General features: G+C 53.8%; 50 protein-coding genes, 2 tRNA genes and 1 pseudogene (1 of these 53 running past the window's edge). 34 read left to right on the top strand and 19 right to left on the bottom strand.

All coding sequences use genetic code 11. The annotated features are described in order from the left end of the window. The first annotated feature begins 112 nt into the window (after positions 1–112). Positions 113–349 carry an LPXTG cell wall anchor domain-containing protein gene (locus FEAC_RS08395; protein WP_052566088.1) on the top strand — a complete coding sequence of 79 codons (237 nt, stop codon included), beginning with the start codon at positions 113–115 and terminating at the stop codon, positions 347–349. A gap of 1,028 nt (positions 350–1,377) precedes the next feature. Here the strand turns inward: FEAC_RS08395 and FEAC_RS08400 are convergent. Beyond that, the gene (locus FEAC_RS08400; RefSeq protein ID WP_035391853.1) at positions 1,378–1,758 is read right to left on the bottom strand and encodes a hypothetical protein; all 381 of its coding nucleotides are present in this window, start codon (positions 1,756–1,758) and stop codon (positions 1,378–1,380) included. Positions 1,759–1,824: 66 nt separating this feature from the next. Further along, positions 1,825–2,748, bottom strand: a complete 924-nt coding sequence (locus tag FEAC_RS08405; RefSeq protein WP_035391852.1) for a hypothetical protein — start codon at positions 2,746–2,748, stop codon at positions 1,825–1,827. Between the two features lie 536 nt (positions 2,749–3,284). On the opposite strand from FEAC_RS08405, the gene FEAC_RS08410 reads away from it, so the two are divergent. The 3 genes from FEAC_RS08410 to FEAC_RS14705 all read left to right on the top strand — a co-directional run bounded on the left by FEAC_RS08410 (position 3,285) and on the right by FEAC_RS14705 (position 5,777). Next, complete coding sequence (locus tag FEAC_RS08410) at positions 3,285–3,944, top strand: hypothetical protein (RefSeq protein ID WP_035391850.1); 660 nt, start codon at positions 3,285–3,287, stop codon at positions 3,942–3,944. A gap of 156 nt (positions 3,945–4,100) precedes the next feature. Further along, a complete protein-coding gene (locus tag FEAC_RS08415; RefSeq protein ID WP_052566089.1) occupies positions 4,101–4,901 on the top strand; it encodes a metallophosphoesterase in 801 nt (266 codons plus the stop codon). A gap of 90 nt (positions 4,902–4,991) precedes the next feature. Further along, entirely contained in the window at positions 4,992–5,777 is a 786-nt protein-coding gene (locus tag FEAC_RS14705; RefSeq protein ID WP_081901281.1) for a Fic family protein, read from the top strand. Here the strand turns inward: FEAC_RS14705 and FEAC_RS08425 are convergent. After that, positions 5,748–5,823 (bottom strand) — tRNA-Ala (locus FEAC_RS08425). The two genes, FEAC_RS14705 and FEAC_RS08425, sit on opposite strands and share 30 nt — an antisense overlap. A gap of 280 nt (positions 5,824–6,103) precedes the next feature. On the opposite strand from FEAC_RS08425, the gene FEAC_RS08430 reads away from it, so the two are divergent. The 6 genes and pseudogenes from FEAC_RS08430 to FEAC_RS08455 all read left to right on the top strand — a co-directional run bounded on the left by FEAC_RS08430 (position 6,104) and on the right by FEAC_RS08455 (position 13,188). Continuing rightward, positions 6,104–7,570, top strand: coding sequence for an APC family permease (locus FEAC_RS08430; RefSeq protein WP_035391845.1), 1,467 nt, complete (start codon positions 6,104–6,106; stop codon positions 7,568–7,570). Further along, positions 7,567–8,589, top strand: a complete 1,023-nt coding sequence (locus tag FEAC_RS08435; protein ID WP_035391842.1) for an acetamidase/formamidase family protein — start codon at positions 7,567–7,569, stop codon at positions 8,587–8,589. The genes FEAC_RS08430 and FEAC_RS08435 overlap by 4 nt, the downstream gene beginning before the upstream one ends. Positions 8,590–8,638: 49 nt before the next feature. Next, the gene (locus FEAC_RS08440) at positions 8,639–9,142 is read left to right on the top strand and encodes a GNAT family N-acetyltransferase (protein WP_201773881.1); all 504 of its coding nucleotides are present in this window, start codon (positions 8,639–8,641) and stop codon (positions 9,140–9,142) included. 262 nt (positions 9,143–9,404) lie between these two features. Next, the gene (locus FEAC_RS08445; protein ID WP_052566090.1) at positions 9,405–10,847 is read left to right on the top strand and encodes an MFS transporter; all 1,443 of its coding nucleotides are present in this window, start codon (positions 9,405–9,407) and stop codon (positions 10,845–10,847) included. A gap of 204 nt (positions 10,848–11,051) precedes the next feature. Next, positions 11,052–11,616, top strand: a pseudogene (locus FEAC_RS08450) (IS607 family transposase). A gap of 66 nt (positions 11,617–11,682) precedes the next feature. Beyond that, complete coding sequence (locus FEAC_RS08455) at positions 11,683–13,188, top strand: zinc ribbon domain-containing protein (RefSeq protein ID WP_052566091.1); 1,506 nt, start codon at positions 11,683–11,685, stop codon at positions 13,186–13,188. Between the two features lie 885 nt (positions 13,189–14,073). Here the strand turns inward: FEAC_RS08455 and FEAC_RS08460 are convergent. The 3 genes from FEAC_RS08460 to FEAC_RS08470 form a co-directional block, all read right to left on the bottom strand. Beyond that, positions 14,074–14,147 (bottom strand) — tRNA-Ile (locus FEAC_RS08460). A 123-nt stretch (positions 14,148–14,270) separates the two neighbouring features. Further along, positions 14,271–15,170, bottom strand: a complete 900-nt coding sequence (locus FEAC_RS08465; protein WP_035389882.1) for a hypothetical protein — start codon at positions 15,168–15,170, stop codon at positions 14,271–14,273. 53 nt (positions 15,171–15,223) lie between these two features. Then, positions 15,224–15,763: an RNA polymerase sigma factor gene (locus tag FEAC_RS08470; protein ID WP_052566092.1), complete on the bottom strand. Its 540-nt coding sequence runs from the start codon at positions 15,761–15,763 to the stop codon at positions 15,224–15,226. Between the two features lie 338 nt (positions 15,764–16,101). On the opposite strand from FEAC_RS08470, the gene kdpA reads away from it, so the two are divergent. The 3 genes from kdpA to FEAC_RS08485 are packed head-to-tail and all read left to right on the top strand — an operon-like array spanning position 16,102 to position 20,366. Beyond that, positions 16,102–17,790, top strand: a complete 1,689-nt coding sequence (gene kdpA / locus FEAC_RS08475; RefSeq protein WP_035389884.1) for a potassium-transporting ATPase subunit KdpA — start codon at positions 16,102–16,104, stop codon at positions 17,788–17,790. After that, a complete protein-coding gene (gene kdpB / locus FEAC_RS08480; protein ID WP_035389885.1) occupies positions 17,791–19,830 on the top strand; it encodes a potassium-transporting ATPase subunit KdpB in 2,040 nt (679 codons plus the stop codon). Then, positions 19,830–20,366 carry a potassium-transporting ATPase subunit C gene (locus tag FEAC_RS08485; protein WP_035389887.1) on the top strand — a complete coding sequence of 179 codons (537 nt, stop codon included), beginning with the start codon at positions 19,830–19,832 and terminating at the stop codon, positions 20,364–20,366. The genes kdpB and FEAC_RS08485 overlap by 1 nt, the downstream gene beginning before the upstream one ends. A gap of 70 nt (positions 20,367–20,436) precedes the next feature. On the opposite strand, the gene FEAC_RS08490 is transcribed toward FEAC_RS08485, so the two are convergent. Continuing rightward, positions 20,437–21,579: a universal stress protein gene (locus FEAC_RS08490; RefSeq protein ID WP_052566093.1), complete on the bottom strand. Its 1,143-nt coding sequence runs from the start codon at positions 21,577–21,579 to the stop codon at positions 20,437–20,439. A gap of 134 nt (positions 21,580–21,713) precedes the next feature. On the opposite strand from FEAC_RS08490, the gene FEAC_RS08495 reads away from it, so the two are divergent. Beyond that, positions 21,714–23,126: a sensor histidine kinase gene (locus FEAC_RS08495; RefSeq protein ID WP_236684627.1), complete on the top strand. Its 1,413-nt coding sequence runs from the start codon at positions 21,714–21,716 to the stop codon at positions 23,124–23,126. Continuing rightward, positions 23,123–23,806: a response regulator transcription factor gene (locus FEAC_RS08500; RefSeq protein ID WP_035389890.1), complete on the top strand. Its 684-nt coding sequence runs from the start codon at positions 23,123–23,125 to the stop codon at positions 23,804–23,806. Before FEAC_RS08495 ends, FEAC_RS08500 begins: the two co-directional genes overlap by 4 nt. 152 nt (positions 23,807–23,958) lie before the next feature. On the opposite strand, the gene FEAC_RS08505 is transcribed toward FEAC_RS08500, so the two are convergent. From FEAC_RS08505 to dnaA, 7 genes are all read right to left on the bottom strand, one after another. Continuing rightward, complete coding sequence (locus tag FEAC_RS08505; RefSeq protein ID WP_052566094.1) at positions 23,959–24,756, bottom strand: ferritin-like domain-containing protein; 798 nt, start codon at positions 24,754–24,756, stop codon at positions 23,959–23,961. 177 nt (positions 24,757–24,933) lie between these two features. Next, the gene (locus FEAC_RS08510; protein WP_052566095.1) at positions 24,934–25,737 is read right to left on the bottom strand and encodes a tyrosine-protein phosphatase; all 804 of its coding nucleotides are present in this window, start codon (positions 25,735–25,737) and stop codon (positions 24,934–24,936) included. 25 nt (positions 25,738–25,762) lie between these two features. Next, on the bottom strand, positions 25,763–28,225 hold the full coding sequence (gene gyrA / locus FEAC_RS08515; protein WP_052566096.1) for a DNA gyrase subunit A: 2,463 nt from the start codon (positions 28,223–28,225) through the stop codon (positions 25,763–25,765). Between the two features lie 8 nt (positions 28,226–28,233). Then, complete coding sequence (locus FEAC_RS08520; protein WP_035389893.1) at positions 28,234–30,162, bottom strand: DNA gyrase/topoisomerase IV subunit B; 1,929 nt, start codon at positions 30,160–30,162, stop codon at positions 28,234–28,236. Positions 30,163–30,549: 387 nt separating this feature from the next. Continuing rightward, entirely contained in the window at positions 30,550–31,605 is a 1,056-nt protein-coding gene (gene recF / locus FEAC_RS08530) for a DNA replication/repair protein RecF (protein WP_035389897.1), read from the bottom strand. Positions 31,606–31,608: 3 nt separating this feature from the next. Next, positions 31,609–32,715 (bottom strand): DNA polymerase III subunit beta, encoded by a 1,107-nt coding sequence (gene dnaN / locus FEAC_RS08535; protein ID WP_035389899.1) that lies wholly within the window; start codon positions 32,713–32,715, stop codon positions 31,609–31,611. Between the two features lie 221 nt (positions 32,716–32,936). Further along, positions 32,937–34,337: a chromosomal replication initiator protein DnaA gene (dnaA, locus tag FEAC_RS08540; RefSeq protein ID WP_035389901.1), complete on the bottom strand. Its 1,401-nt coding sequence runs from the start codon at positions 34,335–34,337 to the stop codon at positions 32,937–32,939. 240 nt (positions 34,338–34,577) lie between these two features. On the opposite strand from dnaA, the gene rpmH reads away from it, so the two are divergent. The 9 genes from rpmH to FEAC_RS08575 all read left to right on the top strand — a co-directional run bounded on the left by rpmH (position 34,578) and on the right by FEAC_RS08575 (position 40,862). Next, the gene (gene rpmH, locus FEAC_RS14710; RefSeq protein WP_081901128.1) at positions 34,578–34,715 is read left to right on the top strand and encodes a 50S ribosomal protein L34; all 138 of its coding nucleotides are present in this window, start codon (positions 34,578–34,580) and stop codon (positions 34,713–34,715) included. Between the two features lie 3 nt (positions 34,716–34,718). Further along, positions 34,719–35,084: a ribonuclease P protein component gene (gene rnpA / locus FEAC_RS08545; RefSeq protein ID WP_035389902.1), complete on the top strand. Its 366-nt coding sequence runs from the start codon at positions 34,719–34,721 to the stop codon at positions 35,082–35,084. Positions 35,085–35,128: 44 nt separating this feature from the next. Continuing rightward, positions 35,129–35,344, top strand: a complete 216-nt coding sequence (yidD, locus tag FEAC_RS16390) for a membrane protein insertion efficiency factor YidD (protein ID WP_346660014.1) — start codon at positions 35,129–35,131, stop codon at positions 35,342–35,344. Between the two features lie 8 nt (positions 35,345–35,352). Next, on the top strand, positions 35,353–36,345 hold the full coding sequence (locus FEAC_RS08550) for a YidC/Oxa1 family membrane protein insertase (protein ID WP_035389905.1): 993 nt from the start codon (positions 35,353–35,355) through the stop codon (positions 36,343–36,345). A gap of 66 nt (positions 36,346–36,411) precedes the next feature. Then, a complete protein-coding gene (jag, locus tag FEAC_RS08555) occupies positions 36,412–37,299 on the top strand; it encodes an RNA-binding cell elongation regulator Jag/EloR (RefSeq protein ID WP_035389907.1) in 888 nt (295 codons plus the stop codon). Next, positions 37,268–37,882 carry an RsmG family class I SAM-dependent methyltransferase gene (locus FEAC_RS08560; RefSeq protein ID WP_035389908.1) on the top strand — a complete coding sequence of 205 codons (615 nt, stop codon included), beginning with the start codon at positions 37,268–37,270 and terminating at the stop codon, positions 37,880–37,882. Before jag ends, FEAC_RS08560 begins: the two co-directional genes overlap by 32 nt. 172 nt (positions 37,883–38,054) lie before the next feature. Continuing rightward, positions 38,055–38,264 carry a hypothetical protein gene (locus FEAC_RS08565; protein WP_035389909.1) on the top strand — a complete coding sequence of 70 codons (210 nt, stop codon included), beginning with the start codon at positions 38,055–38,057 and terminating at the stop codon, positions 38,262–38,264. 935 nt (positions 38,265–39,199) lie between these two features. After that, the gene (locus tag FEAC_RS08570) at positions 39,200–39,967 is read left to right on the top strand and encodes a ParA family protein (protein ID WP_035389912.1); all 768 of its coding nucleotides are present in this window, start codon (positions 39,200–39,202) and stop codon (positions 39,965–39,967) included. Further along, on the top strand, positions 39,960–40,862 hold the full coding sequence (locus FEAC_RS08575; protein ID WP_035389952.1) for a ParB/RepB/Spo0J family partition protein: 903 nt from the start codon (positions 39,960–39,962) through the stop codon (positions 40,860–40,862). The genes FEAC_RS08570 and FEAC_RS08575 overlap by 8 nt, the downstream gene beginning before the upstream one ends. Before the next feature lie 79 nt (positions 40,863–40,941). On the opposite strand, the gene FEAC_RS08580 is transcribed toward FEAC_RS08575, so the two are convergent. Both FEAC_RS08580 and FEAC_RS08585 read right to left on the bottom strand, forming a co-directional pair. After that, complete coding sequence (locus FEAC_RS08580; RefSeq protein WP_035389914.1) at positions 40,942–42,333, bottom strand: CCA tRNA nucleotidyltransferase; 1,392 nt, start codon at positions 42,331–42,333, stop codon at positions 40,942–40,944. Between the two features lie 54 nt (positions 42,334–42,387). Continuing rightward, the gene (locus FEAC_RS08585) at positions 42,388–43,422 is read right to left on the bottom strand and encodes a histone deacetylase family protein (RefSeq protein ID WP_035389916.1); all 1,035 of its coding nucleotides are present in this window, start codon (positions 43,420–43,422) and stop codon (positions 42,388–42,390) included. Positions 43,423–43,553: 131 nt separating this feature from the next. Between FEAC_RS08585 and FEAC_RS08590 the strand changes: the two genes are divergently transcribed. The 8 genes from FEAC_RS08590 to FEAC_RS08625 all read left to right on the top strand — a co-directional run bounded on the left by FEAC_RS08590 (position 43,554) and on the right by FEAC_RS08625 (position 51,400). Beyond that, the gene (locus FEAC_RS08590) at positions 43,554–44,273 is read left to right on the top strand and encodes a GNAT family N-acetyltransferase (protein ID WP_035389918.1); all 720 of its coding nucleotides are present in this window, start codon (positions 43,554–43,556) and stop codon (positions 44,271–44,273) included. Further along, positions 44,254–46,083 carry a DUF6049 family protein gene (locus FEAC_RS15565; RefSeq protein ID WP_035389920.1) on the top strand — a complete coding sequence of 610 codons (1,830 nt, stop codon included), beginning with the start codon at positions 44,254–44,256 and terminating at the stop codon, positions 46,081–46,083. The genes FEAC_RS08590 and FEAC_RS15565 overlap by 20 nt, the downstream gene beginning before the upstream one ends. Beyond that, on the top strand, positions 46,083–47,684 hold the full coding sequence (murJ, locus tag FEAC_RS08600) for a murein biosynthesis integral membrane protein MurJ (protein WP_035389922.1): 1,602 nt from the start codon (positions 46,083–46,085) through the stop codon (positions 47,682–47,684). The genes FEAC_RS15565 and murJ overlap by 1 nt, the downstream gene beginning before the upstream one ends. Then, positions 47,681–48,520: a DegV family protein gene (locus FEAC_RS08605; protein WP_035389924.1), complete on the top strand. Its 840-nt coding sequence runs from the start codon at positions 47,681–47,683 to the stop codon at positions 48,518–48,520. Before murJ ends, FEAC_RS08605 begins: the two co-directional genes overlap by 4 nt. A gap of 23 nt (positions 48,521–48,543) precedes the next feature. After that, positions 48,544–48,882: a hypothetical protein gene (locus FEAC_RS08610; RefSeq protein WP_035389926.1), complete on the top strand. Its 339-nt coding sequence runs from the start codon at positions 48,544–48,546 to the stop codon at positions 48,880–48,882. A gap of 187 nt (positions 48,883–49,069) precedes the next feature. Next, complete coding sequence (gene trxB, locus FEAC_RS08615) at positions 49,070–50,035, top strand: thioredoxin-disulfide reductase (protein WP_035389954.1); 966 nt, start codon at positions 49,070–49,072, stop codon at positions 50,033–50,035. Between the two features lie 67 nt (positions 50,036–50,102). Then, positions 50,103–50,435, top strand: a complete 333-nt coding sequence (trxA, locus tag FEAC_RS08620; RefSeq protein ID WP_152623150.1) for a thioredoxin — start codon at positions 50,103–50,105, stop codon at positions 50,433–50,435. After that, a complete protein-coding gene (locus FEAC_RS08625; RefSeq protein ID WP_052566097.1) occupies positions 50,432–51,400 on the top strand; it encodes a peptidoglycan-binding protein in 969 nt (322 codons plus the stop codon). The genes trxA and FEAC_RS08625 overlap by 4 nt, the downstream gene beginning before the upstream one ends. 23 nt (positions 51,401–51,423) lie before the next feature. Here the strand turns inward: FEAC_RS08625 and FEAC_RS08630 are convergent, their stop codons facing one another. Both FEAC_RS08630 and FEAC_RS08635 read right to left on the bottom strand, forming a co-directional pair. Continuing rightward, the gene (locus FEAC_RS08630; protein WP_035389931.1) at positions 51,424–52,497 is read right to left on the bottom strand and encodes an inositol-3-phosphate synthase; all 1,074 of its coding nucleotides are present in this window, start codon (positions 52,495–52,497) and stop codon (positions 51,424–51,426) included. Between the two features lie 27 nt (positions 52,498–52,524). Next, positions 52,525–53,148 (bottom strand): PadR family transcriptional regulator, encoded by a 624-nt coding sequence (locus tag FEAC_RS08635; RefSeq protein WP_052566098.1) that lies wholly within the window; start codon positions 53,146–53,148, stop codon positions 52,525–52,527. 120 nt (positions 53,149–53,268) lie between these two features. On the opposite strand from FEAC_RS08635, the gene FEAC_RS08640 reads away from it, so the two are divergent. Beyond that, on the top strand, positions 53,269–54,948 hold the full coding sequence (locus FEAC_RS08640) for an amidase (RefSeq protein WP_052566099.1): 1,680 nt from the start codon (positions 53,269–53,271) through the stop codon (positions 54,946–54,948). Between the two features lie 39 nt (positions 54,949–54,987). Here FEAC_RS08640 and FEAC_RS08645 read toward each other — a convergent pair whose 3' ends face one another. Beyond that, on the bottom strand, positions 54,988–56,607 hold the full coding sequence (locus FEAC_RS08645; protein ID WP_035389933.1) for an APC family permease: 1,620 nt from the start codon (positions 56,605–56,607) through the stop codon (positions 54,988–54,990). 788 nt (positions 56,608–57,395) lie between these two features. Here FEAC_RS08645 and FEAC_RS08650 point away from each other — a divergent pair. Continuing rightward, on the top strand, positions 57,396–57,671 hold the 5' end (the start) of the coding sequence (locus FEAC_RS08650; protein ID WP_035389935.1) for an SEC-C metal-binding domain-containing protein. It continues 2,238 nt past the right edge of the window; 276 of the gene's 2,514 nt are visible here — the first part of the coding sequence; the start codon lies at positions 57,396–57,398; its stop codon lies off the right edge, out of view.

Raw genomic sequence — 57,671 nt, forward strand, 5'->3', positions numbered from 1 at the left:
TGTTCGGGGGTGGTATCGCGATTGATCCCACCACCGACACTGTGTATGTGGAAGGCCACAATTCAGTACTGGCAATCAACGGGGCCACAGACAAGGTGGTCCATACCATGCAGTGCCAGCATCCGACGGGGGTGGTATCGCGATTGATCCCACCACCGACACTGTGTATCTCACTGGGGTAGACGGTCTATCCACCGTTGCCTTCGCGTCTAGGAGTAGCAACACTGGCTCGTCTAATCTTCTATGGGTAGCTGGAGGAGTTATGGTGATCGTTGTCGTCAGTGGTGGAGCAGCGTTTAAGCGTCGTCGGGCAGCCGAGCTGCGGGAAGCACATGACAGCGGGTTGTGATATCTCTTCTGTGCCACCGTTACTGAGCTGGATCTGTTCTTCGTTCTACCATCGTTTCGATGGTCGGCGAGGCCCATCGGTAGGAGGGTCGTGGGGTGTTATCCAAATCTATTCATGCAGTCAAAGGTGGTCTCCTTCAAGCACCAGTGTGTCCATGTGTCGCCGATTGCCCCTTGATCAAACCTCTTCGCTGCAATTGCTACGCATAACCGAGGATTCAATGCTGGTGTTGGGGGAGAAACTCGAGACATCAATAATCATTGCACGAGTCGTGTCCCTTTCATAATGTTCCGATTGAACTCCCATTTTAACTGAGCAAACCATCGCAACGATGGCCTTTATGAGCGACGATCGCCCAAGAACATTGCCTGCCTGCTGGGACTGCCCTCACAGCCGGCCGAAACGGTTACTTCGAGATGCGCGCGAACATACCAGGACGATAGCACCCACGAGAACACAACAGAGGTCTTGGAGTACTCTGCGTTCCAATTCTCAAGTCCAGGCCGATTCCCCACGGCATATCAACTGCCAAATAGGAAACCGTGGCGCCCTGACTCCAAACTTTTTCCCGCCTCTCTCTGTTGTTCATGCCTGAGGAGCATCGCCAATCCCAGCACGAAAGCACTACTGCCTATCCGACTTTCTATTCCTTTCAAATCGGTTCCATTCGGGGCGGCTCGATGGGTGGCGGTACTTCGACTTTGTAAATGGTCGGTGAACCCGTGGCATGAATTTCAGTCCGGATGAAAGCAGGACTGAACACGTAGCGCTACAAAGTGGTTACTGCTAGTCGTTCTAGTGAGGCGAGTGTGCGAGGAAATCTAAACCAGTTTCACTGGTTGGAGGCAAACCAGGTGCGAGCTGAAGAAGGTTGAAGACAAAATCGCGTACGCGGTTCATCGGGAGTACCTGGTTGGCCTTGTGGGTCGAGTCCTGGGACGGCTTTCCGACAGCGAGGAAGGCTCTTCACTGGTCGATTGGTGGTGCGGGGATCGATACAGAAGTAGATGAAGCATTGAGCGAGGAGCTCAGCGAGCCGTAGCACCGGCTTTGATGTACGGCTTGTCATTCTTGAGTAGCATCAACATGGTGCCTTCACTCTTGTTGAGTGCTGAGAGATTTTCGGTCACAGATACGTAGGTAGCAGCCGGATTAGACGGGTCGCTATAGACGTCGCCGGAGATAGTACTACCGCGATAGTTCTTACTGTTGACTACAATACCAACGGTCTCGTCTACATGTAACGAAGTGGGAGAAGCACCAGCGGTGTGGTACGCAGCATCCACCGCTACTTGAGGCGAGAGCGGGGCTGAACTCGTCTTGGCGCTTGTTGTGCTAGTGCTTCCACAGGCTGCTAGAACTAGCGGAAGGACTGCTATTGCTGTTACTGGTAGGACAATACGACGCATAGAAATTACTTCTTTCCACTAGATCGTTAAAGGCAATGTAAGCCCGAATTGTATCGTGACAAAGAGCTACAGCTGCTTTAAGCTCGTGATTGGCTTAGCCGATGCCGGTGCGTTTACCGTGAACTTCACTCCGTAGTTGCTGTACTGCTGCTGTACGCGGATAATAACAAAATGATACTTGACTGACGACCCTTTGACTGGGGCAAACGTGGCAGCAAACACACCGTTTACGTCAGCAATCCGGTTGGTGCTTTTCGTGGTCTCGATGGTTAGCTTGGCGTTGCCGGGCGCGTGGTGTGCAGACAGTACCGCGCCCAACGAAGACGATAACACGCCTTTGGATTTAGCCATAGCCGGAATCAGCTTCGTATACGGTGCTGTTGCTGTGTAGACGTTAACGGCTTGCCCTCCAACTATTGATGAACCGTCAGCCGTGATCTTTGCAGAGCCTACGAGAGCCGTGAGCAAGCCCGACTGTGGGCTTTTGATTGCTGTTGGCGTAATTTGGTTTGATGCCATGCTGTCAATGTTGTTGGCATAAGTCTGCAACGATATCACTTTCCAGCCTGACGTTACGCTAAGGCCACTGCCGTGAATACCACCGGCATTGATGTACAGCTTGTCATTCTTGAGTAGCATCAACATGCTGCCTTCACTCTTGTTGAGTGCTGAGAGATTTTCGGTCAAAGATGCGTAGGTAGCAGCCGGATTAGACGGGTCGCTATAGACGTCGCCGGAGATAGTACTACCGCGATAGTTCTTACCGTTGACTACAATACCAACGGTCTCGTTCACATGAAATGACGTGGGAGACGCGCCTGCGGCGTGATACGAAGCGTCAACCGCTGCTTGAGGAGAGATACGAGCTGCGCCCGTCTGGGAGCTTGTGTTGGTAGCCGTCTTGGAACTTGTTGTGCTAGTGCTTCCACAGGCTGCTAGAACTAGCGGAAGGACCGCGATTGCTGTTACTGGTAGGACGATACGACGCATAAGATATGCTTTCTTTCTTGTTGTTTACTTGTTGGCTTCACGGGCGCAGCTCGGACATGCAGAATGATCTGCTGTCGTATGCGCGAACCATCTATAGGGCTTCCCGCATATAGGACACTTGATTATTCCTTGCATATTGTTATTATAACCTAGAGTATAGACTTTTTGTTGTTCACGTTCCATCGTGTAACCGGTTCGACTGGAACACCCGCGTTGCGTGCTCGCGTAATCATGTCTTGGGTTCTACGTCCTCCAGCGAATGCGATCACTAAATTGGCTCCGCTGTCCAGCATCTCTTGATTGCGAATCGGCCCAGTAACCTTGCCGTGCTTGTCCCAGTTGGCAGGATGTACCTCAACTGTCAATCCGAGCGTATTGGCAATACGCCCTGGACGGCCCCAGGTGCATCTCCGTGTGGAAACGCTTGACTAATCTGGCCCCACCACGCTTGACTTAATTGGCCCCACCCTCAACACCACGGTTCGTGGGCTTGAAGCATGCGAATTGTTTCAAAAAGTCAGAAAAGGATGTTGAGAGTGGAGCTCTATCAGAGTATCAGGCATGCCGTTAGTAAAGAGGGTTGTTCAATTCGGGCGACAGCCAAAGAGTTCAAAGTCCATCGACGAGAGGTGCGTCGGGCACTTGCCAGCGCTATCCCACCAGAGCGCAAGTCGACTATCAAGATGCGTCCAAAACTTGGACCCTACGAGTCGACGATACGTGCGTGGTTAACGGAGGACCTAAAGGTTCCAAAGAAGCAGCGACACACCGCAACGAGGATCTGGCAACGGCTCGTCGATGAGTGCGGTGCCGATGTCTCAGTGTCTTCGGTGCGGGTGATGCTGGTGGTGCTTGGGGCAACGGCGTGCTTTGTACTAGGCGCCGCGCGACTCCTACTAACCGATAGTATTTCGCTACTGGGGCTACCAGCCTCTTGTGGAAATCCATTGGCATACCTCATGGGTTCCGACAATGCCCACGCATTGGGGCTCCTGGTATGTCGAGGACCGCTCCGGAATGCTGCGATAGAGGGCATCGCTCTCATAGTCCTCGCAGTGATCCTCTTCATATTCGCATTTGTGATATTCATGAGTACCATGCTGAAGAGGCGTCCGAATAGTGCAGATTCTGGCGAGATCTCGTGGTGGTTGGTCTCGAATCGCGAGGGTTGGTCTTGGCCGGCGCTGCCACTGTGAGTTTTGTGGAGCTGAAGTGCACAAGATGAAGATCGGCAGCCCTCGTCAGAGCGGCGGCCATCCTCACTATTGACTGGGTGCTCGCCCGACTCCACTCGGGAACTCGCTGTCGACTCTTGGGTGAGTCCAGGACCTCTGGCTCCATACACTGATTACATGGCAAGCCTGGAACCCGACAACAACACAACCTTCCTCGCTATTGGCGATGTCCATGGCCACTGGGACTGTGTGATCGAGGCGATAGCTATGGCGGAGGCGATCCTTGGGAAGGTGCCCGACCTTGTCCTCCAAGTGGGAGATGCTGAACCACATCGAAACGAAGAGGATCTAGCTGGCTGTCATACTCCTAAGAAGTACCGTTCACTTGGAGACTTCTCTGCCCTGCGTCAAGGAGATATCCGTTCACCTCTGTACTTCATCGGTGGGAATCATGAGCCCTATGTAGCCCTCGATGCATTACCTGGACCCTTTCCTGCCCCCTGGGGAGATGACCTGTCGGTCTACTATCTCGGGAGAGCTGGAGCGACAATGCTCGAGAACAGACTAAAGGTTGCCTGGCTCTCTGGGATATCGTCCCCGAATGCCGATCCCGGTACGCGATCCGAGTCGTTACGGGCTCGAACCTACTTCTCGCGCGAGGAGGTAGCCACGACACTCCATGAGGCGTCTCGTCTTGGCGAGATTGATGTCCTCTTAACACATGACTGGCCGAGTGATATGCGTGTTGGCCGCGGCAATGATTCAACCAGAGACCTCATCGAGGCTATCAGGCCGACGCTACATCTTTGTGGTCACATGCACGCTGGGTTTGAGGGCACAATCGGCACTACCATCGTCAATGCTTTGAATGCGGTACCACCAGCGACAAAGAAGCAGGGTCGTGAACGCTTTGGATGGTGGAGGCTCTATGAGCGTGATGAGTCAGGTGGGATTCGGTGTCTAGAGGTGGGGAGATAACGGTGTTGTTTCTCTCGGTGGCACAAAGATAGGATCTATCTACGCTACCGTCAGCATTTAGCCGAATTGGTTGGGTCTTGGAGGGTTCGGATGGAAGCAGTACTTGAGCGGGTGATCGCCAAGCACAGGCAATTGCTCAGTTTGCCTCCGCTGTCTGTAGCGAGTCCACAGAGCCTTCGCAATGAATTTATGGTCCGCTATGTATATGAGACCACCGCTATAGAGGGCAACTCTCATACTTTGGAGGAGACCAGAACGATCGTCCAAGATCGCATGACCGTCGGAGGTAAACTCCTTAGAGAACGCTTTGAAGTAGTCAACATCCACCATGCCCTCATCTGGCTAGAGGACTCCATCGCCTCTGGCAAACCCATCAGTGAAGAGGTGATCCTTGAGTTGCACGCAATTGTAATGGATCGAATCCGTGGCCATGACGCAGGGGCTTACCGACGACAGCCGATTCGTATTTCGGGATCCCCACACATCCCGCCTCACTGGATGACGGTGCCAACTGCGATGCGAGGATTGATTGAGCGCCTAGATCGAGGGCCAGAGAACGAGGATCCAATCACGTTCGCAGCCCGCGCCCACATCGAGTTCTCCCGGATCCACCCATTTACAGGCGGTAACGGGAGAATGGCTCGGCTATTGGTCAACCTGGTGCTTATGCGTTTCGGATATCTACCGGCTATGTATCGCGTTTCGGAGCGTAACGAGTACATCAGCGCTCTCGGGCGAGCCTACACAGACGGCGATGATACTGAGTTCATAGCCGTTACCGCAAAGGCGGTGGAGGTTATGATCGATCAACGCTTGGAGTTAGCATTTAGATCTAGAAGTGGCCCTTGGTGGAGACGAGGGGACTCGAACCCCTGACCTCCTGCGTGCAAAGCAGGCGCTCTTCCAGCTGAGCTACGCCCCCGTGAAATAATCAAAACATCTCTGTTTGATCTAGAGAGTCTAACCGTCTCATTGAATCTGCCGACTAATCCTGCGCATTTGGACGAGCTTGGAAAGCTGCATAGAGCGGAACGCCCGTCTACACATACTCAAGGCATCCATGTTACGACTAGCTAGCAATAACATTGAACTATTCCCGAGAAATATTCTGCAACAAATATTACACGACTTCCGCATTCAGTCCGATAGTTATCAATTATGATCATCGCAACACTAGTTAAGGGCGTATCAGGGGGGGTTGGATGACGTCAACATCAGATTCGGGGCGACTGCGAGCAGGAGCGATTGGTCGTCGCGAGGTTCTATTCCAAAGCATCACCGCGATGGCCCCGGGTGCGGCAATTGCCGCTTCGATTCCGGCTGGCGCAGGTTTTGCCGGAGGTGCGCTCACCTTAGCTGTTATTGTTGCACTTATCGGCAGCCTGCTCACCGCCTTTTCGATCAGTGAACTCGCCTCTCGTATTCCTTCAGCAGGATCGTTTGCCACCTACGCGTCTCGCGCTTTGCATCCAATCGTAGGTTTCTTCGTTGGTTGGGGATACGTGTTTGTATACGCACTCGTACCAGCACTGCTCTTTCTTCAGCTTGGGTTTACGGTCGCGGGTACGTTCAACTCCGAATTCGGTTACCCAAGCAACCTGTGGTGGCCATGGTCTCTGTTAGGTATCGCTCTAGTGGGTGCGCTCGCTCTGCTCGGAATCACCACCTCTGCCAAGACTGGAACGATCCTTGGGAGTATTGAGATCGTAGTCTTCCTAGCTGCCGGAATTCTCTTCGTAGTACACGCGGGATCCCACAACACACTGTCGGTGTTCACCACCAAATACACACCAAAAGGATTCCACGGTATATCGGGAGTTTTCGCTGGTTCGGTGTACAGTCTCCTGGCATTTGCTGGATTTGAGGCCGCCGCTCCACTAGCTGAAGAGGCGAAAGATCCCAAGCGGACCATTCGTTTCGCGATTCTAGGGTCCACATTGGCGATCGGACTCGTCTATGTCTTCACCACCTATGCGGCTTCGGTAGCTTATGGGCCAGCTCGGTTCTCGTCCTTCGCCGGCGCGGGAGCCGCCTCCTGGATTGGACTGAGCCGTGACTTTTATGGCCTTTTCTGGATTCTGATCTTTCTAGCAATCATTAACTCCACCATCGGCAACGCCAATGCAGGCACTTCGGTCTCCACCCGAATGGCCTTCGCCTTAGGACGTATTGGGGTCTTCCCAGGTATCCTCGGCAAGGTACACGCCAAAACTAAGGTCCCCCATATCGCCGTGTATTCTCAGATTATCGTTTCAGCTGCAGCTACGTTGATCCTTGGGCTCGCATTCGGTCCAGAGAATGGATTTGCCCTCGATGGAACTCTGATCACGATCGTCGTCGTTGCGGTCTACATATTGATGAACCTCTCATCGATGGTGTATTTCGCACGGTCTATATCTGAGGAACGCTTTAACTTCTTCTCGCACGGTATCGTGCCGATTCTGGCCATCGCGTTCCTATTCCCAGCATTACTTGCTGGTGCTGGAATCGCGGCATTCTCATTCATCTCACCACTAACCGCACCAGCTTCGTATGCAGGACCCATAGTAGCCATCTGGCTGATCCTCGGAGTGATAGTATTTGTACGTCTTCGTTCGGCCTCGCCAGGAGCGGTGAACCGCATCTCAGAGGTCTTCCTCGAAGAGATTGTCGATGAACCGAGGGCATGATGAACCATCAAATTATTAAGTTCACTCCAACCGAAGAGCAGCTCTGCTGGACGTTTGGTGGACGCGAACCGGTCATGGAAGTAGAGCCGGGGACGATACTTGAAGTATTCACTGAAGATTGTTTTGCTGGGAAAGTCCGAAGTGAGACGGACCTTGTGTCTGAAGTCTGCGAATTTCCATCCTTGAATCCTCAAACTGGGCCGTTTTACATTAGAGGAGCCGAGCCGGGCGACACCGTAGTAGCACACTTCATCGAAATCGAACCCGCTCGAGACTGGGCAGTCTCCACCACCGTTCCACTCTTCGGGGCTCTTACCTCTACTCACCTGACGGCGACACTTCAAGATCCACTACCAGAGATCGTGTGGATCTGGGAACTTGATCGGAAAACTCGCCAATGCCGATTTCGGTCGAACGTGGGCGAGTTCTCAGTCGAACTGCCCATGGATCCAATGCACGGCACCGTCGGAGTTGCGCCTGCTAATCTCGAGGTTCGCTCTGCATTGGTACCTGATGCGCATGGCGGGAACATGGATACCCCTGAGCTTCGTGCCGGAGTTACTTGCTATCTAGGCGTCAATGTTGAAGGGGCACTCTTTTCGCTTGGTGATGGTCATGCCCGACAGGGTGAGGGAGAAAGCTGTGGCGTAGCCGTCGAATGCGCCATGAACACGGTCCTCTACCTTGACCTAATAAAGGGCACCAGCACCCCCTGGCCCAAATTGGAGTCTGACAAGTACCTGATGACGACCGGATCAGCACGTCCGCTCGAGGATGCATTCAGAATAGCCCAGGTCGAGATGGTGGATTGGGTGGCATCCTTATGTGGGATCGGCCGCATGGACTCATACCAGTTGGTCTCACAGTTGGTGGAGTCACCACTGGCGAACGTCTGTGACACCAACTACACCTCGGTTGCCAAGGTAAACCGCCAGTATCTGGGGGACATTTCCGCCCTGTATGGTGGTGCGCACCAACACGCGAGACGGGTGGCCGCGGACTACCTCAGTGGCCGCTAACCACTCCAGCAGGCAAGAGAGCTAGCGACGAACAAGTTAGCATTTTGCCATGAATGATCGCTACCACGAGATGCTCAGCCTTGTGGCGCTTACAGAGGAGGACTGGCCTCTGTGGAGAACGCTAAGGCTTCAGGCATTGGAGGACGCTCCATATGCATTTGGCTCCACGCTGGAACAGTGGAGCGGGGACAACGATCGCGAGGATCGGTGGCGTGGCCGACTGCGGAACTCTGCGCTGACGCTAGTCTGCCTGTTCGATGGAGAGCCAGCCGGCATGGTGGCCACAACACCGCCAACAAAGATCGAGACTGAGCTGCAATCAATGTGGGTAAGTCCCAGATTTCGAGGTAGAGGAGTAGGCGACCAGCTGGTGAACGGGGTTTTGCAGTGGGCGACTGAGTATGGTCTTGCCCAGGTTCGTCTTGGTGTCCGCGCGACCAATCAGCCAGCGCGTGAACTCTACGAACGGCATGGATTTATTGACACTGGCGAGCGCCACGATGAGCCAGAGGGATTATGCGAACTCAGCATGGTGAGAATATTGCCAAAATAGCGATCCAGCTACAGCCTTTCGCTCCAAGTTCGGGTCTTTGATTGCGTGCTAGAAACCTCCATCCTCCTGGGCAAGCAGCTATCACCGCTCAACGATGGACCAATTGCATCTTCAACCGTCTCCTATCGGATCATCTTGTTTACCATGCGTTCACTATTCGATTACTTGAGCGCAACCTTCCGTTTTCCTTACGCTCGCACAGGGCCGCTAGCTTGAAGACTACGAACATGCAACGGTACTCGCGGTCAGGAGGATCCAGACTATGGCAGACTCAGAGGCGCCTATGAACAACCTCTATCACTCCCTGGACGAGGCCAAGGTTGGACGTAAGCACTGGCTTACAGTCTTCACCTCCGGCATGGGGTTCTTTACAGACGCGTATGACCTCTTCATAATCGGCACAGTGACAGTCCTGCTCACGCCTATATTTCACCTCAACACCAATCAAATCTCGCTGTTGAACTCGATATCGCTGTTGGCGTCGGTGGCTGGCGCGCTTACCTTCGGCCGTCTGATGGACAAACTTGGCAGAAAGCGCATGTATGGGGTTGAAGTAGCGATCTTGGTAGTTGGAGCCATTCTTAGTGCATTTGCCTGGAACTTCACCTCGTTGCTGATCTTTCGTATCATCGTTGGCTACGGTGTGGGCGGCGACTATGCAACCTCCGCTGTCATTACATCTGAGTATTCGAACCGAAAATCTCGAGGCAAGTTGATTGGGACTGTCTTCTCTATGCAGGCACTTGGACTTATTGCAGGTCCAGCCATAGCTTCAATTTTCTTGAGTAGTGGCGTACCGTCCGATCTATCCTGGCGAATCATGTTGGCACTCGGTGCGATTCCAGCAGCGTCGGTAATCTATCTTCGTCGGAAGATTCGAGAGACCCCACGATACACTCTCGGAATTAAGGGAGACCTCGCCGCTACCGCCAAGACGGTCGCATGGGTAACCGGAGAACAAGCATTCGTCTCCACGGAGAAGCAAGCGACAGCCGGAGCCAGCATGCGTCCTCGTCCTATCGCTAGATTGACCCAAAAGCCATTCCTGTTGCGGCTCATCGGAACCGCAGGAGGCTGGTTCCTACTCGATATCGCTTTCTATGGCAACTCGGTCTCATCTCCTCTGATTCTCAAGCTACTACAGCCGAAGGGGTCGTTGTTATCTCACACATTGTTATCACTCCTTATTTTCGCAGTAGCTGCCCTCCCTGGGTATTGGTTGGCCGTTTTCCTTATGGATCGCATTGGCAGACGGCGAATCCAATGGCAGGGTTTTGCCGTGATGGCCGCCGCCTTCGCACTCATCTGGTTGATTCCAGGCGGGGCGACCTCCGTGGCGATCTTCCTCCCGCTCTTCGCCATTAGCTACTTCTTCACTGAATTCGGCCCTAATGTCACCACGTTCGTCTACCCAGCTGAGGTCTTTCCCACATCAATACGCGGTACCGCAGATGGTATTTCAGCAGGAACGGGTAAGTTCGGAGGCTTCCTAGGTGCGCTGCTGGTCCCCCACCTACTCCAAAGCGTGGGGATCAGTGGAGTAATGGGAATCATGGCCGCTGTCTCCATCGTGGGAGTTCTCCTAACCATAGTCGCGCTTCCTGAACCCCGCGGACGCTCCCTCGAGGATGCGTCTGGTGAATTGCCTGTGCTATTCGAGCCCAACTCGGCCTCGACCACGTCACCAACCGCCACCGCGAGTTAGTGACGTCCATTCCATCCTGAGCAACTTAAGGTCCACGCCGTTTCTCCGGTGCCGTTAACACCTAGCGGCTGACTGCTAGCCCAGTGTGGGGCTAGCTACAGATACCGCCGATTTAAGCACTCTTGACTGAACTTTACCATAATGTCTATACGACAAGGTTGGTCCCCATTGTGGTAGCAGCACAGGAACTCTAAGGTTCACCCCATGACGCTACGGAGATGGGAAACAGAGGGACGTATTGATCCTCCTGTGCACACTCAGGGAGGTAGAAGGCGTTATGACCTCTCAAAACTGCGCGCTATTGCGCCTCATAAGGCTCCATCTACCAGGACCACCATTGCTTATGCTCGCGTGTCAACCAGTGGATAGAAGGACGACTTGGTTCGCCAGGTAGCTTTGTTAGAGAGTTATTGCGCTGCGAACGGGTGGACCTACGAGGTCATCTCTGATCTAGGGTCAGGACTCAACCATCACAAACGAGGACTAAAGGCGCTCGTATCGAGGATCTGTTCTGGCGAGGTTGGACGACTGGTGCTCAGTCATAAGGACAGACTGCTCCGGTTTGGATCGTAACTGGTGTTCTCCCTGTGTGAGCACTGAGGTAATCATTATCAACGCTAGCGAGGACTCGACCTTTGAAGAGGATCTTGCAAATGATGTTATCGAGATTGTGACCGTATTCTCGGCCAGGCTACATGGCTCCAGAAGCGATAAGAACAGACAGGTTATGGAACGGCTTCAGGAGGTAGCCAAAGAGGTAAGTCCATGACCCGATGTCCGAGCCTTCGATGCCAGAGCCTTCGATGTCCAAGCCTCATCCTATGGTTAGATTCCCATGAAGCGCACGGTACGCCTAGCCACGTTGCCACTCAACAAGGGCAAGTATGGGGAGCTGTGCTTGGTGATCGGGCACTATAGCGACGCAAAGCGCGTCTTTGTGGCTCATCTGCGCCAAGCCAGCCTGTGGGGACTACTAGATCGAAGCAAGAGCTTCCGTGACTATGCCAAGGCACGAGGGCTATACCCAACGAGCATCAACGTTCATCTGATAGACCAAGCCGCCTTTGATGCCGTGGATACCTGCATTCGCCACATCGAGTCCTGTTTTGCCAGAGCTGACATCAAAGCAAAGACATGGCGGCGATTCACAGACGAGAACGAGAGGCATTATGCCTACGCCTGTCTAGCACGGTACTCGGCCATCGGGCAGATCATGGGTGGTGGCGTGCCAGAGATTCCAACGGTGGCTATCCCTCCTGACGCGAGAGCGAAGATAGCTGCATACCTGCACCGTGTCATTCGTGATGCGCTCGGTAGTAGCTGGCCAACCGTCGTCAAGGCTCGCTCTATGTCTTTGGACTCTGGCTTGTACTCTGTGGCTGACGGCGACACTCCTAAAGGCAAAACCAGACGCTATGTCCAGGTTGTTGGCCCAACCCACCACAAGCGCATCTCACTACCGCTGTCTGGGATCTCTCGGGTGTCGGGCAATATCAGGGTTGTACTAGACGAAGAACACAAGCGAGCCTTCATCCACGTAATCTACGACGTTGCACGCCTACCCAGGGCAACCGGCCCCGCCGTGGCTCTTGACTGGGGGATCACCGAGGTCTGTACTGATAGCTCGGGAGTCCATCATGGCAACGAGTATGGCCGAGCGCTTACATCCATGACTGAACGCCGGAACAAGACCGACAAAGCAAGGAACAGACTGCACGCACTGTCAAAGAAGGACGCTGGCTCTAGGCGAACCAAGCACATCGCCAGAAACAACTTGGGTACAAAGAAGCAGCAGGCTCGCACGAGACGTGCAAGAGCGCAGCTCAAGACCATTTCCGGCGCTGCGATCAAGGAGGTGGTCTATGGAGACGGGAACAGAACCAGAGCCAGAAAACGAGTTCCCCAACTTCCATCACAGCGGCCAAGAGAGATCATCATCGAAGACCTCTCTCACTTGCAAGGCAAGGCTAAGGCTAAGAACATCTCTCGACTCTGCTCATCATGGGCAAGGAACGAGAACCAAGAACGCATTACGGTACATGCCTATGTCGGAGGTTCCGGCATTAAAACGGTCAACGCGGCCTACAGCAGCCAAACATGTCCTGATCCAGGGTGTGGGTATGTCCATAGTGACAACCGACACGGGGATGTGTTTCACTGTCGCAATCCCTATTGGGATTGCAACTGGCAGGGCGATGTAGACCACGTAGCCGCCATGAACCTACTCAACAGGATCGAAGATCGCGAGATCAACCGGTTCACTCCCTATGGGGAAGTGAAGAAGATCCTAGAGGAGAGGTTCCTACGCGCAAATGGAAAGCAGAGGAATCCCGACAGATGATGCTGCTACCGCTCAACGGCTGAGACTCCAAGCAAACCACGACAACCCAAGTTGGACGTGGGAGGTGGTCAACCATCGACTCGCCTTAGTTCTGTCCCTGTGGATAGGGCAGAACACGCAAAGGCGGCTGGAGAGCGAAAACAAAAGAGGTGCATATAGATGTATATGTATTTCGGAGCGGCACAGCCACCACGTCGGATCCTGGTCTCTCCCAGACTCAGCCAGCAACTTGCCTCTTGGCTGCACGGGTGCATTCCTAGAGGAGCTTGGCTATCCACACACCCATGGCCGAATCCACGCCGATGGTAAAGGTGATGCGGGATCCGCGGAGACGTGAGTATCCGCAATGGATCGGCGGTCTACATACGTGTTATCAGAAGTGGACCCTGGATCGCGTTCAACATTGGTCCCAATTGCACTGCATCCTCTCCTGTGCACGAGCTAGTTCCACACGGGGACACGCATCGACGACGGAGCCAACAAATATGTCGTCTACGTTGACGACGGCAACGGCCATCTACACCCCACGTCAACGGAACAGCTTCTCATAGCGACGCCGATAGTTCGGCAGACAGAGGAGAATGTAGATCATCTCCAATCAGTGAGAAGATCTCGCAGACGACGACTGTTGACTATATTATTCTGTCAGCCCCAAGCCGAGCTTGCAGCAGGCAAAACACCTAGCGCAAGGGTAGTGCTTGGCAAATCGCGGCAGCTTCTCGACCTGTCTTGTGATCCGCAAATCCGTACTGTTGGGAAAGCTTCGGCAGGGGTCCAGCATTCATAAAATATCTAGGGAATTTGGATGCACCTATCTGTGCTGGAGCAGCCTACGAAGCCGTATGCCGCGAACGGCCGATCCAGTCAGAATTTGATCCGCAACAGTGGGGCTACCTGGACTCGAACCAGGGACCTCAGCATTATCAGTGCTGCGCTCTAACCAACTGAGCTATAGCCCCAGAAACATCCACTTTAACAGCCCGAAGCTCGGCAGTCCGCCGGTTAGGCGCTTCCAACATAGGAATAAGGTATACGTTCAATCACGGCAACTTCGTTGGCGCACCCGCTGAAACGACTCCGTCCTAGTTAGATCCAGATGAGCTTGAATCTCCACCTGAATCTGATTTATTCGAACCAGAAGACGACCCCGCCGTAGCCCCGTTACCCGTAGCGGATGCCGAACCCTGCCCAGAGCTTGGCAAACTCAAACTTGGGACCTTCGTGCCAAGAATGTCAGAACAGAACTGCGGAACTGTCAGACCTTGATTTAGTGCATTCTCTGCCAGTCGCAAAAATCGCTGCGATGATTGCAACTTGGGGGCTTTCGTCGCAGCTTTCGAGGATGACTGCAAAGTGGTAACGGCCTTGCTGTAGGAGACGCAGAGACCGCGGTAGCTGGCCTGTACCGCACTCCCAGTAAGTCCTGGCGCTATCGCCGTTCCCTTCGCCTGCTTGCTGTCGCTGCTTTGCTTGCTCTTGCCGTTTTGCTTGCCATCGGGACTCTTCTTCCCTTGACTAGAGCCGGTCGTACTGGGCGTAGTCTTCGATCCCGATGATGTCTTCGACTCGCCTTTGCCTGTGCCTGTGGAAGGCTTCGGAGAGGAGGTCTCGTTTGAGGAACTCGCGGCCTTCGAAACGGTCCCAACCTTATCAGAGGCTTTTGCTGGCACAGTACTTGTCGTGGGATGAGCTGGCGCGTGAGTGAACGCATGTGTCAACGCTGCTGTAAATCCGCCTCCCGCGACGACAAAAGCCGCAGCCGCCACTGCTACCTTGAGTGGGGTAAATCGGGAAAGCACACGCTCTCTACGTGAAGACCTTACAGGAGCTAATCGACGGAAGGCAGCAACAGCCAGATCCTCTCTGGCTAACTCACTGGCCGTGGCAGGAGCTTGTGCTCTTTGAATGAGGCGAGCCAAGTGAGCATACGACCCGTCACCTTCGCCGCCATTCAAAATGTTCTCGATCTCTTCTGGATCCAAAGTCCTTTATACTCCTTGCCCTGCAGGAATAAACGCAACAACTCTCATATACGTTACGCCTTATCCTTTAAATTTTCGGCAATCTTGGCCAACGACCTATGTTGAATGACGCGCACCGATGCCTCGGACTTTCCCACCAGCGTCCCAACCTCTTTTGCGCTCAGTCCACCAAGAACCCGCAGCAACACTATTTCGGCCTGCTCGTCAGTCAGGCCGGCCACCAGCGCAGCTACCGCTTCGTCGATTTCGAGTTGTTCCGATGCAGGGGTATCTGAAAGATCCTCTACGTCCATCTCAACAGTTATCTGCGGTCGGACCGCTCGCCTCCGGTAGAGGTCTATCGTGCGACGCCGGGCGGTTGCAAAGATCCATGCGCGGAAAGCGACCTCGTCTCCCGTGAACTTCTGCAATCCCTTAGAGACCGATACCCACACCTCAGAGGCGACGTCCTCGGCGTCCACGGCGAGACGACTTCGCAGAAATCTGAGCAGGTTTGGGTGATAGGTCCGATAGAGAACCCGAAAGGCTACCTCGTCACCCCGTTGAGCCTGTCTGAGCACCTCGGGGAAGTCTTCAATTCCAAACTGGCTCAATCAGCTCCTCGACAACATCATTGGCGTGCAAGACACTGACGTCTTACTCCTACAACTCTGGAACGACTCTACCGTCCGGCCCCAAAAACTACGTACTGGCACTCTCTCGATCCCAGCCAAGCATCAACTGGACTAACGCCGTTGTCAGTGCCATAAAGCTCAGCCAAACCGTGGACATCTCTACTCTCCACACCTGTCTCCGAGCTGAACCTGGTGTCAATATTTTTTGATAACTTCCCGGCCCTAGCGTCAACAGACCCTCAACGTTGAAACTTTTACCAAGCCAGTTGCACTGTTGGAACGTAGGCTAAGCCCATGTTGACGAACTGGGAGTTTGCATGGCGTTTGTAATTGAAATCGTTATCTTGCTTGTCGTGCTCGGCTTGATATGGCGATATCTAGGTTCGTATCTCACCGCAGTATTTGACGGAAGAGTTCATTTTCTAGACTGGCTTGAACTGCCTCTACTGCGACTTCTGGGTATACAGCCGGGGTCCGAGCAGAGTTGGCGTCGGTATCTTCGGTCCTTGCTGGTGTTCTCTGTGATCTCGATCGTAATCACATATCTCTTGCTAGTATTCCAAGGGCATTTACCCTTGAATCCTCAACATCTCAGTGGTCTTACGCCAGCCCTAGCATTCAACACCGCAGTTTCGTTCGTCACCAACACAAACTGGCAGAACTACTCCGGTGGAACGACAATGTCGTATCTTTCACAGATGGTGGCACTCGCCACCCAAAACTTCGTCTCTGCCGCCGTTGGGCTAGCCGTAGCGATCGCTGTCATCCGCGGCTTTGCCCGCAAACACTCGGGTACCCTCGGCAACTTCTGGGTCGACACAATCCGCGGCGTCTTCTACGTCCTCCTCCCTGTCTCTATCGTTATGACGCTTGTCTTTGTATGGCAAGGTGCCCCACAGACCTTACTGGGACCGGCGCATATCCACAACGTCCTAAACGGCGTACACCAAACCATTCTTCGAGGACCGGTCGCTTCGCAGGAGGTGATAAAGCAACTTGGCACCAACGGTGGTGGTTTCTTCAATGCCAACTCAGCCCACCCCTTTGAGAGCCCTACTCCTTTCACGAACTTCCTAGAGATAGTACTCATACTTAGCATTCCGGTCGCGCTGACTTACACCTTTGGGAAGATGGTTGGCAACATCCGCGAGGGCGTCGCTGTGCTCATGGCTATGGTCATCCTGTTTGCAGGCACCTTTGCATTCACACTCGCAGCCGAGAAGGGCGCTAACCCTGCCATAAGAGCTGCCGGCATCACTAGCACCCATGGGAATATGGTCGGCAAAGAATCACGATTCGGTGTAAATAATTCAGTGTTATTCGACATAACCTCTACCCAGACCTCGACCGGCTCGGTCAACTCGTCCGCCGACTCCTATACCCCGATCGGTGGACTCGGGATGTTGGCGGGCATGATGTATGGCGAGGTATCTCCAGGCGGCATTGGAAGTGGGATGTACACAATCTTGATCTTCGCTATCCTTACCGTGTTCATCGCTGGCCTCATGGTAGGTCGAACACCCGAATATGTACGCAAGAAAATTCAGAAAACTGAAATCATATGGGCCTCAATCGGTGTCCTGGTGATGCCTATCACCGTACTGGTACTCACGGCAATTACGGTTGCCCTTCCTGGCGAGCGGGCCGCTATTTTGAACCATGGGCCCCATGGATTCTCCGAAATTCTCTACGCCTTTACCTCAATGGGGAACAACAACGGCTCAGCTTTTGCTGGCCTCGGAACCAACACGGCCTACTACAACATCGTTGGTGCGATCGCCATGCTCATTGGGAGATTCGGAGTCATCGTGCCAGTTATGGCCCTGGCTGGATCTCTAGCGGCCAAGGAGGAGGTGCCGGTAACAGCTGGAACCTTCTTGACCGCGACGCCTATGTTCACCGGATTGTTGGTTGGAATCATCTTGCTTGTAGGTGCTTTGAATTTCTTTCCGGCGGTGGCTCTTGGGCCCATCGCGGAAGCTGTCGTACATGGGAGGTTCTTTTAGATGACCGCTGGCGTTCGAACCAAGGGTGTAGCGGGGTCGAAGTCCCTCTTTGACCGCGACATCTTCACCGCAGCAATTAAATCGTCGTTCGTGAAACTAGACCCTCGGGTTCAGGTTCGCAATCCAGTGATGTTCGTGGTCTATCTAGGGACCATAGTGACTTTGATCGCCTCGATCATCCATACCTCGTTGTTCTCATGGATAGTCACGGTCGTACTCGCCTTTACCGTACTGTTCGCCAACTTCGCCGAAGCAATGGCGGAGGGTCGCGGCAAGGCACAGGCAGACACCCTGCGAAAAACACGTACGGAGACCGAGGCGCGACGACTGACTCCAGATGGATCTGAGGAGGTGGTACCGGCGAACCAGCTCCAGACCGGAGATCTCGTAGTCTGCGAAGCGAGTGATATCATCCCCTCGGATGGAGAGATAGTAGAGGGTGTCGCATCCGTTGACGAATCCGCAATCACAGGCGAATCGGCTCCGGTAATTCGAGAGGCCGGCGGCGATAGATCATCAGTAACAGGAGGCACCCAAGTACTCTCCGACCGGATCGTGATCAAAATCACGGCCACGCCTGGAAATTCGTTCCTAGATCGTATGATCTCGCTAGTGGAGGGCGCGGACCGCCAGAAGACCCCTAACGAGATAGCGCTCTCGATTCTACTCATAGCGTTGACGGTGATTTTCGTTCCCGTTGTTGTAAGTCTTGAGTACTTTGCCCACTTCGCACACACAGGAATCGCTATAGTCACACTGGTCGCCCTCCTTGTCTGCCTCATTCCTACCACCATCGGTGCCCTACTATCAGCCATTGGAATTGCTGGAATGGATCGTATGGTTCAAAAAAATGTGTTAGCGATGTCAGGTCGAGCGGTAGAGGCTGCTGGTGACGTCTCTACGCTCCTGCTCGACAAGACTGGCACCATCACCTTCGGAAATAGAATGGCGTCTCGCTTTGTCGGTGTCGGCGGAACGCCCAGTGATGAGCTGGCTCGCGTCGCCCGACTTGCCTCACTGGCCGACGAGACTCCAGAGGGTCGTTCGATCGTCGTTCTCGCGAAAAACGAATATGGGATCCGCGATAACGAGGCGACGACTGACTATGAGTTCGTCCCCTTCTCGGCCACCACCAGAATGTCAGGTGTCAACATCAACGACGTTCAGATTCGTAAAGGGGCGACCGAAGCCGTCAAGCGATGGGTGCTTGACCAAGGTGGAGAGGTTCCTTCTGAGGTGGACGATATCACCAAGGAGATTGCCAATGCCGGCTCCACCCCACTCGTGGTCGCTCAAAACAAAAAGGTACTAGGTGTCGTCGAACTCAAAGACGTCGTAAAGCCCGGTATTAAGGAACGCTTCGCGGAACTACGCAAGATGGGAATCCGCACGGTCATGATTACCGGCGATAATCCACTGACAGCGGCCGCGATCGCCTCCGAAGCTGGGGTCGACGATTACCTTGCTGAGGCAACTCCTGAGCGCAAACTTGAACTGATCAAGGAAGAACAGGAGGGGGGAAAGTTAGTCGCGATGACCGGAGACGGAACAAATGACGCTCCGGCACTCGCCCAAGCAGATGTCGGTGTCGCGATGAACTCAGGAACGGTCGCGGCCAAGGAGGCCGGCAACATGGTCGACCTGGACTCGAGCCCGACCAAGTTGATCGAGATAGTCGAGGTTGGCAAACAGCTCCTCATCACTCGCGGAGCACTTACCACCTTCTCTATCGCCAACGACCTCGCTAAGTACTTCGCGATCATCCCAGCACTCTTTCTTGCCGCCTACCCGCAGCTGAAGGTGCTCAACATCATGCATCTTCACTCCCCCATCACCGCGATCCTCTCAGCCGTCATCTTCAACGCCCTGATCATCATCGTTCTCATCCCGTTGGCGTTGAGAGGCGTTAAGTTTCGACCTGCCGCCGCTGGTGAGATCATACGGAGAAACGTCTTCATCTATGGAGTTGGCGGGGTCATCCTACCCTTCATCGGAATCAAACTGATCGATATTATCTTGACTGTAACGAGGTTGTACTAATGCTTACCCAGATTCGTCGCTCGATCATTCTCGCCATCTTCTTTGCTATCGTCGTTGGGCTTGCCTATCCACTCGTCGAGACCGGACTAGCTAACGTGCTCTTCCCCTCTCAGGCCAAGGGATCTATCACCCAATACGGTTCCACCGAGATCGGCCAACACTGGACTGGGACCCATTGGTTCCATGGTCGGCCCGACTCCGATAACGACACCGCGACCGGCGGTACCAATCTTGGGCCACGATCGAAACAACTGCTACAAAACACGAAGGCTCTCGTTGCCTTCTGGCATGCACAAGGGGTTAATCCGACCCAAGAACTGGTCACCACCTCAGGCAGCCAAGTCGATCCCGATATCTCGCAACAGAGCGCCATCGTACAGATTCCTATGATTCACCGATCGACTGGTATCTCTTCGCAACGTTTGCTTCAGCTGATCAAATCCCAGACGACTGGGCCACAGTATGGCATCTTTGGCGATAGCTACGTCAATGTATTAAGCCTCAATCGCGCCCTCGCCGCAATCGAGCATCATTGATGCTAGGGGTCATAGAGCCTCGTGCTACCTATGGCCCCTATCTAAAAAATGTTCGCTACCGTCTCTTTGGTTATGCGTCTTCGACGTCAGCCATCCCTGGGTCGTAATCACGGATCCCGATCACATGAACGTCTATACCCATAGGCCCAACCTTACGAAGAACCTGATTAACGATCGACCCCTTCAACAGCTCATCTCTGCGAGAGCGCTTCGATGCACCGATGACGATCTGGGTAATCTGATGCTCGAACGCCGTCTCGACCATGATGTCAGCGATCTTGGTGCCGAATTTCTCGATAAAAACCACCCCGAGATCGTGGCTCAGCTTTTTCAGCTCTTCTATCTCGCGAGCCGCCTGTTCCGATATGTCACTGTCCGGCATGATCAACAGCGAACGCAAATCAGCTTTGGAGCGAGCCGCCATCCTTGCGGCCCTCCGCAAAACTCGTGGTGTCTCCGGCGAGAGACTCAGTCCAACCAAGTAACGCTCTCTTGTCTCGAAAACTCGCTTTCCATGTCTGTTGGCGAACGAGGAGAGGAGATCCTCATCAGCCTCGTCCGCTACGTAACGCAGGGCAAGTTCTCTGAGTGCGGTCAGATTCTGGGTGGTGAAGAAGTTATCGAGCGCCGACTGGATCTTGGCCTGTGGATATATGTTCCCATGGAGCATACGACGCCTCAGTTGCTGAGGCGAGGAGTCGATAAGCTCGAGTTGATCAGCCTGGCGCACAACCCAATCCGGCACCCGTTCGGCGATTCGAACTCCGAGCATCTCCTCGACCGCGCCAGCAATACTCTCGATATGTTGTACATTCAGTGTCGCGATCACATCGATACCGGCATTCAAGAGATCGAGTACGTCTTCGTATCGCTTGCCATGAGCTCCGGATCCTGGAACGTTGGTGTGAGCGAGCTCGTCCACCAATACCACCTCAGGATTACGAGCCAAGACGGCTGCCGTGTCCATCTCGGTAAATTCACGTCCTTGGTAGTTGACGACTCTCTGTGGTATGACCGGTATGTCGCGAATCAGCTCCTGGGTGTGACTTCGGCCGTGGGTCTCAACCAACCCGATGACCACATCGGCACCACGTTGCAGTCTGCGCCAACCTTCGTCCAGCATGGCACAGGTCTTGCCAACTCCCGCCATCGCCCCAAGGTAGATGCGAAAACGTCCAGCGGCCTCGACTTCATTGGTCAGGGAAGACTCCACGCTCGACTCACCCCTCCTCGTCACCCACCATTTGGTGTACTCATCTCTATACTAGGGGACAGTGGACAAGCATGATTCGTAAGTTGTTAACGGCACACAATCGGTCAGCGTTAGTTGGATCGGGATTGAGCATCGTGATGATAGTGGTATTGTCTGCTCTCCTTATCCCACTTAGAAGCCATATTCCAGCCGCCTCGATTGCGCTTATTCTCGTCGTTCCCCTAGTAGTAAGCATTGCAATAGGCGGAATCCTGGCTGGGGTTGTCGCCACTATCGCCGGATTTGGCACCTATGACCTATTTTTCATTCCTCCTTATGGCACATTGGCGGTGGGAACCGCATCAAACTGGATCCCTCTCGGTGTCTATGTGTTGGTAGGTATCGTCGCGGTCATCATCAATCGACGGTTCCAACTCCAACGCGAACGCACCGCCTATCAGGCTCGTATTCTCGAAAGGCTCGCTAGCCTCCCCGCCACACTGATCAGCGAACACTCGGTAGAACAGGTTTGGCGCACTGCTACCGAGCGAACTGTTAACTTGCTTGACCTACGAGGAGCCATGGCGCTGCGTCCAGATGGAAATGTACTCCAACCAGCCAACATCGCCGGTGATCATGAATTGGCTGACAAAATCGCTGAGACATTTATCGGTTCCAACGGCATGGCTCGTATTGGTGCGATCACGATCGAGACGCTCAAAGTTAGATCGTTCGCCCTCTCTACTCTGAGCGATAACTTTGGCTTTCTTGTGATCTGGAATGAAGAGTTGCCTGATGCCCTCGTTCAGGCGCTTAACGTCGTCGCTAGCCAGATATCGGCTGCCCTCGAGCGTACTCAACTGCATGATACACGTCTCAAACTCGACACTTTACAGGAGATAGACAGCTGGCGCGCATCCCTGCTGCGCACCGTATCCCATGATCTCTTAACCCCTCTGGCCGGCATAAAGACCGCTATCACCACTCTCAACGAGTTTGGTGCCAGCCTTGAACCTTATGAATATACGCAACTCCTAGACACAGCTCTGGGTCAGGCAGATCGTTCGATTCAGCTGGTAAGTGATCTATTGAACGTGACTCGAATAGAAGCCGGTGCCTTTCATCTTCAGTATCAAGATACGAATTTGGTCGAACTCATCCAGCAAGTAGCGGTAGCCATTGACTTTCTTTCGGTCAACTCCAAACTCGATCTCACCGCGCCTGAAGATCTACCACTTGCTCATGTCGATGTCGGACTGCTGCGCGAGGTTGTTTGGAATCTACTCGATAACGCCGTTCGCCATTCACCCGTTGGTGAAGTCGTACACGTCACCGTCGATCTGGATAGTGATTTCTTCATCGTCCACATCTATGACGCTGGTCGACTAGTAGAGGGGGTAGACCAGGTACGCCTCTTCGATTGGTTCCATGCGGCTGGAACCAGCGGTCGTAGTGGGCTAGGCCTTGCGATAGCCAGGTCCTTCGTAGAAGCCCATCATGGCCGGCTTTCGGTTCACGCCACCAAGTCCGGCACCACGTTTACCTTTACCCTTCCGAGGATCCCATGAGTTCGATCCTGATCATCGACGATGATCCAGCCCTTAGTCGGGTACTCCGCATTGGATTGACAGCCGCAGGCTACGACGTCACTGTCGCTCTTCGAGGCCTCGATGGATTAGCAAGAGCGATTCAGGACCATCCAGACCTCCTGGTCGTCGACCTCGGACTGCCCGACATAGATGGGGTTTCACTCGTGACCGAGTTACGTCGCTACCACACTAAGGGGATTGTGGTGCTCTCAGCCGCTGGCGACGAACACACCAAGGTGAAAGCGCTGGATCGTGGTGCCGATGACTACGTCACGAAACCATTTGGGCTCAGCGAATTCGAGGCTCGGCTTCGTGCACTCGAACGTCGAATGGATCCTGGATCCCCAGTGACCACTCAGATGACCGCCGCACCAGGATTAGTAATCGACCTGGCTAAGCGTGTAGTCATCGACGACTCTCGGGGAGAGATTCGGCTAACACCAAGGGAGTTCGATCTCTTGAGATTCCTGGTAGAGAATCATCACCGTCTCTGTACACACCAACTACTCCTGACCACGATTTGGGGGCAGGGATATAACGATCCCCATCATGTTCGGGTATACGTCAATCGTCTTCGTAGCAAGCTGGGTCCCTCAGGCAGGTACCTACGCTCTCGCGCCGGGATGGGCTACCTCTGGGATAGTGAAGGTGACCAATAATGACTGGCTACGACCGACAACCATCGCCACAACAAGGATAAGGGGTTGTTCGGCAACAAAGGAACTCCTCTGGGTGACTCCAATGCGAACCCGTTCCTTGGCACCGACGTGCAGAGGCACGACTAATACAAACAAAAATGCTGGTTGTATATCTAGCTAGTAGCCAAAGAGGCTCCCTTGCGAGCAGCGTTCTCTAGGAGCGACAGTCCTTGTAGGCCTGGTAGTCGTGAAAATTTGCGATCAACGCGCTGAGCCGCTGCTAGCCCATCTTCATCTGCAAATAGGTATGCCGCCATATGCGCAACCTCACTATCAGCTACAACCCCACTACCTACCGGTGCCCAGAACTTGGTCAACGCCAATCGGGCTAGATATTGAGCCCGCCTACTATCCGCGAGCCGCGAACGTGCCTGCCCTTCGTAGAAATCGAGGTGTCTTCCCTCTTGTTTCATTATCCGGCGAACCACCTCTGATAGCACCGGATGCTGTGCCTTTGCAATCATTCGCGAATAGGCAGCTTGCGCTGTCAGTTCGTTAATTGCCCCCCAACACATCTGAATTGCGACAAAATCATCTGCTATTAACGATCCAATATTAAAGGTAAGCAAGCGTAGTTCGTCGAGCCATTTCCGCTCGCGACGAAGGTTGTGGGCTGACTCCTTTGCGCCTGGCTGGCGATGAAGTTCGAGAATTTGACCCAACACCTCGCCGTGCCAAAACTCCTCGTAATTCCAACAAGCCAGGAATGCGGTGATCTCTGGATCGCGATGAGCGCTTGTGGCTAAAATCTCTCTAAGGTAGCAGATCGTGTGGCTCTCAACGTCACACATATAGCGCAAACAGCGAAGAGTCTCAGTTGGGAGGGGCGCGGACTCAAATGCGCTAAAATCGACTCCGTCGACATCTACTCGGGCTGACCGTCCAACAATCGAACGACTAGATACTGGCATACTAGTTCTTCGCTCCCCAGTATCGATGTGGATGTGACATCGTCAAATCAGCAAAGTCGCCGTCGTGTACTTAGCTCGATGATCAGGCGCGTGATCCAAACTCTTACTTGACTCGATCGGGTCAAGATGTCGATCTTTAGTGTATAACTCTAGTCCATTAAAGGTTGTTCATGGATGCTACACACTCTCTGCTACGCCCAGCAGTAGATCGCGAATCGATCGGATCTCCCCAGTTGTAATCCCGAGTGTCATCAGCCACTCCTCGACTGAGCCCGAACTCTTCCGAATCCTGTCCAGGAGGAAGAGAATCGTTTGAGGGTTAGAGGAGAACAAGATTTGCGGAAGCTGACGAATAGATATGATCTCCTCGGGTCGTGTTCTCTGCATTCGCTCAAACCACGCCCTGGTGGCTCGATCGGTCAACTGATAGTCGGCTGCGATGGTCTCATCAGGAACTCCGAGCAGGTCTAACAGCAACGCCGCAACTACTCCCGTTCGATCCTTGCCCGCAACGCAATGAAAAACCAGCGGGTAACTCTCTCGCTTTGCGAAGATATGAAAGATTGAGGAGATCGTAGCCGATCCCCTCTCCATTAGATGTTGGTACCTTGAGTTCAAGTATGTCTGGTCATCCACGCTCGGATCTCGTACTCCGACAACGTCCTCGACTACCGACAGGTGGGTGTAGGTAACGGGCTGCGAGTACTGATCTACTGGGAAACGACCCAAACGCTCGGCCTCTTCGGCGCTGCGAAGATCAATAACTGTTCGGAGACCCAGGTATTCGAGACGAGTAACATCTGTCGCCGTGAGCAACGCCAGGTTATCCGCTCTATACACGAGCCGAGGACGAACCCGCTGACCAGAGATGGTGCTGTAACCGCCAAGGTCACGAAAGTTAAGCGGCCCCTCTAACTTGATCCAAGGATCTAGCTCGCCAGCATCCACCACTTCCTCAACCTCTCTACGGCTTACACTCACCTTGTTCCAGAGGACGACAATCTCCTCAAGCTTCAGGCTCTTCCAACTCCGTATCCTGTACTACCCCAACGGATGAGATCACCTCAGACCCCTGCAAGGTCATCAACTTTACACCGGTTGCGATCTTTCCTTGCGCAGAGATCGACTTTGCTCGTACACGAATAGTCTGGCCATTGGAGCTTACAATAATTAGCTGCTCGTCTTTGGAGACAAACTCCGCCGCCACGAGATAACCCTTTTGTGCCGTAAGCTTCATACCGTGGACACCGCCTCCTCCACGCCGCTGACCAGAGAAGAATCTCGGGCTGATGCGTTTGCCATAACCATTTGAGGTCACTAGAACAACTTCACGGTCATCATCGAGCATGTCGCCACCGATAACACGGTCGTTCGGTCGCAGACGCATCGCCTTGACGCCAGCGGTGGCGCGTCCAGTTGAGCGAACCTCATCGATGGAAAATCGAATCACCATTCCATCCTTAGAGAAGATCATCGCCTCACGTCCTGATTGAGCAGTTGCTACCTTTACCAAGCTATCGCCCTCACGCAGATCTATAGCAATCAACCCATCTCGCCGAGATCGAGCGTACTCCGGCATCGGTGTCCGCTTTATCATCCCCTGCTCGGTGATGAAAACGAGGTCGGTCATCTCTGGGAAATCCTTGGTACCCAATACAGCCGCGATTGATTCACCGTCTTGGAGTGGAATCAAGTTCACCAATGCAGTCCCGCGGGCGCTTCTTTCGAGTCGCGGTAACTCGTAGCCTCGGAGCTGGTACACCTTTCCTCTCGACGAGAAGATAAGAATCTTCGAGAGCATCGATGAAGGGATCAGGTGGCTTATGCCATCCTCCTCCTTAACCTTGGCTCCAACCACTCCGCGACCACCACGATTCTGAGCGCGGAAAGAGGCGTCTGGGACCGCCTTGATATAACCCGATCGAGAGATCATAACCACGAGGCTCTCATCCTCGATTAGGTCCTCAGCCGAGAACTCACCGGGGTCGATAACGAATTGGGAACGCCTCGGTTGCTCATATGGCTGTGAGGCCTCAACTAGCTCCTCTTTGACGATCGTATCTAGACGAACGCGGTCAGCTAAAATAGCCTCGAGTTCGGCGATAGAGAGATGGAGTTGCGCTGACTCCTCCTCGAGTTCGGTGCGTCCAAGGCGAGTCAACCGACCGAGCGTCATGTCAAGGATGTGGTTGGCCTGAAGCTCAGAGAAGTCGAACGGACTCGCCATCAGTGCCTCGCGGGCCTCGCGACGGTCGGCAGATTCACGAATAGCTCGAATGACGGCGTCGAGCTGATCTATACAGCGAAGTAATCCATCAACGATGTGGAGGCGTTCACGAGCCTTTCGTAGACGATACTCAGATCGACGCGTTACCACTTCACGTTGGTGCTCGATGTAGACCTGAATCGCTTGCAAAAGGTTCAGGGTTCGCGGAACACCATCAACAATGGCGAGCATATTAATTGCGAAGCTAGATTGTAGCGGTGTGAGCTTGTAGAGATTGTTCAGAACCACGTTTGGATTCGCATCATGCTTCAGTTCAATCACGAATCTGCTCTCTCGACCAGAGGAGTAGTTCTGAACATCTGAGATACCGTCAATCAACTTGTCCTCAACCAGCTTCTTAATTCGCTCGGCTATCTGCTCGAACGATGTCTGAAATGGAATATCAGTGACCACGATTTGAGAACGGTTCTTCACCTCCTCAATCTCAGCAACTGCTCGTAGACGGACCGATCCCCTACCTGTTCGATAGGCAGCTACAATACCCTCACGCCCTAAAATCTGGCCTCCAGTGGGAAAATCGGGTCCGGGCACAATAGTTAAAAGATCATCTACCACAGCGTCTGGATGGTCAATAACATAAATAACTGCCTTGACTATCTCTGCCAAGTTGTGCGAGGGTATCTGGGTTGCCATACCTACAGCTATGCCTTGAGAACCGTTCACCAGAAGGTTTGGGAATCGCGCTGGAAGAACAGAGGGCTCGACAGACTGCGAATCATAGTTTGGCACAAAATTGACGGTCTCCTCGTCGATGCTTGCCAACATCTGGAGCGCTATAGGCGCCAACCTACACTCAGTGTACCGTGAGGCCGCCGGTCCTGTCGAAGGATCTGGAGCTCCAAAGTTACCATGTCCATCAATCAATGGATGAAGCAGTGAGAAGTCCTGCACCATACGGGCCAAAGCATCGTAGATAGCCGCATCACCATGAGGATGGAACTTACCCATTACATCACCGACCACCTTGGCGCATTTCACGTGCGGTCGATCAGGGCGATAACCGTTATCGAACATCGAATAGAGGATTCGGCGGTGAACCGGCTTCAAGCCATCACGTGCATCGGGTAAAGCTCTCGAAATGATCACCGACATCGAGTACTCAAGAAATGAGCGCTCCATCTCCTCTTGCAGTTCGACTAGCTGAACTTGCGTGGACTCAAAATCTTCTGGATCGTCTGGCATACTGCTCCTTAAAAGTCCAAGAACCGTACATCATCGGCATTCTCCTGGATGAAGCGACGTCGAAGCTCGACATCATCACCCATAAGCACCGAACAAACTTCATCAGCTATGCTCGCCTGTTCAACGGTCACCTTAAGCAACGATCGATGTTCGCGTGCCATGGTTGTGACATTCAACTCATCAAAGTCCATCTCTCCAAGACCCTTCAGGCGGAGAAATGGTTGCTTATGGTTTGGTCTACCGGTCAGAAAGTGTTGTCTGTCAACCTCATTCTTGATGTAGGTCTTCTCATTTCCTATCAACGTAGAGTACAACGGTGGTTGAGCTGCATAAACCATTCCCTCTTCTACTAGAGGTCGCATCTGACGAAAGAAGAAGGTAAGTAGAAGTGTGCGGATATGCGACCCATCAGGATCAGCATCCGCAAGAATGATGATCTTATGGTATCTCGCCTTTTTGATGTCGAACTCCTCACCAACACCGGCACCAATAGCGGCAATCAGAGATTGAATCTCTTGATTTCCGAGCATTTTGTCAATACGAGCACGCTCTACATTGAGAATTTTTCCACGAATAGGAAGTATGGCTTGTGTTTTGGGATCCCTACCTTTTATTGCAGTGCCGCCAGCCGAGTTGCCCTCGACGATGAAAAGTTCAGACTCCTTAGGGTCCTTTGAGGTGCAATCTGTGAGTTTGCCAGGAAGTCCAGCACCCTCTAGTCCAGATTTTCGTCTGGTGAGGTCACGAGCTTGACGAGCGGCCGCTCGAGCCCTAGCCGCCAGGATCGCCTTTTGTACGATAGCCCCTGCTTCGCGTGGGTTCTCCTCAAACCATTCCGCCATCTTTTCATTGGTAACTTTCTCTACCATCGACCGAATGGAGACGTTACCCAATTTCGTCTTCGTCTGTCCCTCGAACTGAGGATTTGTCAACCTAACTGAGACGATAGCGGTCACTCCCTCACGAATGTCCTCCCCAGCTAGATTGTCCTCCTTCTCCTTGAGGAGATTCTTGGCACGCGCGTATTTGTTAACTACCTGCGTCAGCGCCTTCTTTAGACCTTCTGTGTGAGTTCCGCCCTCCTCGGTAGAGATTCCGTTAGCGTAGGAGTGAATCGCCTCATAGTATCCAGTGTTCCACGAGAAGGCTACCTCGACCTCTTGATCGTCTTCGGAGGCTGCGTAATAACCAACCTTTTTAAAGAGTGGATCTTTCGGTGTATTTAGATGGGAGACGAAATCGACGATTCCACCGTCGTACTTCAACACCACATCCGTAGGATCCTTACCTTCACGTTCATCTCTAAAACGGACCTCTACCCCTCTATTTAGAAAGGCGATGATCTGAAGGCGTTCGACAATACGGTGTGCCTGGAACTCTACCTCGTCAAAGATGCTGGCATCTGGCCAGAAGGATACTGTTGTCCCTCGTCGTCCTCGCCTAGCTGGACCAGTATCCTTTAAAGGCTCGGTCGGCTTTCCGCCGTCCGTGAACTCCATCTCATAATGTCTTCCATCCCGATCTATCTCCAAGAGAAGACGTCTTGATAGCGCGTTTACCACCGAGACACCGACACCATGTAGGCCACCACTAACCTTATAGCCACCAGAACCGAATTTTCCACCGGCGTTCAGTTGGGTAAGCGCCACCTCTGCAGCTGACTTAGTCGGATCGGAAGGGTGTGCATCCGTAGGGATGCCTCGGCCGTCATCTATTACACGACAACCACCATCTGCCAGTAAAGTGACGTCGATCATGGTGCACTGCCCAGCCATCGCCTCATCAACCGAGTTGTCTACCACCTCCCAAACGAGATGGTGCAGTCCACTAGGTCCTGTAGAGCCAATGTACATTCCCGGACGCATCCGAACGTGCTCTAAACCCTCGAGGACGATGATGTCCTTCGCTGTATAGTTAGAGCTGGTCGTGTCACTCACCCGATCACCTCACTCCTTCGCCTTGCATGGCTATCATGTCAAGAAAATTAGTTTTAATTCATTCTAATCGGTTACCAGGCTTCGGTCGCCTTTTGGTGGCCCACTATGCGAATCTCTCCGGTAATCCCTACAAGTTCTAGCTGGGATTTCAGCAGAGAAGATCGCAGCTTCACTAGTGGAACTAACTCACGTGTAGTCGATACAACAACCTCGCCTTTTCTACCAAGATCTACTGAAATACTTGGGGATAAATCCTGGCCAAAAACTTCCTTTATAGTACGACTAACATTAGATAATGTTGTTTTATCTAGCAACTGTAGATCATCGACTACAGCCAATAATACACTTCGAAGAGGGGTTGGCATCGACGACCGTTCATCCTTATTTCTAGGTAGGTACAACTACTCCTCCATTCACTTCAAACACCGACCATCCATCCAATGATGCCACTCGTTCTGTGTTAGTTGCGAAGGTTTGATACCTATCTACCAGGTCTATAAGTCTCATCGCTCGCTCTCGGTCAAACTCAGCAAAGACATCGTCGAGGATTAGGATGGGAGCCTCACCCAACTTCCTCTCTAGCACACCAGCACTCCCTATTCGCAAGGCTACTGCAAGAGAACGCACCTGTCCTTGTGATGCTGTCAACTTTGCGGGCATTCCGTTAAGTTCGATTATAAAATCGTCTCTATGAAACCCAATACTCGTGGTGCCTTTACGTATATCATCTACACGCGCTTGTATAAGATCCTCCAGAGGATCTTCATTCCAACTTCTAACATATCTTAAAGATACGGCCTCAGAAGTGCCCGATATTCTTTGGTTGAACTGCTCCACTGCAATCTGTAAATAACCAAGCAGATGCTCGCGCGCTACTGCCACCGCAATTGATGCCTTTGCGAGTTCACTGTCGAAGATATCCAAGCTCACTTTATCTGGACGTCCTGAACGAATGAGATTCTGTCGCTGCTTGAGAATCTTTGTTGCTCGTGATAGGATACGCTGAATACCAGGATCGGATCTACCTAGGATACCATCTAGGTACTCCCTTCGGACACTCGGCTGTCCGACAACAAGATCTCTGTCCTCTGGAACGAAGATGACGACTGGGAATCTTGCGCCAAGCTGAGCTACTCTCACGTTTCGCTCGTCTAGTTGCACTCGCTCCCGTTGTCTATGACTGCCCGACATGACGATTCGATGCGGTATTCGATCAGTCAGGCTGATAGTCGCCTCCGTCCTCCAATACTCTGATCCGCGCTGAACCAGCATCTGCACTTCAGATGTTCTAAACGAATGGCCGTTTAAAGCGACAGCTATTGCTTCAGCACAGCTCGTCTTGCCTGCTCCATTTGGGCCTACGAGAAGGTTTCGACGTTGAAAGTTAAGCTCTGCTGATGTAATGTTGCGAAAGTGATCGACTCTAGCAGCTAGAACTTCCACCGCTTATTTTTGCACGATAGGCATCAAAAGATAGACAAAAGAGCGAGAATCAGAGTTAGTAATGCTAGCTGCTCGGTTTGACTCGAGGAATTCGAAACGAACGACATCTGACTCTACACCGTCAATCCCATCGGCAAGAAGGTCTGGATCGAAGCTGATAGCGAACTCCTCATCAGAGAAGTTGACATCTATAACCTCATGTACCTGTCCAATCTGAGGAATTTTCACACTCAGTTCGCAAGCAGTTCCAGTTATCGTCATCCGCAACATCGAGGAGTTCCTTGCCTCTTTCGCCATTCGACGCAGCGTGCGAAGTGCCGATACCAGCTGCGAGCGATCAGCAAGCATGACTCTTGAGTAGGATACGTCCACAAGTCGTCGGTAGTCGCGGAAGGGCTCGTCAATAAGACGAGTCGCCAGAGTTGTTGAACCGACCGAGAAGACAGCCTCTCGCGCACCTATACGAACACTCAAGAGCTGATCAGCAGCTGAACCCGAGAGAATACGCTCCAACTCACGAACGGCTCTGGTTGGAATTACAACCTCACCAGTGTCGGTGTCATTTAGCATGTTGATACCAGCGATATCGCGAAGAGCCAGTCGTATTCCGTCGGTGGCTACGAGTCGAAGACCCTCCGGTGATGAGGCAAACAGCATACCTGAATAGATCAGATCACGAGTATCGTCACGACTCGCCGCGATCGCTACCTGTGATATTCCGCTGGCTAGTTCCACAGAGGGCACGGTGACCGCTGCTTGGTCTTCGATACCTAAGGGTGGAACATCAAACTCATTGAGGAGATTCAACGATACTTCTGCTCGGCCGGAGCGGAAGGATACCGTTGCATCCTCTACCACCACCTCCACCCGCTCACCGGGCAACGACTTCATAAGATCGACAGCTAGTGAAGCGGGTGTAGTAAAGTGTGTGTCCGATCCATCGACCGGAACTGTGGATCTAATAGACAAATCGCTTTCGCGTCCTTCTATCTCCAGCAACCCAGCCGCTACCGTCCAACGTAAGCCGGTGATGGACCCTCGAGAGCTCAACGCCCTTGATGCATTAGAGAGGGCCTCTGTGAGTGGCTCCCGGTCAGAGATGAATTGCACAGGCCGTCCTTTCTAGTTGATATCAATGTAATAGTAGTAATAGGGGTTCTGGATTGTGGATGAAACCTAGTTACCGCAGCTCATTACCTATTTTGTTGTGCACAAGTTCATGGTAATCGTCCACAGCATTGTGGAGAATCCTAGTGCTCTCAAGACGGGCGGTGAGTCCACCGAGATAGGATGTTGAAAACTCCTTGGTTATACACAAGACATCCACAAGGTTATCCACGTTGTCGCGCTGGATCACGAAGCAGTTTGAAGAGCTGATCTACTTGTTCGAAGGTTTCAATAGAGGTTTGCATAACGTTCTGCACCTTTTGTACAGCGTGAATAACGGTGGTGTGATCGCGTCCACCGAACTCTCTACCGATCTCGGGGTAGCTCAACTCTGTTAGCTCACGCATGATGTACATCGCGATCTGTCTAGCGATCGCGATCGGACGTTTTCTCGACTGTCCGAGGAGCTCTACAGGGGTTGTGTTGAAGAAGGTAGCGGTGACGGTGATGATCTCTCTAGGATCTCGCGGAGCTAGGCGCTGTGTGCTACTTATGAGGTCAGAAAGGACTATCTGAGCAAGATCAAGCGTGATCGGAACTTGGTTCAGGCTCGAATAGGCAGAGAGTCGGGTGAGGGCCCCTTCGAGCTCGCGAATGTTATCAGTGATGTTGGTCGCTATCAACTCGATAATTGATAGGTCAAGCCTGAAACCAGAGTCTTCTGCTTTGCGTTGCAGAATCGCAGAGCGAGTCTCTAGGTCTGGTGGTTGCACATCGGTTATAAGTCCCATGGCAAAACGGCTACGCAGACGTTCCTCAAGTGTAGCTATGGCTTTGGGTGAGCGGTCTGATGTGAGTACGATCTGTTTCTGTGCGCCGTAGAGGTAATTGAAGGTGTGGAAGAACTCCTCCTGAATCGCCTCTTTATTCTGAAGGAATTGGATGTCATCGACTAACAGTACGTCGCATTCGCGGTATCTCGCCTTGAAGTCAGAGGTCTTGTTACGTTGGATGGCATCGACAAACTCATTTAAGAATGTCTCTGTCGACACATACTTCACATACTTATCGCGATAGTTGTGTCGTAGGTAGTTGCCGATGGCATGAAGAAGGTGAGTCTTTCCTAGACCGGCCCCACCGTGAATGAAGAGAGGGTTATAGGAGGCGGCTGGCGTCTCTGCTACCGCTAGCGACGCAGCATGAGCAAAACGATTTGATGAACCAATAACAAACGCCTCAAAGGTGTAACGGGGATCAAAAGCAGAGGAGAGGCGGGATTTTGAATTGGCTTGTCGAGAGAGGTTCGGGTCAGATCCGAAGAGATCCCTCTCTCTCGACTCACCAGCTGAGACCTCTGCAGGAAAGGTAACACTTTCATTGGCTCGAACCTGTATGCGTACTGGAACCTGGTGACCGAGGGCCTCAGAGAACAGGGTTCCCAGTACCTCTCGATACTTTGTCTCTAGCCTTTCCTTGGCAAGAGGAGAAGGGGTGGCGAGCACCACCTCGTCTGTAGTTATCATGACGGGCGTGATTGAGATAAACCATGTCTTCCAAGCAGCCTCTCCGACGTGGTCGCGGAAGCGTTCTGAGATGCTGCTCCATAGATCCTCATGCTCTGGCACAAGGCCCTCCTCCCTTATCCACAGAGTTGTCAACCTGTGGATATGAACCTGTGGAAAACTGTTGCTATTCAGAGTAACGCACCATCATAGATGTGTTTCGAGCAGCTGTTGAGCACTTCTGAAAATTTCGTTTGCCAGCGCGGGAATAAGGATGGTTACGAACACCAGCTAATTACAGCGAAGGCGCTATGCTGTATGGGTTGAGTGGGCTGTCCAGGAGTGGACGGCGGTAAGGGAGATATTGTGAAGAGGACATTCCAGCCGAACAACCGTCGGCGATCTAGGAAGCATGGATTTCGTCATCGTATGGCTACACGAGCTGGTAGGGCTATTATCAGAGCTCGCCGAGGCAAGGGAAGAGCGCGTCTCTCCGCGTAGTCAGTGATCGAGCTTCGTTCTCTTCGAACCAGAGCAGAGTTTGCTGAGGTATTTGCCCACGGGACAAGGTGGCGCGCTGACTATGTCAACGTGGTTTTTCTCATTGACGGCGAGACATCCGCTGACTTCGGACCTCCTGGTGTGGCCAGACTAGGCATAGCTGTGTCTCGCCGCTTCGGTAACGCTGTCCAGCGCAATACTTTTCGTCGTCGTGTACGTGATGCCGTCAGGTACTCGAATCTACCAGCGGGAGGTTATTTCATTAGCCCGCGCCGTGATTCTGATGCCATCACGTTTGCAGGTTTGAAAGGCGATATTACTAGGCTGTCCGTTGAAGGACTCCGCTGCGGATTGAAGAAGGTGACGTAATGGGCGCTCAGAGGCTCTCACCTCTAAAGGTCCTGATAGTGAAGATGATCGATGGTTACCAGATCCTGAGGCGTGGGCGACCGTCCCCTTGCCGTTACCTTCCGAGTTGTTCCGAATACACCAAAGAGGCAATTGAAGAGCACGGAGGCGTTAAAGGGGTTTGGCTTGGCATTCGAAGGGTTGCACGGTGTAACCCGTTTGGCTCCAGCGGTTACGACCCGGTTCCTCCAAGGAGACATGCAACAAAACATGGGAGATAAGTAGCATAATGAACATACTCGGCGATATCTTACGCCCTCTTTTCGACCTACTTGCGGGTATAATTACCTTCTGGTACGCGCTAATACCGAGCTATGGTGTTGCGATAGCGCTCCTGACGGTCACCGTTATGGTGGCCATTTCACCACTCACCATCAAAAGCACAAAGTCGATGCTACAGATGCAGGCGATCCAACCAAAAATTAAGGAACTCCAGAAACAGTTTAAGGGAGACCGCCAGGGACTCGCCGAAGCACAACAGGCACTCTTCAAGGAGAATAAGGTTTCCCCTGCTGGTGGCTGCTTGCCTATGTTGCTCCAGTTTCCGTTGTTGATCGTGATGTATGACGTTATTCGTGGTCTCACAAACACCGTCAAGACCTCCCATGGAATAGTGGCGTCGCCTAAGTACATCATCCACTCAAGCCTCCTCTACAAGCACCTCGTTCTCGACCATGGTGTTATGAAGTTTCTAGGGTTGAACCTGACGCTTTCTGCGTTGCACCTGCATCTTGGTTTCTTTAATTCGCTGCCCTACTATCTGCTGGTCATTGCGTCAGTGGGTCTTCAATACCTCCAGATCAAGCAGATAACCGGTAAAAATCCCTCGGCTGCTGCAGCTAATCCGATGGCGTCCAAAACACAGCAGATCTCGACTCTGGTATTTGGGTTTATCTACCTTGACATTCCTGCTGGTGTCGTTGTTTACTTCCTGGTCTCTGGCATCTTCCGAGTTGTTCAGCAGGAGTTGATGTGGAGGCATGACCCCACACTTCGATCACACTCTCTAGAGGCGCGAAAGAAGGCTGCCGACGCGAAGCAGGGTCAAGTTATTGAGGCAAAGGAGATTGTACGAAGGCCATCTCCGCCACGGAATCTTCTCCGGCGACTGTTGCCTGGCGCCACTCCAGCCCTCTCGACCGACAATAATGCGAGCCCTATGGATCCACCAAAGCCTCGCCCTCGAGACAATCGTTCGAATAAAAAGAAAAAGCGTCGCTAGTTTTTGTACTAGCTGATGAGAGGGCTAAGCTGCCCACAAACGATAGACAAGGAGCTAACTGCTGCAATGGAGTGGATTGAGACCACTGGTAGAGATTTGAACGAGGCGAAAGAGCTCGCTCTCGAACACCTAGGTGTTGATGAGCGAGATATCGAGTTCGAAGTACTAGATGAAGGACGTTCCAGTTTTTTAGGATTCGGAAGGAAGTCGGCGCGGATCAGGGCACGACTTCGTCCTTCGTTCCCAAACCCTAAGCGGGAACGAAAGCCGCGACGCCCTCGGCAGACGACGTCTGCTGGCGCACCAGCGACAGAGTCGGTTACTGCGAGTGAGAAGATCGAAAAGCCCAAGACCGAGAGATCTCGGACGGAGAAGCCAAAGGAGTCAAGAAAAGTGGAATCAGAGGAGAACATCGCACCGCAGGCCGCGCATGAGGAGGTTAGCAGGGTTGAGCTTGCTAATGCTGCTCAGGAGTTTCTTGCCGGGCTCATGCATGAGTTTGGCCTATCTGGTGAGGTAACGGTTACCCATCTTGATGAGGAGTCGATGGAGCTCGAGATCAATGGCGAAGGTCTTGGTTCCTTGGTGGGTACTCGTGGAAGCGTGCTCACTGCAGTGCAGGAGGTAACTCGTTCCGTAGTTCAGACTCGAGCAGGTGAGGGAGCTGGTCGTGTCGGAGTTGACATCGCAGGCTATCGGCAGAGGCGACGTGAGGCGCTAGAGAAGTTTGCACGAGAGCAGGCCGAGAAGGTGCGAGAATCTGGTGAGGAGCTCGTCTTTGAGGAGATGTTGGCACCCGACCGCAAGGTGATTCATGATACTGTTGCTGAGATTTCGGGTGTCAGTACTCGGTCGGAGGGTGACGAGCCGCATCGATATGTGGTAATGTTCCGGGAGACTCTAGCCAGCCAGGAAACGAGCAATGACGGAGAGACTACAACAGTCGATTCTTAGAGCCCAGGATTGGGGCTTTATCGGTGGAGATCTCGAGCAACACCTCGATCATTCCCTGGCATTCGTAGAGATTCTTCATAGCCTAGATTTTGACAACCGATCTGGTGTCGATCTAGGCAGTGGAGGCGGACTGCCAGGGCTCGTCATCTTGACCTCTATGCAAGAGATCCAGTTGTCGCTCGTTGAGATCATGGGCAAGCGAGCCGCCTTTCTCGAAGAGGCAATTATGGACTTGGAGCTGGGTTCTCGAGCTCAGGTGGTTAGGGCACGTGCTGAAGAATTGGCACATGATCAGCACTTTAGAGAGCGATATTCATTCGTAACAGCCCGAAGTTTTGCTGGGCCCGGAGTAACGGCTGAGGTAGCAACAGGCTTCCTAGAGATTGGTGGCATGCTTGTAGTATCAGAGCCGCCGAACTCATCTGGAGAGCGTTGGTCTGCTGCTGGTCTTGATCGTCTTGGACTTCGTCTTAATGAGGTGCGCAAGGGAGCATTTAGCTTCGCTGTGTTGGTCAAGTTTCAAAACAGCCACGCTAGTTTCCCTCGGGTTGCAGGAAAGGCCTGGAAACAGCCGTTATTTTAGGGCCTCGGCGGGATATATTTACCGCGCGCTACCCTCCCCTATCGATCTCTCGGTTCTTTGTCTCGTCGGGATTGCTCCGAAGTGATTGGCTGACTCCTGCCGTGGCTTAGGCGCCAGTGGATAATAGTAGTCGACCAGGTGGTATGTGTACGAATTGACGTACGCTGTGGTTATGGAACGGCTCGAGATGTCGGTTGCGAAGCCAGTGATTGATTCACCTTGCGTGTTCCGTGATCTCGATGCCGTCGACAGTGACCTGGGTTTGGCGGGGTTTCGGAATTCCGGTTATCTGCTCTCACTTCCGGGTGGTGACACCAAGGCCTGTAGATCTAGTCTGTGGGTGGCGTTGGTTCGTTCGGGATCCTCGGATGTTATTGGCTGATGCGCATGCGATGATTCGTAGCTGCCATCAGGCTCCGATTGATCAGGTCATTGATTTCAGGTGAGTGGGTGAGTCGCTCTTGAGTCGTCAGTACTGACTTCTCTGGCGTTGATTGCACGCACAATCCGCGTTGAGCCAGAGTTGCGTTCTCACCGAAAGATTGATTTGATTGTCTTGGCTGTCGTCAGCGGTGGTTGCGGGTCGATCAGCTGCTTGCCATGTCTACATTTTTGTTTAGATAGGTCGCTTTTGTCGGAGTCGGGAGTAGGCGGGTTTCGCTAGAGATCCACGCGACTCGCTCAAGATCAACGACACTGATGATCGATGCAGAGCCCAGAGATCGCTGATTGCGTGAATCTGTTGTGGATGTTGCATGGCTGAACGCTTCGGAGTGTGTTGAGCTTTGCTATGAATAATTTCAAGTCCGGTTGATAATCGTGCTTCTTGCGGCAGCACGGTTGGTGCTGTCCCTCCCCCACCCTAGTTGTGTTTGTTTTCGCTCGTCCATCGTTGAGTTTGGGATATTCTAGAGTTTTCGATCGACGCTGCTGTTTTTGGAACTTAGCTAGGCGGTTGGTGTTGGTTGAGTACCTCTTGCTAAGGGGATGTCAACGATTTCCATTGGAGCTCAGGTTGATGGAGTGGCTCGTTCTTCAGGAGTTCGTGCTCCTCGTCGTGGTTTTTCCGCCGTAGTAATAGTTGGTTTCGATTAACGCATGTGTTTGTGGCTTCGATATTGGCTACGGGGCGCTCAACTGCCCTACGTTGTTGATTTCCCGTTGTCGGTCGGGATGTAGGGCAGGGACGATCATGCTAGGGTTGGGATGAGAGTTCGTCATGTGTGTTTCACGTGAAACAAAAGCGAGAGTCTTGATCTAGGTTTCACGTGAAACAGCAGTGGGAATCGAATTTCGCTCGTGGGAAAGGATGTAGTTGTGAGTCATGGAGCAAGGGTCATCGCTTTGGCTAATCAGAAGGGTGGGGTAGGGAAGACGACCACCGCGGTAAACCTCTCCGCATCGTTGGCTGAGCTGGGGCGTCGTGTTCTAGTCCTGGATCTGGATCCTCAGGGCAATGCAACCACAGGTCTGGGGGTAAGTCCACGTGAGTTAGAACACTCGGTATACGACGTGCTCATGAAGGATGAGCCGATTGAGAACGTGATAGAGGCTACCATTGTGGCTAATCTATTCTTATGCCCAGCCACTATAGATCTCGCGGGGGCGGAGATCGAACTGGTTTCGGCTTTCTCTCGCGAGCTTAGACTTCGAAGGTCATTGGATGGGGTTCGTGATGACTTTGACTACGTCATCATTGACTGTCCTCCTTCCTTGGGCTTGCTCACTATTAACGCACTTTCGGCGGCAAATGCTGTTATGGTTCCAATTCAGTGTGAGTATTACGCCCTCGAAGGTCTGTCCCAGCTTTTTCGGAATGTTGGACTTATTCAAGCGTCTTTAAACCCCGAGCTCACCATAGATTACGTGGTCATGACGATGTACGATGCTCGGACCAACTTAGCTGAGCAGGTTGTACGCGAGGTACGTGAGTACTGCGGTGACAAGGTCTGTAGTACTATAATTCCGCGCACGGTACGATTGTCTGAAGCGCCATCGTTTGGAAAGCCAATCACGGTGTTTGACTCTGGTTCTAGAGGAGCCATTGCTTATCGGCATTTAGCGAAAGAGGTCGTTGGTGGTTAGACAGTCTGGACTCGGGAAGGGGTTAGGGGCACTCATCCCGGTTCCCAATGAGAGGTATGCAGAGGGGCTCCAGGAGATTCCTATAGGGATGATTCACCCTAATCGATTTCAACCCCGCAAGGTGTTTTCCGATGAGGGTCTGGCGGCACTGGCGGCGTCGATCTCTGAACTTGGGGTATTGCAACCTATTCTTGTTCGAAGACAGGATGACGGGTTTGAACTCGTGGCTGGGGAGCGTCGTTGGCAGGCCGCTCAGCGCGCAGGGCTTACGACCATCCCGGCGGTTATTCAGGACAGGGATGACCTGGCGTCGCTTCAAGCGGCAGTGGTTGAGAATCTGCACCGCGAGGACCTGAATGCGCTTGAAGAGGCGGCAGCGTATCGACAGCTAATCGATGATTTCGGACTCACTCATGATGCTGTGGCCCAGCGAGTGGGTAAGAGTCGTGCGGCGATTTCGAATACGTTGCGACTACTCCAGCTCCCTTCAAGTGTTCAACGTCGGGTGGTTGATGGTACGTTGTCTGCAGGTCATGCCAGGGCCTTGCTTGCTTCTCCGGATCGGAAGCTACAGGAGAGGTTGGCCGACAGCATTGTTGATGGCGGTCTTAGCGTTAGAGAGGCGGAGGAGCTAGTTAGACAGACGCTGGCCGGAGTTGATGAAGAGGAATCCGGGTCTCCGCCGGTTATGGCAAAGATCAAGAGTTCCACCGGTTCGAATCTTCGACCGGCGGTAGTGCTCGAGGTTGAGCGACTGCTCTCTGAGTCGTTGTTGACTTCGGTCTCAATCGAGGTCAAGAAGTCTGGTGCAGGGGTGGTGCGTCTTGATTTTGCTGATCTGGGTGACCTTCACCGTATCGCGTCGTCGATTGTCGATCCCGGGTTCGAGTCTTAAGTGAAGGTTGTATCTAGGTTAAGCATGAGGGTTGTACACAGCTGTGCATAAGGTTGTGGATGAAGGTACGTTGGCTGCGTTAAAGCTTGTGAGACTGCTGTTCCCACCAGGCGAGGACTCGCCTGATAGCCTCTTCTTTTGATATCGGCCCCTCCTCGAGTTCCGTCTCCATGAGGAAAGCCAACGCCCGTCCTACCGGCTTAGACGGAGGTATCTGGAGGAGAGTCATGATCTCTGTACCGTCGAGGGCTGGTCGAAGTGAGGCGAGGGCGTCGGCTTCCTGGAGTCGTTTTACGCGCAGCTTGAACTCATCCATTCGGCGGGCCATTGCCAGGAGTTTGTACTGATTGCGAGTGGTGGCGTCGCAGACGGTCAGCTCATTAAGGTCTTCGTAGAGATCTCCGGCATCGCGAACATAGCGACGAACGGCAGAGTCGGTCCAACCGGCATCGTAGCCATGAAAACGCAGGTGAAGTCCTACGAGCTTAGAGACATCCCCAATGAGATCCTTCGGATATCGGAGCTCTGTGAGGATAGAGGTAGCCATCCGGGCGCCCACAACGTCATGAAAGTGGAAGGTTACACCGTCTGGCCCGATGGCTCGTGTTTTTGGTTTCGCGATGTCGTGCAGGAGGGCTGCAAGCCGCAAGCGAAGGCGGGGAGAACATTTCTGCACCACGGCGATGGTGTGCGCGAGGACGTCCTTGTGGTGATGAACTGGATCCTGTTCTAGACGTAGGCTCGCGAGCGCGGGTAGAAAGTTGATCGCCAACGGTGTGTCGACCAGTAGCTGCAGACCCTTGGTCGGGTCGGGAAGTACCAAGAGTCGACTGAGTTCATCCCGGATGCGTTCGCGCGAGAGGATGTCCAGGCGGGGAGCGAGTTTTTCGATAGCGACGATCATTCCTTCCGCTGGGGTAAGGTCAAAACGGGCGATGAAGCGAGCGGCCCTCAGCATACGGAGCGGATCTTCGCCAAACGAGATATCAGCGGAGAGAGGTGTGGCGAGACGGCGCGCCACCAGGTCGGCTACACCGTTGTAGGGGTCGATAAGGAGTGGTTCCGTAGCGGTTAATTCAATTGCGATTGCGTTAATGGTGAAGTCGCGGCGAGCGAGATCATCGGCGAGCGAGGTTGAGAATCGGACCTCAGGTTTGCGGCTAGTAGTCGCATAGGCTTCGGCTCGGTGAGTTGTGATCTCGAGTCGAGTGGAGCCTAGGGAACAAGCGATGGTGCCGAATCGTTCTCCAGCTCGGTTGATGGAGTGAACCATACCCGCTAGCGTTGTCAATATCTCATTTGGTTCAGCATCAGTGGTGAGGTCGACGTCGGAGACGTCCGATGTGGTTGGGCCAAGGAGGAGGTCGCGAACTATACCTCCTACGAGATAGAGGTGAAAGCCACGCTCGGCGAACCGTTCGACTACCGGCTTTAGTTCTCGAATAGTTGGCGCAAAACGATTGGGGATCACCAAAAGTACCTTCCTAACGTGGGTGGCGGACAGCTCAGCTTAACTGGGATAGAGCTAGTGGGAAGGCGGGTCGATGTCGTGATGGCGGAGTGCGGCGGATCGCATCCTGGAAAGCGCTGCTATTAGGTCCTTGTCGACGCTTCCTGCTGGCACCAGCTGGTCTGGCTTTCTTGAGGCGCCGAGAAGTGCCTCGATGGCTGCCACGGTGGATTCTGCGAGAGCGGCGAGGTCATAGCCTCCCTCGAGAAAGGCGACGGTTCTTTGCTTTGGCACATACTGGAGTGCCCATCTCGTAAAGTTAAAAAAATCATCACTGCTGTAGCCAAGGTCGGTAAGTGGATCGGCTCTATGTCCATCAAATCCGGCTGATATCAACATCCAAGTTGGCTCAAAGGAGGTGATGCTAGAGCTAGCGATAGATTCAAGAGCAGCCAACGCCGTCTGTCCGCTAGTACGCGGTGGCAACGGGATGTTGATGGTCAGCCCCACCCCCCTGCTCACTCCAACATCAGAGACCCTGCCGGTGCCTGGATACAGGGGGTGTTGGTGAATCGACACATAGAGCACCGACTGTTCACCGTAAAAGATATCCTGAGTGCCGTTGCCGTGGTGAGCATCGATGTCGACTATTAGGACCCGTTCACCCTGGTCTACGAGTGTCTTCGCGGCAATGGCGATATTGTTGAAGAGGCAAAATCCCATCGATGTGTCTGCGGTGGCATGGTGTCCTGGAGGGCGCACGGCAACAAAGGCTGCATCGCCCTCTCCTCGCTGAAGACGAGCTATTGCATCAAGCCCAGCGCCGGCTGCAAGTAGGGCGATATCGTAGGACTGATATCCGACTTGAGTATCGGCGTCGATAGGTCCGCCTCCCATAAGACAGAGCTGACGGATCTCCGCGACATGGGACCCGTTGTGGACTCCAGTGACGGCAGCGGCGCTCGCTGGTGTTGGTTGAAACCGAACTATACCGTCTCCAAAACGGTCAAGGACCGACGTGATAACCTCAAGCCGACTCGCTGATTCCGGGTGATAGAGACCGGTGTCATGTTCGAGGTATTCGGGATGGGTGCCGAACAGAACGGTCATACCCACATGCTACCGGTTGGCTTTCAACAGGCGGCGCAGAGAGTTTTGCAGCCAATTCGATGTCGGCAACTAGGGTTTGCATGAAGAGTCCAAAGTATGGTGACAACTCAAGAAAGGACCGTTGACGCTAGTTGGCTGCGCTGAGAAGTGTCGGTGGTATCCAGGTTCGATATTCGCCGTGGTATGGGAATTTGCAGGCGGTGCTAGTTACGGTGCCACCACAGGTCTGGGTCCGTAACCCAGAGATCCTGATGCGTGCGATGGCCGTCGGAAGGGAGATGGGATACTCACGTTTTTTGGTTCAAGCCACAGGGGTCACCCAGAAGGCGGTGCTGCTTGACTCTGGCTTTCAGGAGGTTGACCGGCTCCATGTGCTTTTTCGCAGGAGTACGCTGAACCTACCTAAGGTTCCAGAGTCCGCTGGCTCAGCTCGACTTCAGCGAGCGAGCTCGCTGCACGTGGACGAGGTTATCCGCGTTGATAACGCTTGTTTTGAGCCATTTTGGGCCATGAACCCACTTGCGCTCTCGGAGGCGGTTGCGGCTACACCAAGAAGTCGGTTTAGGGTTATGACGGTAGGCGACTCTGATGTTCTTGCGGGCTACGCTATCTTTGGCCTAGGTGGCGGTGAGGGTTATCTCCAGAGGATTGCGGTAGATCCTCACTGGCAGGGGCGCGGATTCGCGACCCGGCTTATCGTCGACGGATTACGTTGGGCCAAGAGGTGGAGAACACGGCGAGTTGGAGTCAATACACAACAGCGTAACGAGAATGCCCTCAGGCTCTACCTCAAGCTCGGTTTCGAGTTACAGGCGGAGGGTATCTCAATTTTTGAGCCTGCTCCGTCGTAGCGTTCCCATTATTACCCTGGTCTTGTTGTTGCTCGTGCCACGGGTGGAGGGGCAGCTTGCCTCCTCAAAGGGTACGCTTAGGTTGACCAACGATGTCGGAGTGCAGATTGGCGCCAAGCCGATCTCAGTCGATTTTTCTTGGTCGGGGCGATCTTCTGGTGTGGAGGCGTTCCTGGTGGTCTACCCGAGCACCTCCTCGAGGTATCAACTTAGCCAGACGCTTCGATCGGGTCCGAGTGGATCTCCTCTGGCACTGTCTCGACCACATTCTTTAGCCTTCCTCGCAACTCCGCACGGCTATCGACTCAGTTCTCACATCTTTTCCGCCATATCTTGTGGTGCTGCCTGTGCTGGCGTCTACCCAGTAGAGCTCCGGCTTGCTAGTAGCCAGACTGGAGTGACGCTAAGCCAAGTCATAGTCGGGGTTCCGTATTTCCCATCGAGCAGTTCCATAACTACACCGCTTGGTGTGGCACCTATATTGCGGATGCAACTGTCCACACCCTCCAAGCAGCTTAGGGCTGCATTGTCACGGTTGTCGAGCTCGACGGCGGCGGCGACGATCTCGTTGGCTGGGTCGGTTGGAACGTCGATAGCCACCCAGAAAGGGTATGCCAGATTGTTGGGGTCCGCCAGCCTGCATCAGCGTATCCTCTCGCCATATGCAGTGCTAGCGCCAAACTGTGCCAATCTCGTCGTATCGCCGCTGATCGGTCTGGAGTCGCGGCTCAAGCTTTCCGGCCAGATAAACGGTACAGAATCGAGAACCGCCGTATTCGCCCAGGCTCCAACGCGCCTTGAGCTGGGTGAACTCCGTCGCGACAAGATCAACACTACCGTGGTGCCTGATGGTGTTCTGAGCCAGCTCGCCTCCGTCCTCTCGGTCTCTGATCCAGCGTATGTCCACGGCTTGGGATTGACAGTTTTGGGATCTAGTAGGCAATTGAGTGCCGAGTTTGCTAGCGCAAACACACCTGGAGGCTATCAACGCCTGCTCGCTGATCTTGCGCAGTTCTATTTTCAGGCCCCAGCACAAAGTGGGCGAGTGGCGACGATGGAGATCGATCTCACCACAGCCGCCCAGGTAGCGGGGGCTACGACGGTACTAGAGCGACTTCAGGGGACTCCTATCTTTAGCATGATGACGGTAGCAACAGCGGCCACACTGCCCAGTAGCCATATCTCTCAATCTGATCTTCGCCTAGCCTCGGCGCCAAAGAGGCACTGTACGATTACGTCAAAGGCAGTGCGTCAAGGGCTTACTCGCCTCGGTGCACTCGCCTCAGCGGACACCGGCTCGCGATCCGGACTAGAGGGTTTGGTCGGTCTTGCTCAACTAGCAACCTCTGGCAATAAGGCGATCGGTCAGCGTGCGATATCGCTGTTGGACCAGCAGGAGCGTGGACTTCTAGCACAGGTGCAACTCGTGGGGTCGAAGACCATTACCTTGACCTCTCACAGCGTCTCTGTGCCGCTAACGTTGTCATCGAAGTTGCCGTTTCCTATTGGAGTGCAGCTCTCGATTCGCTCATCGGAGATCACCTTCCCAAAGGGATCAAGACGGGTTATTAAGTTGCGCCGCGGAACTGCCACCGTATCGCTGCCTGTGGTAGTGAAGGCGCTTGGAACCTTTGCGGCTTCAGCGGTGGTGTCAGCACCAAATGGAGCGGTGCTCGTTACCAGCAACCTTACGGTCCATTCGACCGGATTCTCGACTGTGGGAGTCGTCCTGACGGTAGGGGCGGCGCTGGTTTTGGTCTCGTGGTGGGTTCGCACCGCGCGCCATCACCGCAAGAAGACGAGCGACTAGTGTTTGCACAACTCAAGAGACTGCTGTTTGGAACCCGTGAGTCGGCGAGCCAAAATGCTGCACTTCTGGCGGCCGGGACCCTTACCTCCCGGTTGACTGGGCTGGTTCGGCTGGTAGCGCTCGCTGTAGTACTTGGGGTACGCCCATTGGCAGATGCCTACAACCTGGGCAATAATACGCCAAATATGCTGTATGACCTGCTATTGGGGGGCATAATCTCGTCTACATTGCTGCCCGTCCTCTCTGCCCGTTTCAGTGTTGCGGGACGTCGTCTGGGGGCAAAGTCGCAGGCAACGATATTGACTCTCGGTATCGCTGGTCTGTTGATCGCGACGGTTATCTTCGAGCTATTGGCACCAGCGATCATTGGCCTGTACACGATCGCCAATCACCATGGCTATGCGGTTGCCCAACGTGAGTTGGCAACAGAGCTGTTGCGACTTTTTGCTCCACAGCTCTTTTTCTACGGTGCGATCTCTCTGTTCACGGCGGTGCTCAACTTGCGAGGGAACTTCGCCTCAGCAGCATTCGCTCCGATAGCGAACAACGTCGTCTCGGTATTGTCTTTGGTGGTATTCGCTGCTGCCTACCCAGGTGCAAATCTAAACGTGGCCCTTTCCCATCGCGATGCTGCACTTATCCTTGGACTCGGCTCGACCGCTGGTGTTGCCGCACAAATGTTGGTTTTACTACCGGTGATGTTTCGATTGGGAGTCGAGTTCCGCCCCTCGTTTTCGTTCCGTGATCCTGCGGTCAAGGAGATGTTTACTCTCTCCTCGTGGACCGTTGGTTTTGTGGTTGCGAACCAGGTGGCGGTCTTCGTGGTTCAGGCGATTGCTGACCCACGACCTGGCTACATCAGTGCCTATAACTACGCCTACCTCTTCTTCCAACTCCCGTACGCGATCGTATCGCTCTCGATTATGACAGCCCTGCAACCGCGGCTCGCCAGGCTATGGGCGGTTAACGATAGGCTCGGCTTTGCGACCAACCTCTCGCGTGCGTTGCGAGCGAGCGTTGCTATCACACTGCCACTCGCGGCGATTATGTTGGTGGGTGCTCCAGTGGGCCTCGATATTGTGCTTCGATACGGCGCGGTTAGTCTGTCTGGGGTACGTTTGACAGCGGTAGCGCTTGAGGGTTTCGCGGTTGGACTGCCTGGTTTTGCGCTATTTCTCTCGATCGTGCAGGGGCTACAGGCAACCCGGAATGCACGAGTGGTATTCGTACTCTACCTGGTGGAGAACGGCCTCAATATTCTGCTCGCCTTTTTGCTCGTTAATAGGTATGGCATCGTTGGACTAACGGTCTCGTTGTCGGCTGCCTATACGGTTGCTGCGTTGCTCGGCCTTGTAGTTCTACTCCGGATGCACGCCATCCGGGGTCTCTCGGATATGGTTCGTGTGTGGCTACGCCTTGGAGTCATCGGAGCAGTGCTGGCGGTGGTGCTATGGAAGACGCTGCCGTCAATTAATGCCCACCGAAGTTTCGGATTCCTGCTCCAGACCTTGGGTGCGTTGTTGATCAGTGCAGGCATATTTGTGGTTCTGAATGTACTCGCAGCTAGACTTAGCCGCCAGGGAAGGGAGATCCATAGATGAGTGTCGCGGTGGTGGTAGATTCGGCATCCGATCTGCCTAATGAGCTTGCTGATGCCTTGGGTATCAGGCGTGTGCCGTTGACTATCAGTCTTGGCGGAGTCGACTACAAAGATGGTAGCGAGCTTTCTCGTGAGAAGTTTTGGGAGCTGGTACGCTCATCGAGTGAGTTGCCAAAGACGGGTGCCCCATCACCATCACAGTTCGACACCGTCTTTAGCGAGGAACTCGATGCCGGCGCGAGCCACGTAATTTGTCTCACTATGACCAAGGATCTCTCTGCGACCTATCAATCGGCGGTCACTGCGGCTAGCGCATACTCGAACCGGGTATCGGTGTTCGATACCCGGACACTAACCCTTGGCGAGGGCTTGATAGCGGTGGCAGTAGCGACGGCGGCGCAAGCCGGAGCTGATGCCGAGGAGTGTCAAAGGATCTGCACCTCGGTGATTTCAAGGATTGTCACCTTTGGAACCCTTGACACCCTCGAAAATCTTCGCAAAGGTGGCAGAATTGGTGCTGCAAGTGCGCTCTTGGGCACCTTGATGTCCTTTAAGCCCTTGATCGAGGTGCGCGACGGTGGGATCGAGGCAGCTGGACGTGTTCGTACCCGTAAGACCGCTATAGCATCACTGTTGGAAAAATTTGATCATCGGGGACCCTACGAGCGTGTTGGGCTAGTTCACGCAATGGCAACGGATGTGGAGAGCGTGCTGGCGGAGCTTCGCGCAGCGACAGGGGTCGATGATGTCGTGGTCTCGGTCATGGGTGCGACTATCGGAACGCATGCTGGTATCGGAGCACTCGGCATCTCGGTGGTTCTGCAGGAACCCAAGTAGGCTAACTGTGAGGAGGAAGGTGCATGGCTGACTATCACGATGAAGCGGAGAGACAGCGTGACATAGCGTCGCGCGCAACCGAGTGGGTCGACGAAGCTACCAAGTTTTTGCAAAACAGAGCGGTGTCGCCGCTGTTTTGGATCGCCCGGGCTATCATCTTTGGCCTTTTGGGGCTGGCGTTGGTGGTGGTAGCAGGCGTCTTGGCCGTCGATACCCTCGTCAAACTGCTCGACGCCTACCTCTTCGCGGGCAGGGTGTGGATCACCTACTTCGTCATCGGAGGCATTGCACTGTTGGTCTCACTCGTTGCCTGGAAGAGGATGGGTAAGTATCGTATGCCAGCAGCCAACACCTCTGCGTAGTCAGGACAGAGTGGGAATTATGAGATCCGTGGATTGGTTGTGGATTTCAGGCCCAGAGCTAAACGTTGAATGCTGAGTTGTGGTTATAGACCAGCGGTGGCAAGCCGCGGGTGCACACTGCAAGCAACAAGTCAACGAGGATGAAGCTAGCGATCGAGCAAGCGGTTTAGATAGAACGAGGACAGCAGTGACAGAGCACGTAAGGGTAGTGATTATTGGTTCAGGACCGGCGGGGCTGACGTCGGCCATCTACGCAGCGCGAGCCGACCTACAGCCAGTGGTACTAGAAGGCGAGCCGTCCTCCACCTCTGACCAGCCTGGGGGCCAACTCATGCTCACAACGGAGATCGAGAACTTTCCTGGCTTTGTCGATGGAATCCTTGGTCCGGAGCTGATGGCGAACTTTCGCGGGCAAGCTGAGCGCTTTGGGGCTAGAATTCACGCCGCTAAAGCAGCGCGAGTCGATCTAACGGGTCAGCACCCGATGATATGGGCCTCCGACGCATCAGAGGAGGAGCCAACCTACACTGCTGACGCCGTGATCGTTGCAACCGGAGCTCGATCCCTTATGCTTGGAGTGCCTGATGAGTTGAGATTGGTGGGTCATGGGGTTTCAACGTGCGCAACTTGCGATGGGTTTTTCTTCCGTGGGCACCGCATTGCTGTAGTCGGCGGGGGAGATTCGGCACTTGAAGAGGCGTTGTTCTTGACCAAGTTTGCTGAGTCGGTGACCATCATTCATCGCCGTGATCGACTGCGGGCGTCGAAGATCATGCAGGATCGTGCCTTGGCCAATCCGAAGATCTCTTTCCTTTGGAACCGACAGGTGGCAGAACTCCACGAGGAGGGAGGGTCGCTGGTTGGAGTGACGACCCACGATTTGGAGAGCGGCAGTGATGAGAGACACGCTTTCACCGGCTTGTTTGTCGCAATCGGTCATGCTCCAAACACCGACATCTTCAAGGGACAACTTGAGATGGATGATCTTGGTTACATTATTACCCAGCCTGGTTCGACGGCGACCAGTGTTAGCAGCGTATTTGCGGCAGGCGATGTGCAGGACCATATCTATCGTCAGGCGATTACTGCAGCTGGTTCAGGGTGTCAAGCTGCGCTGGACGTGGAGCACTACCTAGCCGCCCACGAGGCGTGAGGAATAGTTACTCATCGATGACGTTGTTAGTTGCATATGCAAGTAATGTTGCAGAATGGAGAATGGAATGAGCGTGGAGATTCTTGAATTGAACGATCAAAACTTTGATGAGCGTATCAAGGCTTCGGATACGCCGGTTCTAGTAGACTTCTGGGCAGAGTGGTGTGGACCGTGCAAGATGATGGCTCCGATTCTCGACGAGATAGCCGAGGACAAGAAAGGGCATCTGGTGATCGGGAAACTGAACGTGGACAATGCGCTGCAGGTGGCACGGAAGTTCGAGATCATGAGCATCCCGACGCTGATGCTGTTTCGCGACGGGGAACCAGTGAAAAGGATCGTCGGAGCGATGTCGAAGAAGGCGCTTCTCAAGGAGCTGGATCCAGTCCTAGCTGGATGAACGCTGGCGGACCAACGTCCGTAGCTCCACAGTCAGAGGCCAGCCTGGCCGATGTGGCGATGCGGCTGGCCAAGCTCGGGTTCAGTGCGGCTGGGTCCGGACTTGGTGAGCTCGCAGAGGCACTCGTCGCTTTTCAGTCATCTCGCGGAATTCCTGAGACCGGTGACTGTGATCTCATTACCTGGAGAAGCCTGGTTGAGGCCGGTTTTGCTTTTGGGGACCGAGTACTCTATCTGCGTAACCCAAGTTTTCGTGGTGACGATGTCGCTTGGCTTCAGGAACGGCTCGGAAACCTTGGGTTCGACCCTGGGCGGGTGGATGGCATCTTTGGCCCACGGACTCGTGATGCTTTACAGGATTTTCAATCGAATGTAGCACTCCCTGCAGACGGGATCTGTGGAGGGGCTACGGTTGATGAGTTGCGACGTGTCTTTGGACGCAGCAGCGAGCACATTCATGGTGTTAGGGAGCGTCAGCGACTGAGGATTCGAACCAAACCTTTGACCGAGGCCTCGGTGGCGGTTCTTGGTGCTCTCCCACTCGAACCGCAGGCTGATCTGCTCGCGCAGCGCCTCCGAGCACGGGGTGCAAGAGCTGTAGCTGTAACTGATGCAGACCAGTCCCACCTCGCCTCTATCGCCAACAAGAGAGAACTTGATCTGGTGACATACCTAGACTTCTCAACCTCAGGGCTGCAAGTGGCTTACTACTCGGGATTTCGTTACACGTCACCAGCGGGAATGTTGCTGGCTCAGATGGTAGCCGCTGGCCTTGGTGCTCTCCAGCTCCCGGTTATGGTCAACCTTCGAGGAATGACTCTGCCGATCCTGCGTGAAACGAGGATGGCAGCGGTCTCGATCGCTCTCGACCACCCCAACAGATGGATTATTCTCGGTCCTGAGGTGGTGGAGTCGGTCGCAGAGTCGATCGAGCGCTTTCTAGTTAACCCTGATTCAGTGGTGTAGTGGCTGAAGTGGCCAGCAACTCGCTAAGAGCGCGCGCGGGCGTAGTCGTTCACCATCTCCTGCGCTACACCGTCACGGAACTGCTTTGGCGGAGACTTCATGAAATAAGCTGATGGTCCAAGAAGGGGTCCGCCCTCGCCACGGTCAAGGGCAATCTTGGCGCAGCGTACCGCATCGATGATCACTCCAGCACTATTGGGGGAGTCCCAGACCTCGAGCTTGAGTTCGATGTTGAGAGGAACGTCTCCAAAGTTACGGCCTTCAAGGCGGATATAGGCCCATTTGCGATCCTCGAGCCATGGAACATGGTCGGACGGTCCGATGTGGACATCATTGGCTTCGATGCCGTGGTCGATCTGGCTTGTGACCGACTGTGTCTTGGAGATCTTCTTCGATTCCAAGCGTTCGCGCTCGAGCATGTTCTTAAAGTCCATGTTCCCACCGACGTTAAGTTGATAGGTGCGGTCGATGACGAGCCCTCTATCCTCGAAGAGTCGAGCTAGGGTGCGGTGTACGATCGTGGCACCGACCTGACTCTTGATGTCGTCACCCACGATCGGGACACCAGCGGCCGTGAACTTGTCTGCCCACTCTGGGTCGGACGCGATGAATACCGGAATAGCGTTAACGAACGCTACTTTGGCGTCGATGCAGGCCTGAGCATAGAACTTCTGCGCCTTTTCGGAGCCAACTGGTAGGTAGGCAACGAGTACGTCGGCGCGTACCGCGCGAAGCGTCTCGACGATATCCACAGGCTCCACCGGAGACTCCTCGATGGACTCTCTGTAGTACTTGCCAAGACCATCTAGGGTTGGTCCTCGTTGAACGGTGACCTGACTCTCTGGAACCTCAGAGAACTTGATCGTGTTATTGCGCCCGGCGAAGATAGCCTTTGATAGCGGAACTCCTACCTTCGTCGCGTCAACGTCGAAGGCGGCGACAAACTCTAGATCACTGACGTGATAGTCGCCGAGCTGGACATGCATCAGCCCTGGAACCTCATCCTCTGGACTTGCATCCCTATAGTAGTGCACCCCTTGGATGAGTGAACTGGCGCAGTTGCCCACACCAGCGATAGCTACGCGTACTTTTGACATCCGTCTCCCCGTTTCCTTTCTTGTTACCTACCGCGAAAGCGTATGTTGCTCTCGAAGATCTTTAAGCTCACGCTCGATCCACTGCAATTCGGCATCGAGGCGATATTCGAGACCGTCTTTGACGTGGCGAAGTCCTACTGAACTAGCTGAGAGTTTACGCAGTACATCCACCCGCTCTTTGACTATGGACACTCGTTGTTCGAAGAGCCCAAGGCGCTCAGTCTCGCTCAACCGAGCCGAGAACGCCAGGGCGACCCAGAAGGTGCGATCATCGTCAATGGCTAGGCGTCGCAGCAGCTGAAGCAGTTCCTCTTCACCTGTGGTTGTTATCGCGTAGACCTTGCGATTACGACGGCCAAGCGCTGGCTGATCGCCACGCTGAAGCAGTGCGAGTTCAGCCGCGAGAGCTCCGGAGAGCTTTCGAGAGTCGATCTGGGCCATCGAGGCGCCACCAACCTCTGAGCGAATGAGTCCACGGCGTTCGAGCTTGGCCAACGCAGGGTATAGAGATCCCCATGACATGGTCATGAGAGCACCAAAGGTGGTATCAATACGCCGTTTGAGTTCATATCCGTGCATGCGTTCGTCGGCCAAGAGGCCTAGAAGGAGCAGCTCGGTGGCTGATCCATTGGAATGGGAACTAGCACGCATGCAACCAGTATAGCTGGCAGAAATAACTTTACAATATACCGATACGCTATATCTAGTTAGACAGTGAGCATCCACTCGGTAACGAGTGGAGCCGAAGCCATAGCGCATTATTAGCAGCTGATGACCAGCTTTGGCTGGCCGATCGGGGCCATCGGCAGATGCGGCGAAGCACTCTCAGAGCTGACGCGATTGTCTGGATATGACGAGTTGCTGCTCGATCGCGGCCAAGGCAGCACCGGTTGCGCTCCCGAAGCTGCTATGGGTGAGTGGAGAACGAGTATATCTAATGAGGAGCGCGAGAGTGCGCCTATAGCTGCACGGCCATACTTGACGTCCTGCTCGTCTAAAACAGCTGTTCGGTGGTACGCTGGGTTCATGTCCGAACTCTTTGCGCAGATGCCGACCGCTCTCGAACTTGCTGAGAGCATCCGATCTCTTCAGGTCAGTCCAGTTGAGGTGCTTGAGTGGGTCGCTGGACGAGTGGATGAAGCCAATCCACGAGTAAACGCTATTATCTGGTCCGACTATGAGGAGGCCAGACAGAAGGCGGTCGCGATGGCGAGCGAGTTGGTTCATAGTGGGGATGTCTCGCTACCTCCGTTCTTCGGAGTCCCACTCCCGATCAAAGATCTCACCGACGTGAAGGGGTGGCCCGCAAGCTATGGGTCGCTCGCCTCCTCCGAGGATCTCAAGGACGAGAGTGATCTGGTTGTCGAGGGGTTCGAGCGCGCTGGATTTGTCCTCTTCGGCAGGACCAACGCTCCTGAGTTTGGTCCAATTCCTGTGACCGAGAACCTGCGCTACGGGGCGACTCGGAATCCTTGGAACCTAGAACTCACCCCAGGAGGTTCGAGCGGAGGAGCGGCAGCGGCGGTAGCGTCGGGAATGTTTCCGGTCGCACATGGCAACGACGGTGGCGGGTCGATCCGAATTCCAGCCTCGTGTTGTGGATTAGTGGGTCTCAAGGTTGCGCGGGGAAGAGTCCCTTCTCGCACCTTGTCATGGGAAGGAGGGTCTGTCGAGGGTGTCTTGAGTCGAGATGTCGCCGACACTGCGGCTATCCTCGACCAGATTGCTGGTCCTGATCCGCTGCAGTGGTACAACGCTCCTGCTCCTTCGCGACCGTTTGCCTCCGCCCTTGAGACTGATCCAGGTCGACTGCGAGTAGCTATGGTCACGACGGCGCCCTTTGATTTACCGGTGGATCCAGAGTGCTTGCGAGCAGTTGAGTTGACTGCTCAAACTCTCGAGTCGCTTGGTCATAGCATCCAGCCAGCCGAGTTGCCTAATGTGGATGCGTTTTTGGGGCCGTTCCTAAACGTGGTAAACACTGGGCTCGCAGGGTACCGTGAGATCGACTGGGCGCACACCGATCTCCATATCCAACGCAATCGGGAGGCGGCCATGGCGGTATCCAGTCTCGACTACGTCCGGTCCGTCGGTGAGCTCCAGCGATGGACGAGAGAGTTTTTGCGGCAGTGGGGTAGTGACTTCGATATTCTGCTTAGCCCGACGATGTCTATCCAGCCGCCGCGCGCGGGGGCGGTGCTTGAGGAACTCCACGCATCCGGGGATACTTCGAGTTCCTCGTTGACGGTTCTGCAGATGGCTGTCTTTACCTCCGCCTTCAACATGACCGGCCAGCCTGCTATCTCACTGCCGGTGCATATCACCGAGACAGGTGTCCCCGTGGGCATCCAACTGGTGGCGGAGCCCTGGGGAGAGCTTACGCTTATCGGATTGGCTGCCCAACTGGAGCGCGCGATCGGATGGCGCGAGCGCACACTACCGTCCTTCTGATCTCTGGACGCGCTGAAGCGAGTAGTTACAGATCCAGCATCAATCTGTAGTAGCGGCGGAGTTGCCGTCCTTTGCGGCTTCAACTCGACGCTCTTTATCGGCGGCTCGGATTGCACGATTGGGTCGCCCAAAGGCGAAGTATAGAGCTCCGATGACGACGATGATGGCATCGACCAACAGCGTTAACCAGTCGAAATTAAAGAGCGCTCCGCGTGGAGAGGTAAGGCCAGTGGGGGCGACGATGTTGACTATCATCCCAACGCCATAGATGAGACCCAAGATCGCGACCGGGTAGCTCCATTTACCAAGCTGGAAGGGGCCCTCGGGGCGCCAGCCACGGATTCGCGCTATCAGATAGGCGAGCACCACCATCTGGAAGGAGATGTAGATCCCGGATACACCAAAACTCACGAGCGCTGACAGCGCGTTGACGTGGGCGGGATAGGTGATGAATCCGATATGAATCGGCTTCGAGGGAGTGTAGTGAACGAGTAGTGATAGCAACTCAGGGATTACGGCTGCTAGCAGGATAGCGGCCACCGGGGTCTTGCGTCTGGGGGAGATGCGGCGAAGCACGCGATGCCCAGGGACGGCGCGATCTCGGGCGTACGAGAAGACAAGGCGTGCGCCCGCCCCCTGGACGGCGAGGCCACACGAGAAGAAGGCGAAGCAGATCACGAACAGAATTAGGTCTTGGAAGAACTTGGCCGAGATCGCGCTCTGGAGAATGGCTGGGACCCCTTGGGTGGCCGCGAGCGCAAAACCCTTTGGTCCAGAGGGTATAGCTAGACTCAGCGCCCCAACGAGGATCATCGAGACGATACCTCCGAAGATGAGCGCGGAGATCATTGCACGAGGAACGTGGCGAGAGGCGTTAACCACCTCTTCAGCGACATCGCCGGCACTCTCAAACCCGTAGAAGATGTACACCGGACCAAGAACGGCGATCAACGCAGCCCCAGCCCACCAGTTGCCACCGAAGTTAACCCCTAATGGGCTGGACTTCAAATGGGTAGTACCTTGAGTGGTGAAGAGATAGCCGAGGGAATGGTGGGTGGCAAAGGCTATCAGGATAATGGCTAGACCGACGGTTCCTAGAACCTCGAACCAGGTGCCAATCCGTGAGATCGACCCGAGGAAGCGAACACCATAGACGTTGAACAGGGTTTGCCCAACCAGGTAGAGGGTTGAGATAAGCAGGATCGTGTTGGGTGAGGTGCCATTGAGATGGGTTCCAAAGAGGTTGTTGATAAGGTCAGCGAAGTAGCTCGGTACGCCGGTGTCGACCGACGCTACCGTAATGATTAGAGCCCAGCCATACATCCATCCAACCCACCAACCGTAGCCAGTGCCCATCAGTCTCTTGCTCCACTGAAATAGCGCCCCAGCGATCGGATAGCTAGATCCGAGTTCTCCGAAGATGAGGGCGACGAAGAGCTGTCCGATTACGACCAAAGGGATGAGCCAGATGAAGGCTGGGCCAGCGGTACCAAGACTGAGAGCGTAGAGAGAGTAGATTCCAACTACCGGCGAGAGGTAACAGAAGGCGATCGAAAAGTTCTCAAAGAGGGTCATGACCCTCGAGAGCTCCTGGCGATAGCCGAGTTCTGCGAGACGAGCCTCGTCAGTTTGCGGCTTTTTGCCGTCGTTGTTCTCCATCTTTCCCCCCAAGAAGCCACGGAAACTGCTCCTACTTTAGACGAGATTATGGTCGTGGGTTGACATCTGAGGATTGTTTTGTAATGTTTTGAACAAAGTACTTAGATGTAACGGTTGCCAACGGATGGCGGACGTGTATCGAGCCCGGGTGCAGTCGGAGTCGAGCTTGGAGATGCTTCGTGTACTGTAATCGACCAAGTCGATCCAACTTTTGTACCCGCTGGCCGAGGACCTGGATGAGAGGTTGGCTGCGTTGGTCGATTGTTTTCAGCTGGACTGGCTCTGGCGTGTGCAAGAAGCCATTGGAGGTGATTCGACAGAGCAGACCCGAGCTTAAGCCCGGTCTATGGGAGTGGGGTCGAGTGATCCCCGTTTTGACCGAAACTTAAGCTAGAACGAAGCTGCGAGCATACGCGAGAGCATGCCCCCGCGGGGGAGCCGCTATCTGTTCCAACACGTTACTGCGCCGGTGCTCGCCATGTCTCTGTAGGCACTGACTTGACCAACGTAATTGATGGGTTCGCAGATGTGACAACAGGGTCAGCTACCAACCCCAAGCAGAGGAGTTGGCTTAGATCTGCAAGGAGATTCGCGAAGAATCTTCTGTCATTCAGCAACAAGCATCGCGGGATCTAGGTCTTGGCTTTCCAAGTTGGTAGAAGGGGCCAGAGTGGACGACCAACTTGGCACAAGACGTCATCAATGAACGCCCAGCATCGACGTTCGCTCTCGTGTTCTGGGTGAGCCATGCGAGATGGTATTGGCTCGATCGTTGATAGTGTCATGGTATGGATATCGATCAGCAAATCATCGACGCAATGCTTGAAGAGGTGGGCAACGATTCCGTGCCCCTTTCTGAGCTAGTTGCCCGGCTATGTCTCCGCCAGGATCTGGTCACGGTCCTCGATGGAGTATCGCCAGATGAGCTAGCATCTGCGATTCGAGATGATGTCGAGGCGACGAGTCAGTTTTGGTTCACTGACGATGAGGTGGTCGTAGCCATAGAGACGATGCTAGATGGCATCCGACTTAGCCACTGGGTGACCTCTGTTGAGCTTAAAAAC

It is taken from the genome of Ferrimicrobium acidiphilum DSM 19497 (genome assembly GCF_000949255.1).
GTDB lineage: Bacteria > Actinomycetota > Acidimicrobiia > Acidimicrobiales > Acidimicrobiaceae > Ferrimicrobium > Ferrimicrobium acidiphilum.

What these genes read in the sequence shown, in the direction of transcription:
- FEAC_RS08405 (WP_035391852.1), bottom strand. Translation starts at nt 2,748, where the DNA reads ATGCGTCGTATCGTCCTACCAGTAACAGCAATCGCGGTCCTTCCGCTA.
- FEAC_RS08440 (WP_201773881.1), top strand. Translation starts at nt 8,639, where the DNA reads ATGAATGATCGCTACCACGAGATGCTCAGCCTTGTGGCGCTTACAGAG.
- FEAC_RS08505 (WP_052566094.1), bottom strand. Translation starts at nt 24,756, where the DNA reads ATGCCAGTATCTAGTCGTTCGATTGTTGGACGGTCAGCCCGAGTAGAT.
- FEAC_RS08415 (WP_052566089.1), top strand. Translation starts at nt 4,101, where the DNA reads ATGGCAAGCCTGGAACCCGACAACAACACAACCTTCCTCGCTATTGGC.
- kdpB (WP_035389885.1), top strand. Translation starts at nt 17,791, where the DNA reads ATGACCGCTGGCGTTCGAACCAAGGGTGTAGCGGGGTCGAAGTCCCTC.
- FEAC_RS08485 (WP_035389887.1), top strand. Translation starts at nt 19,830, where the DNA reads ATGCTTACCCAGATTCGTCGCTCGATCATTCTCGCCATCTTCTTTGCT.
- FEAC_RS14705 (WP_081901281.1), top strand. Translation starts at nt 4,992, where the DNA reads ATGGAAGCAGTACTTGAGCGGGTGATCGCCAAGCACAGGCAATTGCTC.
- jag (WP_035389907.1), top strand. Translation starts at nt 36,412, where the DNA reads ATGGAGTGGATTGAGACCACTGGTAGAGATTTGAACGAGGCGAAAGAG.
- FEAC_RS08455 (WP_052566091.1), top strand. Translation starts at nt 11,683, where the DNA reads ATGAAGCGCACGGTACGCCTAGCCACGTTGCCACTCAACAAGGGCAAG.
- FEAC_RS08635 (WP_052566098.1), bottom strand. Translation starts at nt 53,148, where the DNA reads ATGCGTGCTAGTTCCCATTCCAATGGATCAGCCACCGAGCTGCTCCTT.
- kdpA (WP_035389884.1), top strand. Translation starts at nt 16,102, where the DNA reads ATGGCGTTTGTAATTGAAATCGTTATCTTGCTTGTCGTGCTCGGCTTG.
- FEAC_RS08640 (WP_052566099.1), top strand. Translation starts at nt 53,269, where the DNA reads ATGACCAGCTTTGGCTGGCCGATCGGGGCCATCGGCAGATGCGGCGAA.
- FEAC_RS08430 (WP_035391845.1), top strand. Translation starts at nt 6,104, where the DNA reads ATGACGTCAACATCAGATTCGGGGCGACTGCGAGCAGGAGCGATTGGT.
- FEAC_RS08585 (WP_035389916.1), bottom strand. Translation starts at nt 43,422, where the DNA reads ATGACCGTTCTGTTCGGCACCCATCCCGAATACCTCGAACATGACACC.
- FEAC_RS08565 (WP_035389909.1), top strand. Translation starts at nt 38,055, where the DNA reads ATGGAACGGCTCGAGATGTCGGTTGCGAAGCCAGTGATTGATTCACCT.
- FEAC_RS08400 (WP_035391853.1), bottom strand. Translation starts at nt 1,758, where the DNA reads ATGCGTCGTATTGTCCTACCAGTAACAGCAATAGCAGTCCTTCCGCTA.
- FEAC_RS08435 (WP_035391842.1), top strand. Translation starts at nt 7,567, where the DNA reads ATGATGAACCATCAAATTATTAAGTTCACTCCAACCGAAGAGCAGCTC.
- FEAC_RS08610 (WP_035389926.1), top strand. Translation starts at nt 48,544, where the DNA reads ATGGCTGACTATCACGATGAAGCGGAGAGACAGCGTGACATAGCGTCG.
- FEAC_RS08445 (WP_052566090.1), top strand. Translation starts at nt 9,405, where the DNA reads ATGGCAGACTCAGAGGCGCCTATGAACAACCTCTATCACTCCCTGGAC.
- FEAC_RS08645 (WP_035389933.1), bottom strand. Translation starts at nt 56,607, where the DNA reads ATGGAGAACAACGACGGCAAAAAGCCGCAAACTGACGAGGCTCGTCTC.
- yidD (WP_346660014.1), top strand. Translation starts at nt 35,129, where the DNA reads ATGATCGATGGTTACCAGATCCTGAGGCGTGGGCGACCGTCCCCTTGC.
- FEAC_RS08630 (WP_035389931.1), bottom strand. Translation starts at nt 52,497, where the DNA reads ATGTCAAAAGTACGCGTAGCTATCGCTGGTGTGGGCAACTGCGCCAGT.
- trxA (WP_152623150.1), top strand. Translation starts at nt 50,103, where the DNA reads ATGAGCGTGGAGATTCTTGAATTGAACGATCAAAACTTTGATGAGCGT.
- FEAC_RS08605 (WP_035389924.1), top strand. Translation starts at nt 47,681, where the DNA reads ATGAGTGTCGCGGTGGTGGTAGATTCGGCATCCGATCTGCCTAATGAG.
- FEAC_RS08560 (WP_035389908.1), top strand. Translation starts at nt 37,268, where the DNA reads ATGACGGAGAGACTACAACAGTCGATTCTTAGAGCCCAGGATTGGGGC.
- FEAC_RS08550 (WP_035389905.1), top strand. Translation starts at nt 35,353, where the DNA reads ATGAACATACTCGGCGATATCTTACGCCCTCTTTTCGACCTACTTGCG.
- FEAC_RS08500 (WP_035389890.1), top strand. Translation starts at nt 23,123, where the DNA reads ATGAGTTCGATCCTGATCATCGACGATGATCCAGCCCTTAGTCGGGTA.
- FEAC_RS08625 (WP_052566097.1), top strand. Translation starts at nt 50,432, where the DNA reads ATGAACGCTGGCGGACCAACGTCCGTAGCTCCACAGTCAGAGGCCAGC.
- gyrA (WP_052566096.1), bottom strand. Translation starts at nt 28,225, where the DNA reads ATGCCAGACGATCCAGAAGATTTTGAGTCCACGCAAGTTCAGCTAGTC.